Source organism: Streptomyces sp. NRRL B-1347, from assembly GCF_000720325.1.
In the GTDB taxonomy this organism is placed as follows: domain Bacteria; phylum Actinomycetota; class Actinomycetes; order Streptomycetales; family Streptomycetaceae; genus Streptomyces.
The window spans coordinates 1-57,317 of record NZ_JOJM01000031.1 but is presented as its reverse complement, the minus strand read 5'-3'; the positions used below and the strand labels follow the sequence as shown (position 1 = coordinate 57,317).

Here is a 57,317-nt window from a genome sequence, read left to right as displayed (position 1 = left end):
GTCAGCCCCAACTCCTCCCGGCTCCTGGAGCTGTTGTACGCCGTGACGGCGAGCGGGCGGATCTGCGTGCCGGTGAACTACCGGCTCACGCCCGAGGAGATCGCGTACATCCTGCGCCAGTGCGACGCCTCGGTCGTGTTCGTCGACCCCGACGTCGAGGCGGTCCTCGGCTCGGTCGACGTGCCGAAGCGGTTCGTCCTCGGGGAGCAGACCGAGACGGAGGTCATGCGCTTCGGCGTCGAGCCGCGCCCCTGGGAGCGGCCGGACGAGAACGCGGTGGCGACCCTCAACTACACCTCGGGCACCTCGGCGCGCCCCAAGGGCGTCGCCCTGACGCACCGGAGCATCTGGCTCAACGCGATGACGTTCGGCGTGCACGGGCGGATCTGGGAGGGGGACGTCTATCTGCACACGCTGCCCACGTTCCACTGCAACGGCTGGGGCGTGCCGTTCCTGCTCGCCGGGCTCGGCGCGCGGCAGGTGCTGTTGCGCCGGATCGACGGTACGGAGATCCTGCGCCGGGTCCAGGAGCACGGCGTGACCCTCGCGTTCGGCGCGCCCGCCGTGTGGGACGCGGTGATCCGGGCGGCCCGGGACTGGCCGGGAGAGGTGCCCGGGCGCGGGCGGACCCGGGTGGTCTGCGCGGGCGCGCCCGTCGACGAGCGGCTCGTCGCCGAGGTGGAGGAGACGCTCGGCTGGGAGTTCCTCCAGGTGTACGGCCTCACCGAGACGACGCTGCTCACCTTCAACCGGCGGCTGCCGGGTGCGCCCGGCAGCGGCGGCCTGACGCGGGCGGGCGCGCCCGCTCTCGGCGTCCGGATGCGGACCGGTGAGCGCGGCGAGGTCCTGGCCCGCTCCAACATGGTCCTCGACGGCTACTGGCAGGACGAGCGGGCCGACGGGGCCGCGCTGCGGGAGGGGTGGTTCCACACCGGCGACGCGGGGTCCTTCGACGACGAGGGGCACCTCCGGCTCTTCGACCGGCTGAAGGACGTCATCGTCACCGGCGGCGAGAGCGTGTCGTCGGTGGAGGTCGAGGACTGCCTCCTGGGCCATCCGGACGTCGCGGAGGTGGCCGTCATCGGCGTGCCGGACGAGCGCTGGGGCGAGACCGTCAAGGCGGTCGTGGTGCCCGCCGCGGACGCCGCGCGGGACGCGGCCGGGATCATCGCGTACTGCAAGCAGCGCCTGGCCCGGTACAAGGCGCCCACCAGTGTGGACTTCCAGGAGGCCCTGCCGCGCACGAGCAACGGCAAGGTGCGCAAGAGCGCGCTCCGCGAGCCGTACTGGGCCCACCAGGACCGGCGCATCCACTAGTTCCGAGCAGCGGCGCCGTCCCGCCGGGGCAGGAGCACCGTCCCGGCGGGACGGGCGGCTCCTGCCCCGGCAGGCCGTCGGCGTCGGCGTCAGTGGAGCACGCACACCCGCCCGACGAACTCGTCACGGAGGATCCGGCCGAAGAGCGCCCGCAGTTCGCGTCCCGGGTCCACCCCCAGCTCCTGGGCCAGGGCCCGGCGTATCCGGTGGTAGACCCGCACCGCCTCCGCCTGCCTGCCCACCTCGCACAGCGCGACCATCAGGAGCCAGCCCAGGCGCTCCCGCGTGGGATAGCGCGCGCTGAGCGCGGCCAGCTCGGCGACCACGGTGCCGTTGTCCCGGCCCCAGGCCAACTCGGCCTCCCACAGGGCCTCCCAGGTCATGAGCCGCAGTTCCTCCAGGCGCGCCGCCTCGCGCACGGCGGGTTCGTAGTCGCCGAGTTCCGCGTACGGCGCGCCGCGCCACAGCGCGAGGGACTCCCCGAGCGCCCGGCACGCCTCCGGGTAGCGGCCCGCCCGCAGCAGCCGCCGTCCGGCGCGCAGTTGGCCCTCGAAGCGGCAGGCGTCCACGCGCTCCGCCGCCACCGCGAGCAGATAGCCCTGCGACTCCCTGCGCAGGACGCGGTTGCGCCCCCGGGGCGGACCGTCCGGCTCCAACTGGCGGCGCAGATGGGACACGTAGCTGTGCAGGCTCGCGACCACGTTGCCGGGCGGGCCCGCGGGCCAGATGGCCTCCGTGAGCCGCTCGGTGCCGATCACCTGCCCGGGCGCCAGCAACAGGGCCGACAGGACCGCGCGCTGCCGCGCGGGTCCCAGAAGGAGCGGCCCCTCGGCCGACCACACCGCCAGCGGCCCAAGAATGTTGAATGACAGATTATCCGGGAACACTGCCGGAAATTGCGTAACACCTTTCACAGCTTTCACAGTCATCAAGTTTTCCCTCTGGTGCCACCCGTTTCCCATGGCCACCCGGTTTCCCCCTCGCGAAGATCGATACGGCGTCGGCACCGGCGGTCAAGGATCCTGGCCGACCTGCTCCTGTACTTTTCGCTGCGCACTGCATGAGTAAAGAGGGGGAAGCGTTCCCCACATGACCGCGCGTTACTCTAGGACAGGTTCCTGAGAGAGCACGCCCACCACTGATGCGCCGCCGTGGCGTGAAACTGAGGGTTCTTCAGCAGTTTCACCTGAGATACATTGGGAAGTTGCGAAATCCCATCGAGGATCTTGACTTCTCTCCCGTCCCAGCAGGCCCGGGGCGAGAAGAGGACCGAGGAGACACAGCGGATCGCGGACACGTGCCCTGAGGCGACGAGATTGCATTGTTCACCCCTTCCCCAGGGGCGAGGAAACGATCACGCAATTCAAGACAGCCCCGCGCCTGCGGAATCACGTCATCGAATAAGCAACTACCCCGGGAGAACGCGCGCTCCTAACGAGGAGCAGAGTGGCCGATCCTCCCTGGGAAAGGGGAGATTCCGCCACCCCATTGGCGTGCGCCCGCCACCACGCCGGTGCACGCCTGAGGACCCGGGTGGTTGACAGTTCATTTTTGGCGTCAATTTTTCGCTATCGGGCGGACGCCGCGCTCCGCCACTCGCCGGACGCCAGAAAGCGCCGCACGGACTCCGCCGCGCGCCGCCCTTCCGCCGCCACCACCCGTGCGGGCTCGACGGCGTGGGCCACATTCCCGACCGCGAACACCCCGTGGCGGGCCGTGCGGAAGGCCGCGTCGACGTCGGGGCCGCGCGTGCCGGGCGCGAGCGGCACTCCGCCGCGCCGCGCCAGCTCGTGGTCGGGAACGAAGTCGCCGGTGAACACCACGGTGTCGCAGGCGACCTGCGCGCTCCGTCCGGTGCGGTGGCGCAGCCGCACACCCGACAGGCGCCCCCGGCCGACGAGTTCGGCCACGTCGGTGTCCGTGAGCAGGGGGATCCCGTGCCACAGCCGGGCCACGGCGACGCGCGCGGCCGGGGCGTCGGGCCGGGCCGCGGGCGCGACGTGGGCGACCACCCGGACCCCGGCGCGCCGCAGCGTGTCCAGGGCCGCGTACGAGACCGCCTCGGCGCCGACCACCACGGCCCGGGTGCCGACGCGCTGCCCGAAGACGTGTACGGCCTGCTGGAGTTCGCCGGTGGTGTAGACGCCGGCGGGCCTGCTGCCGGGCACGAGGCGCGCGGCGCGGGGCCGTTCGCGGGCGCCGGTGGCGAGCACGACGGCCCGCGCGGTGAGGCGTTCGAGGCCGCCGGGCGAGGTCGTGTCGAGGGTGCGGGGGCCCGCCCAGCCGGTGGCGGTGACGCCCGTGCGCACGGTGGCGCCCGCGCGCACGGCCGCCTCGACACACCGCCGCGCGTAGCGGGGGCCGCTCAGGCCGGGGACGGCCAGACCCGCGACCGCGCGGTCGCCGAAGCCGCCGTGGTGGCAGTGGCGCGGGACGCCGCCCGCCTGCCGCTCCCGCTCCAGGACCTCGACGCGGCCCGCGCCCGCGGCGGCGAGCCCGGCCGCGGTGGCGAGGCCCGCCGGTCCCGCGCCGACGACCAGGACGTCGACCGCGCGTTCGCGCCTCATGGGGGTCTCCCGCCGCTCGTCGCTCATCGCTGTGCCGTCCGGTCGCGCCCGTCGAGGAGCGCGCGTACGGCGGCCCCGCAGTAGAACCCCTGGCACCGGCCGCCGCGCGCCCGGGTGCGGCGGCGCAGCCCGTCGACGGTGACCGGCGGGACCGTGCTGCGCAGGGCGTCGCGGATCTCCCCGCGGGTGACGCGTTCGCAGTGGCAGACGAGGGTGCCGTACGCGGGGTCGGCGGCGATCAGCTCGGCGCTCTCGTAGGGGCGCGGGAAGGCCTCGCCCAGGTTCGGCATCCGCACCGGCGCGAGGTCCCGGCGCGCGCCGAGGCGCAGCCCCGTCCCGGCGAGCAGCTCCGTGACGTGCGCGGCGATGGCCATGGAGGCCGTCAGGCCGGTGGAGCGGATGCCGCCGACGGTCACGTAGCGCTGCCGCGGCCGGGCGTCGATGCGGTAGTCGTCGTGCCCGGTCGCCGCGCGCAGGCCGGCGTAGACGGCGGTGACCTCCTCGTCGAGGAGCGGCGGCAGGACGCGGGCGCCCTGGCGGCGCAGCCCGGCGAGGCCCTCGGCGGTGGAGCCGGTGGCCCGTTTGTCGTCCAGGTCCTCCGCGGTGGGCCCGAGCAGGACGTTGCCGTACACCGTCGGCGCGACGAGGACGCCCTTGCCGAGCGCCGTGGGCACGGGCAGCAGGATGTGCCGCACCAGGTCGCGGGCGAGCTTGTCGAAGACGATGAGCTGGCCGCGGCGGGGCGTGACCGTGAAGGTGTCGTGGCCGAGCATGCGGTCGACGGTGTCGGCGTGCAGGCCCGCCGCGTTGACGAGGTAGCGGGTGCGCAGTCGGCCACGGCCGGTGGTGAGGACGTGGCCGTCACCGTCCTGGGCGACCGCCGTCACCGGGCAGCCGAGGTGCAGGTCCACGCCGTTGCGCACGGCCTGCGTCGCGTAGGCGAGCGGTGTCGTCCAGGGGCAGATGACGCTCTCCCCCGGCACGGCGAGGGCGCCGAGCGCGCCGGGCCCGAGGTGGGGCTCGCGGGCCCGCACGGCGGCGGCGTCCAGGAGCGAGGCCTCGTGGTAGCCGTTGCGCACGGCCTTGTCGAGGAGGCCCGGCAGCGCGGCCAGCTGCTCCTCGTCCCAGGCGACCAGGAGCGCGCCGACCGGCTCCACGGGGATGCCGGTCCCGGCCGCGTAGGCGGCGAGCCGCCGCTGCCCCTCGCGGACGAGGCGGGCCTCCAGGGAGCCGGGCACGGCGTCGAAGCCGGTGTGCAGGATCGCCGTGTTGGCCTTGGACGTGCCCTCGCCCACGTCGTCGGACGACTCGACCACCGCGATCCGCAGCGGGTGGTGGGCCAGTTCGCGGGCGATCGCCGTGCCGACGACTCCCGCGCCGACGACGGTGACGTCGTACGTCGTCTCCGGCAGCGCCCCGGCGCGGGTGACGCGGCCCTGCGGCTCGAAGGTCGTGCGGTCGCTCATGGGTCCGGCTCTCGTCCCTCAGGGGTCGTGCGGGCGGTTCGTTCGAGGGGCGGGCGGCCCCGCCGCCGGGCAGTCGGGGGCCCGGCGCGCGGCGGTCATGACGGGGGCGTGCGCTCCAGCAGGGCCGTCACCTCGGTGCGGAAGGCGACGCGGCGCGCGGCGGCCTCGTCCGGGCCGATCCGCGGCTCGTACACGGCGGCGGGCCGCCACTCGGGTACGACGTCGGCCAGGCCGAGCCCGCTGTCGAGGCCGAGGCGCGCCACCGCGCCCACGCCGAGCGCCGTGACGTCCGGCAGGGCGGAGACCTCGACGGGCCGCTGGAGCAGATCGGCCTGGGTCTGCATGAGCAGGGCCGACCGGGTCAGGCCGCCGTCGACGCGCAGGCTCCGCAGGGGCTCGCCGAGGTCGGCGGCCGCGGCGTCGGCGAGCTCGGCGACCTGCGCGGCGACGCCCTCGCACAGCGCGCGCACCAGGTGCCCGGGGGTGGTGTCGAGGCCGAGCCCGGTCAGGGAGCCGCGCGCGTCGCCGCGCCACCAGGGGGCGGCGAGCCCGGCGAGGGCGGGGACGAAGGTGACGCCGCCGCTGTCCGGCACGGCCGAGCCGACCGGGTCGAGGTCCCGCGCGCCCTTGATCACGCCGAGGTCCGTGAGCCAGCGCACGGCCGAAGCGGCCGTGAGGACCTGGCCGTCCAGGCAGTAGCTGCTGCGGCCCGCGAGGCGCCAGGCGACGCAGGCGACGAGGCCGGAGCCGCCGCGGCGCGGCCGCTCACCGGTCTGGGCGAGCAGGAACGCGCCGGTGCCGTAGGTGCACTTGGCGCTGCCGGGCGCGGTGACGTCCTGGGCGAGCAGCGCGGCCTGCTGGTCGACGAGGAGGCCGGTCAGGGGCAGCTCGGCGCCGAACGCGCCGGTGGTGCCGACCTGTTCGGCGGCGTCGACGACGCGGGGCAGCTCCTCGCCGTCGAGCCCGAAGAGGGCGAGGGCGCGCTCGGACCAGGTGACGGAGTCCAGGTCGAGGAGCTGGGTGCGCCCGGCGGTGGCGGCGTCCGTCACGAAGGCGCCGGTGAGCCGGTGGACCAGCCAGGCGTCGCTGGTGGTGACCACGCCGCGCCGGGTGCGGTGGCGGCGTATCCACGCCATCTTGGGCGCGGCGAAGTAGGGGTCGAGCGGCAGGCCCGTGAGGTCCTTCAGTTCGTCGGCGTGCGCGGCGAGTTCGGCGCACAGGGGCTCGGCGCGGCGGTCCTGCCACACCAGGGCGTCGGTGAGCGGCTCGCCCGTGGCCGGGTCCCAGGCGAGGACGGTCTCGCCCTGGTTGGCGAGGCCCACGGCGGCGACCGGCTCGCCCGCGCGGTCGAGGGCCGCGCGCCCGGCGTCGAGCACGGAGGCGAGCAGCTCGCCGGGGTCGACCTCGACGCGGCCGCCGGGCAGGTGGCGGGGGCGGACGGGGGCGTCGGCGGAGGCGATCACGCCGCGCTCGGGGCAGACGACGAGGGCCTTGGTGCCGGAAGTGCCCTGGTCGACGGCCAGCACCGGGCCGCCGCCGGTCATCCGCGGCCTCTTCCGCGCCCGGGTGCGTACGCCGCGCAGTAAGTCGTGATCACGGCGGCAGCCTGCTACAGGCCGCGGGACCCGTCAAGGGAAGGGAGGCACCCAAAGTGCGCATGGGGGACCGCCGTTGAACGAGTGAGAAACCAAAGCGCTCATCGGCGCGCCGCGTTGACACAAGTTGGTCAAGAAAGATCCGAGGACCGACCAGTAATCGGAAGTCTCCGCTCTACACTGACCGCCGAACAACAACACCCACTCGTACATCAGTTCATCACTCACAGAACGCGCAGACCACAGACCCTCACGAAGAGCCAGCAGCCCGCAGCCCCCAGCCAGCCCAGAGGACCCAGCCGATGCCCTTAGCCCGCCCGGTGTATCACCCGGCCGGTCACGACGCGCCGCTGCGCGCCGTGCTCCAGGACCTCAAGGCAGGCCGCTGGGTGTCGACGAGGAACCTGCTGACCGAGACCCCCGACTGGGGCCTGTGGACCCAGCGCACCCAGATCCTGGCGGCCGCCGTGGCCGGCTCCGACGTGGTGCGCGCCTGGCTCGCCGAGGAGCCGCGCAGCGTCGCCGCCACGGTCCTGCACACCCGGGTCACGGTGGAGCGCGCCCTGCGCGCGCACCGGGCGGGCCACCGCCACACCAACGACCTGTGGCGCGAGGCGAACAGCGCCTGCCGCATCGCCTCGCAGACCTCCCCCGAGGACCCCGTCCCGTGGATCTGCCTGCTGGCGCTCGCCCAACTCGACGAGGGCCAGCGGTGGGACGAGCACCGGGTGGCGGCGCCGGAGCCGATGCTGTTCCCCGGCCCGTGGCAGATCCTCGCCGAGGCCGACAAGCGCGACCCGGGCAACCGCGAGGCGTACCACCGCATGCTCCAGTTCGCGTACCACCGCAGGCCGGGCGCGCCGCTGACCGAGGCGGTCAACTTCGTGCACTGGGCGTCCGCCGCGGCGCCCGCGGGCTCGCCCCTGCACGTGCTCCCGCTGTACGTCCGGGTGGAGCGCTACCGCCGCGAGGGCGGCAGCGAGCGCGCGCTCGACCTGCACTGGATCGCGGAGGACGCGACGCGCGGCGCGCTGCGGGCGCTCCAGCTGTGGTTCGACCACGCGCAGCCCGAAGCGGCCTCGCTGCTCGACCTCAACTACCTGGCGCACGCGCTGTGGGGCGCGCACCACTTCCACGACGCGGTGCGGGTGTTCGAGGCCCTCGACCCCTTCTACGCCACCGTGCCGTGGACGTACCGCACCACGCCGCCGGGCGACGCGGAGGCCGCCGCCGAGGCCTTCGTGCAGGCCCGGGCGCGCTGCTTCCACGCCGCGCGCGGCGCAGGGCCGCGCGGCTGACCCACCCCTGCCCCCCCTGCACTGCCCGGCACTTTCGGCACCACCCTTCGTCACCCCCGTGACACACCCCTCACACCCCCGCACCCCCGCTCTCCCCGGAGGTTGATCCGTGTCCCGCACCACCGTGTCGAGTTCTGCCGCGATACCACCGCTCCCCGATGAGGAGCAGCGGCTCAGGGAACTCGGCTACCAGCCCGTCCTGGCCCGCCGCATGGGCGGCTTCGGCAACTTCGCCATCAGCTTCTCCGTCATCTCCGTCCTGTCCGGCTGCATGACGCTGTACGGCTTCGGCCTCGGCACCGGCGGGCCCGCGGTGATGATGTGGGGCTGGGCCGGGGTCGGCCTGATGGTCCTGTTCGTGGGCCTGGCACTGGCCGAGGTCACCAGCGCCTATCCCACCTCCGGCGCCCTCTACTACATGGCGGACCGGCTCGGCGGCAGGCGCTGGGGCTGGTACACGGGCTGGCTCAACCTCCTCGGCCTCCTCGGCGCGATCGCGGGCATCGACTACGGAGCGGCCCTGTTCAGCGGCGCCCTGCTGAGCATGCACACCGACTTCACGCCGACGGCCGGATCCACCTTCGTGATCTTCCTGGGCATCCTGTTCCTGCACGCGCTCCTGAACCTCTTCAACGTCCGGCTCGTCAGCCTCCTGAACTCCATCTCCGTGTGGTGGCACCTGGCCGGTGTCGCGGTGATCGTCGGCGTCCTCGCGATCGTCCCCGACTCGCACCAGTCGCCGTCGTTCGTGTTCGGCGAGTTCGTCAACGACACCGGCTGGTCGAGCCCGGTGTACGTGTGCATGATCGGCCTGCTGCTCGCCCAGTACACGTTCTCCGGCTACGACGCGTCCGCGCACCTGTCGGAGGAGACCTCCAACGCCTCCGTGACCGCCGCGCGCGGCATCGTGCGCGCCATCTGGGCCTCCTGGATCGCCGGGTTCGTGCTGCTCGCCGGGCTCACCTTCGCCATCCAGGACTACGTGGGCACCCAGGAGAGCGGGACCGGCGTGCCGCCCGCGCAGATCTTCATCGACGGGCTCGGCACGTCCGGCGCCACCGCGCTGCTGCTCATCGTGATCGTGGCCCAGCTGTTCTGCGGCAACGCCGAGACGGCCGCGGCCAGCCGCATGGTCTTCGCCTTCAGCCGCGACAACGCCCTTCCGGGCTCCGCGGTGTGGCGCAAGGTGAGCCCCAAGACGCAGGTGCCGGTCCCCGCCGTGTGGCTCTCGGTCGGCCTGGCCGGCGTCATCGCGCTGCCGTCGCTGTACTCCGAGACCGCGTACGGCGCCGTCACCGCCATCAACGTCATCGGCATCACGCCCGCCTATGCCATCCCGATCCTGCTGCGCCTGAAGGCGGGCGACCGGTTCCAGCCCGGGCCGTGGAACCTGGGCCGGTGGAGCAAGCCCGTGGGCTGGATCGCGGTGTGCTGGGTGGCCTTCGTGACGGTCCTGTTCTGCCTCCCGCAGTCGTCGCCGGTGAACGTCGACACCATGAACTACGCGTCCATCGCGCTCGCCGTGGTCCTGGTCCTCGCCACGATCTGGTGGTTCGTGGCCCGCCGCACCTACAACACCCCGGCCGCGTACGGCACGGACAAGGAGCAGGCGGAGATCGCCGAGGGCATCGTCTAGCGCCCCCGGCGCGGAGGCGGGGCCCGACCCCCGTCCGGGCCCCGCCCCGCGCCGCACCCCCGGACGCGCCGCACCCCCGGACGCGTCCGGCCTCCAGGACGCGCGGCACCCGCCGGTGCCGTCCCGTCCTGCCCCTGCCCTCGCTCCAGTCAACTGCCGTGCGCCGGAGCGGAGCGAGAGATTCGACCACGTTCGAATTGGCCGGGTTCCGCGTCGCGCGCGTCGCCCGGTGCCGCCTAGCATCCGGTGGCGTGATCCACGCGCATCTGGACGCGGAGTCCGTCGGCAGGGTCCGGTTCGCCCCGTCCCCCGCGAACGAGGCCGTCTGGTGGCTGCGGTACGCCGTGACCGGCGGGCGGCATCCGGTGTTCGGCGACCCGGGGGCCGCGGCCCGCTGGGCGCTTCGCCGCCCCGACGTGCGCCTGGTCGCGCAGTGCCTGTCCGTACCAGGCGGACCCACGTACATGCCGGACCTGCTGACGCCCAAACCCGCCGTGGGGCCCGCGGGCCGTACGTTCGCCGAGCAGGTGCAGGCCGTCGGCGGCACCTCGCCGGAGGAGGCCGCGTTCCAGGTGTGCGAGATGCGCTTCCGGAACGGCCCGGTGCCCGGGGACGTGCTGGACGCGGTGGAGTCGGGGACGTTCGCCGAGCGGGCGGCCAACGGCCTGCGCGAGTTCTGGCAGGACGCGGTCGCCGACGGCTGGAGCGGCCTGAAGTCGGTGCTCGACGCCGATGTGGCGGCCCGCTCAGTGGAGTTGGCCACGTACGGCGTCGGGCACGTGCTCAAGACGCTGCACGCCGACGTCACCTGGGCCGACGGCCGCCTCACGGTCCGCAAGAACTACGAGGAGACCGTCCACTTCCACGGCGCCGAAGTGGTCCTCTCCCCCATGGCGGCGTCCTGGCCGCAGGTCAGCGTGCAGCTGGGCGAGCCGGGCAACGCGGTACTCGGCTATCCGGCCACCGGCATCGGCACGGCCGCCGACCGGCCCCGGCGCCCGGCCGTCGCCCGGCTCCTCGGCAGGAGCCGGGCCGCGCTGCTCGGCGACCTGGCCGCGCCCCGCACCACCGGCGAACTCGCCGCCCGGCACCGGCTCGCGCCCGCCACGGTCTCCTACCACCTGGGCGTGCTGCACCGCTCGGGCCTGGTCCTGCGCGAGCGCGACCGGAACGTGGTGCGCTACCGCAGGAGCGCGGAGGGCGACGCGCTGCTCGGCGGCTGAGGCAGGCGGCACAGCTCTCAGGCGGCCCTCTCGGGCGGGACAGCGCCCGCCGCGAGGAGGACGTCGGCCGTCTCGGAGTGGCCGCCGGCGCGCGCCCACGCCAGCGGTGACCAGCCCGTGCCGTTCTCCTCGCGGAGGTTCGGGTCGGCGCCGTGCGCCAGCAGTTCGCACACGGTCGCGGTGCGCCCCCAACAGGCGGCCGCGCACAGGGGCGTGCCCTCCGCGCCGAGTCCGGCGCTCTCGGCGTCCGGGGCGGCGCCCGCCTTCAGGAGCAGCCGGGCAACGCCCGTCCTGCCGTTCACGCAGGCCTCGTACAGCGGCGTCGTGCCCTCGCTGTCAGGGCGCTCCGGGTCGACACCGGCCCGCAGCAGCGCCCTGACCCGGGCGCGGTCGCCGCCCCAGATCGCTTCGAACAGGTGGCGGGAGTACTTCTTGCGCTTGCGCTGGTTCACGGGCCGAGGTTACGACCCAGGTAGGTGGTGTGGCCAACGAATTCAGGCGTCGAAGCGTTCCGTGTACGCCTCGGTCGGCGGGTAGGGGGCCGACCTGGTCATCCCGCACGACCAGAAGCCCGATGTGCCCGGGGTGCGGGCGAGGTCGTTGACGTAGGGCGCGGGGGCGGGGCCCGCGGGTCCGCGCACCGTGGTCCAGGTGCCGGCGTCGTACCGCAAGTACGTACTGCGGCTCTGGTCCTGGTAGTTCCAGGCCGATATCCACGCGGGGCGGCCCTGTGCGTCGCCCGCGACCGAGGACAGCGAGCCGAGGGTGAACCCGGCGTCCACCTCTCTCCAGGCGGTGCCGTCCCAGTGCCGCAGGATGGGGTTGCCGGGGCGTCCGGGAGGCCCGCCGACGCCGAACTCGTTGCCCACGGCCCAGACGTCGTCCGCGGCGACCGCGTGGACGTCGGCGAAGGTCTGCCGCAGGCCCACGAGCGGCGGCAGCACCGTCCACGAGCCGTTCCACCGGGCCACGAACCCGGTCCAGCCGCCGCCCGCCGCCCGGTCGCCGCAGACCCAGACCTCGTCCGGCGTGCGCAGCACCACGCGGTACAGGTTGACGCCCGGCGCGGGCAGCGGGTCGAGCCACCGCCACCGCTTGCCGTCCCGGTGCAGCAGCCGGGTGGAGCCGCCCCGGGTGCCACTGACCCACACCCGCCGGTCGGGCCCGACGGCCACCGCGCTCAGCCGCACGTCCGGCTCGCCCTTGCCGGGGAACGCGGCCTCGCGCCAGGTGGTGCCGTCCCAGCGCAGCAGCGGGCTCGCGCTGCCGGTGGGCCAGCCCACGCTCCACGCCGCGTCGGCGCAGACCCCGGCGACGTCGATCAGGCGCCCTTCGTAGGCCGGCGAGGACACGTCGGTCTTCGACCAGGCGGTGCCGTTCCAGACCATGGCGAGCGCCCGCGAGGGCGCCGAGCCGCCGACGGCCTCCTCGCCCACGGCCCAGGCCAGTCGGGGCCCGGCGGCGGCGATCCGGCGCAGCTGCGCGGGCGGGGTGCTGCCGGGCGCGGGCACCGCCTGCCAGCCCTGCGCCCGCGGCGCCGCCGCGGCGGCGCGGACCGCCGCCGGGCCGAGCGCGATCCCCGACAGCGCGCCGAGCGTCCCTGACACAAATCGTCTTCGTCTCACGGCTGGTTCCCTCCACACGGTGGGACGGAAAGGAGGGACCACAGTGGGACGCCGGGCGGGGCGGGTCTAGGTACCCGGGTGACAAAACCCGGGCGCTGCGCGAACCGCCCTACGGCTCGCGGTCGTTGAGGATGCGCTGGAACAGCCGGTGGTCCTGCCAGGCGCCGTTGATGTGCAGATAGGCGGGGGCCAGGCCGTACTCCGTGAAGCCGCACTTGGCGAGCACCCGCTGCGAGGCAGCGTTGTGCAGGAGGGTGCCCGCCTCCACGCGGTGCAGCCGCAGCTCGGCGTCGGCGGCGGCGCACACCGCGGTCACGGCGGCGGTGGCCAGGCCGCGCCCGGCGTACGCCGCGTCCGTCCAGTAGCCGAGGCTGGCGCTGCGGAGCGGGCCGCCCACGATGTTGGAGAGCGCGATGCCGCCGGCGACGACGGCCTCCTCGCCGTCGCGCGCCCCGGACTCGTCCCACAGCAGCCAGCGCGCCCGAAGGCCGTCCGCGAGCTCCTGCTCGTACGTGCGCAGCAGGGCCAGTTGACCGGCCGTCGTGAAGAACTCGGGCGGGCGCCGCGGATCCCACGGGCCGAGGTGGGCGCGGCTGCGGTCGTAGGCGCGGGCGAGGGCCGCGGCGTCCGCGACGGCCGCCGGGCGCAGGACGACGTCGTCGGTGAGGCGAACGGTACGCAGTTCCACGGTCTGTTCTCCCCTGCCCTCGTGGGCCCTTGCGCCCCTCACATCCCGCCCGCGACGCGCAGCACCGCGCCCGTCGCGTACGAGGCGTCGTCCGACAGGAGCCACGACACGGCGCCGGTGATCTCCTCGGGGCGGCCGGAGCGGCCCATGGGGATGACGTCGGCGAGCTTCGCCGGACGCTGCGGGTCCTCGTGGAACTCGGTCCAGATGATGCCGGGGGCCACGCAGTTGACGCGGATGCCGAGGCCCGCGACCTCCTTGGCCAGGCCGACGGTCAGCGCGTCCGTGGCGGCCTTGGTCGCGGCGTAGTGGACGTACTGGCCGGGGCTGCCGAGGGTGGCCGCGGCCGAGGAGATGTTCACGATCGCGCCGCCGCCGGTGCGGGTCATGTCGCGCACGGCGCGGCGGGCGCAGAGCAGATAGCCGAGCACGTTCACGTCGAGGGCGCGGCGCATGCCCTCGGCGTCGGCCTCGGCGAGGGGGCCGTTCGGGCCGCTGACGCCCGCGTTGTTCACCAGGCCCGTGACCGGGCCGAGTTCGGCGGCGGCGTCGAAGAGCCGGTCCACGTCGTGCTCGTCCGCCGTGTCGAGGGCGACGGTGACGCAGCGGCGCCCGGTGGCGCGGACTGCGTCGGCGGCCCGCTCGGCGGCCTCGGCGTCGGAGCGGTAGCCGATGGCCATGTCATGGCCATCCTGCGCGAGCCGCAGGGCGACGGCGGCGCCGATGCCACGGCTGCCACCGGTGATCACGGTCACGTTCACGGGTGCCTCCGACCCTTCGGGATCTTGTGGCCGCAGTGTAGGCACAGCGGCCCGGCCGAAGGGCCGGGGTCCCGGAGCGGACGAGCGGGAGAAGGGGCCCGCTCGCCCGCCCGCTCAGCTCACGGGGCGAGGCACCCCGTGCCCGGCACCTCGGTCGGGACACCGAGGTTGGCCAGGTCCACGAGGCCCGTCACTTCCTGGACGGCACAGTCGACGGTGGCCACCGGGTCAGGGACGGCGCTCGCGGGTGCGGCGACCGCCCCGAGGAGAGCGAGCGTTCCGACGGCGAGGGCAGCGATACGGCGCATGAACAGCCTTTCTGCGTACGAAGTGGGTGATCCTCCGCAGAGCTGCCCTCCGCGATGTCCCGATATCCACCCCGTCACCCGGAAGAGGCCGCTGAATCGATCCGGCACCGCGCCCGCGGCGCGCTACACCTTCTCGGGCGCCTCGGGCGCCGCCTCTTCGGCCGGGAGGCTGTCCATGAAGGAGCTGACCGAGAACACCGCGTTGCCGGGGCCCGCGGGGCCGTAGCCGGGCGGCGAGGAGAGCCCGAACTCCTGCATCGTCGCGCGGTACTCCTGGAGCAGCCGCACGTGGTACTCCAGCGGCGCGCCCAGCGGATTGGCCTTGCCGAGCGGCGTCGTGGGCTCCGGGCACCAGGTGGTGAAGCGCGGCGTGATGCCGTGCGCCATGAAGTAGCGCAGGCCCTCGACGGTCGAGTCGATGGCCTCGTTGACGGTCGTGAAGCCGAACGGCTCGGCCATCTCGACGCCCGCCACGAAGTTCGGGATGACGTTGCGCGCCCCGAAGACCTCGGCGGAGTCCAGGATCCGGCGGTGCCACTCGTCGCGGCCGACGTAGCGCTCCTTGCCGGGGCAGTACAGCTCGAAGAGGCGGCGGTCCCACACCTCGTAGTTCGGGTGGTAGATGCGCACCCCGTAGTCGTGGAAGCGCTGGACGTCCTCCTTGGGCAGCGCCTGGGCGACGACCTTGCCGATCCAGCGGCCGGGGAAGCGCTCCTCGATGGCCTTGGCGTACTGGCCGTAGAAGTCGGCCTCGTCCTTGCCGCCGATCTGCGAGGTGACGGCGCCGCCGGTGAGCGTGTACGCCGTGGACGTCTTCGCGGTGTCGTACTTGTCGATGATCTCCAGGGCTTCCAGGACCTCGTCGACGGGCTTGACGCCCGTGTACGGGCGGCCCGCCGCCTTGTGCTGGCGCCAGTTGTGGTTGATGTCGCAGTACTGGCACTCCTCCTTGGCGCCGAAGTACTGGCAGACCCGGAAGACCGTGAGGTAGATCAGGTAGCCCCACTGGATGGTGGGCGCCACCTCCATGACCGACTTGCCGTTCGCGAGCTTGTGCCGGTAGTACTCCGGCATCGGCGGCACGCCGACGTCGGAGATGCGCTGGCCGTCCAGGTAGAGGCCGAGCACGCCGTCGCCGTCGGCGGCCACGCGGTACGGGGACGAGGGGTTGACGCGCACCGACACCACGGTGCGGCGCAGCTCGTAGGGGCCGCCGGTGAGCACGATCTCCTCCGGCGGGCGGCGCAGGGCCGCGGCGCCGAGCTCCGGCAGGGTGCCGTGGTCGAAGGAGAAGATGAAGTACGACTTCGGCTTGACGTCGCCGGAGGCCTCGTTGGCACTGTCGCTGAGCGCCGACTCGTCGAAGGCCACGCCACCGCGCAGCAGGTCCTCCTTGATCACGGCCTCGCGCGGCACCAGCGGATGCCGCTGCATGAGTCCTTCGATCAACTCCGTACGCCTGGGCATGGGGCGGGCACCTCGGATCCTGTCGGGTCTTGACTTATTCGTCATGTTTTGCCGGTTTTGCCGGTGCGCAGGGGATCGCCCTGTGCGGGGTCCACGCTAATACCGCCGCGCCGCGTGCCGAATCCGGCTCCGGTCGCAGGCGTGCGGAGGCGTCCCCGCCGCGCGCGGGAGCGGCGTCGGCCCCGGAGGTGACACCGCGCTCCGCCAGCGGTCCGACGGCACGGGAACCCGGGCGGCGGGCCCGCGCGTTCACCCGACAGCGCCCGGCCGAGACGGGCACCACCGACCCGACCCACAGGCGGCGCCCATGATCGAGCTGGTCCCGGGAGGCAATACGCCCCTGCCCGACGGCACCCTGACGCTCCGCGTGCCCGGCCCCTTCGACCTGTCCGCCCTCATCACCGGCGACAGCGGCAAGGTGGCGGGCGACGCGGACTTCGTGTTCTACAACCAGCCCGCGGCCCCGGGCACCCGCCTCGCCGGGGACACGCTCACGGTCGAGGCGCACCGTCTGCGCCCCGGCGCGAGCCGCGTCACCCTGGTGGTCAGCCCGGCCGAGCCCGACACGCCGCTGGACCGGCTGCCCTCGATCGTGCTCCAGGTCGGCGGCCCCCGCGGGCAGACGGTCGCGCGGTTCGCACCGCCGCGCCCACGGCAGGAGACCGTGCTGCTGCTCGCCGAGATCTACCGCAGGGGCACCGCGTGGAAGCTGCGCGCGATCGGCCAGGGGTATGCGGAAGGGCTCGCCGGGGTGGCACGGGACTTCGGCCTCGAAGTGACGGAGGAGCCCGCGGCGGCGGACGGACCCGGCGCGGGGGGCGGGACCGGCGCGGCAGGCGGGACCGGTGCGGCCGCGGGCGGGGCCGGCTCCGCGGCGGGCGGCCGCGCCGCGAGCGAGGCGATCACCGTCGTCATGCCCCGCCCCCGCGCCACGGCGGCGCCCGCCGCCCCGCCGCCCCCGGCGTACGCACCCGCGCGCGGCCCTGCCGGATCGGCACCACCCGGCCCCCTCCAGGACTTCCTCGCCCGGGTGAACTCCGCGCGTGCGGCCGCCGGTGCCCCGCCCGTCCAGTGGGACGCCCGCCTCGCCGAGGCCGCCCGCACGCACGCGGCGGGCATGGCGGCGCGCGGGGCCCTCGGCTCGGAGAGCGCGGACGGCACCTCGCTGTACCAGCGCGTGGCGGCGGGAGGCTATGCCTATCTGACGATCGGCGAGCACCTGGTGTCGGGCCCGCCCACCCCTGCCGACCTCCTCGACTACTGCCTGGGCGACGGCGGCTCCCGGCGCACGATCCTGGACCGGGCATACACCCACGTCGGCCTCGGGCAGGTGCCGGACGGCCGCTCCGGAGACGTGTTCTGGACGGCGCTGTGGGCCGAGCCCCTCACACCGCAGGGCCTCGCCCGGTCCACGGCCGAGGTGCTCAGGCTCACCAACGGCCACCGGGCGGCCGCCGGGCTGCGGCCCCTCGCACCGGACCCCCGGCTCGCGGCGGCCGCGCAGGCCCACAGCGCGGACATGATCGCCCGCGCGTTCTACGCCCACACCGCGCCGGACGGCAGCGAGCCCTGGCACCGCGCCGCCGCGGCGGGCAGCCCCCACCGCGCGGTCGGGGAGAACATCGCCTGCGGCCAGCGCTCCCCCGCCGAGGTCGTCGAGGGCTGGATGAACAGCCCGGGACACCGGGCGAACATCCTCAAGCCCGCCTTCACCCACCTGGGCGTCGGCTTCGCGGGCGGCGGCTCGGCGGGCACGTACTGGACGCAGCTCTTCGGCGGCTGACCGCACCGGCGCCCGCCGCCCCGCCGGGGGGCCGTCCCGCCAGGGGTCCCGCCGGGGGCGACCGCGTTCGCTTTCCGTACGTGCCGGGCGCACCCTGGAGGTACGGGGGGTGACCCCCGGGAGGTGACCCGTCATGACCACGCCAGTCGGATGGCACGTAGAGCTCGAATTCCAGGAGGACGGCCACCGCACCAGCGCGGCGGCCCTGCTGCGGCTCGCGGACGGCACGGAGCTGCGGGCGCGCGGCTACGCCATGCGCCACCCCTCCGACCCCGAGCAGCTCAGGGTCGGAGAGGAGATCGCGGGCGCGCGGGCCCTGATGGACTGCGCCTCGCAGTTGCTCGGCAAGGCCCACACGGAGATCGACGAGGCCACGGGGCGGCACTCGCATCCGCTGGCGCAGTAGCCGCGCCTGCCGCCGCGCCCCTGCGGCGTCCTCAGACCGGCACCGGCACCCCCTGCCGCGCCGAGGCGTACCCCGCCTCGACGATCCGCAGGGTGCGCAGACCGCCGTCGCCGTCGGCGACGTCCATGCCGTCGGCGCCGGGGCCGAAGAGGAACGCGCGCAGCATCCGCGCGTCCAGATCGACGCCGAAGGGCAGCTCGACCCCGCGGCCGTGGCGCTCGCTGAAGCCGTGCACCTTCTGGTCGAAGGCGTCCATCTCCAGGGTCGCGCGCTCGCCGACGACGGTGAGTTCGAGGCCGCCCCAGGAGGGGTGGGAGCGCGGGTGGGACCAGCTGCAGTCGATGGTGGCGACGGCGCCGTTGTCGTAGGTGACGGTGACCAGGCCGCTGGTCTCGACGGAGACCTCGTCCTCGTACAGGAGGTTGTTGGTCTGCGCGTACACCTCCACGGCGCGGGCCCCGAGCAGGTCGTCGAGCAGATCGGCGATGTGGACGGTGTGGTCCATCAGGGCGCCGCCGCCCGCGAGCCCGGGGTCGGCGAACCAGCGGCGCGCGCGGGTGGGCATGTGCCCGTTGTTGGCGCCGGACACGGCGAGCACCCGTCCCGTGTCGCCCGAGGTCACGGCGCGTTTGACGGCCGCGTACGCCGGGCTGAAGCGCACCGGGTACGCGACCGCGAGGCGCACGCCCGCGGCGCGGCAGGCGGCGACCATCGCCTCGCCGTCCGCCGCGGTGGCCGCGAGCGGCTTCTCGCACAGCACGTCGACGCGGTGCGCGGCGGCCAGCTCCACGAGCGGGCGGTGGCGGGCGTTCTCCGAGCACACCACCACGGCGTCGGGCCGCCAGGCGAAGGCCTCCTCGTAGGTGTCGGCGTACGGCACGTCCAGGGACGCGGCGAACGCGCGGCCGCGCACCTCGCCGGGCGCGGCGGACGCGGCGGACGGGTCGCTGCCGAGGACCTCCACGCCCGGCAGGTCCCGCAGCAGCCGCAGATAGGCGGCCGCGTGGACGTGGGCGAACGACAGGACGGCGACTTTCATCGGATGTCCTCCTCAAGGGACACGGCACGGCCGGTGCGGTTCGACTCGATGGCGGCCCGCGCGACGCGCACCGCGGCGACGCCGTCGTCGGCGCGCACCCGGGGCACGAGCCCGGGGTGGTCCCAGGAGGCGGCGAACTCGCGCAGCTGGGTGAGGTAGGGGCTCTCGGTCATGGGCGTCGACGGGATGCCCTCGTTCGGGGGGCGCACGCCCTGCGCGGTGATGCGGAAGCCGGGCACGGCGGCCGAGTCGTGGTGCAGCAGCCCGTCGGCCCCCGCGACCCGGAACGTGGTGCGGAACGGCTGGTCCGGCAGCCCCCACAGGCCGTTCACATGGCTGATCGCGCCGGAGGCGTGGGTGAGGACCGCGGTGGCGGTGACGACTTCGGCGGGCGTTCCGGTGGCGAGCTCGGTGCCGCGCGTCCGCGCGTGCACGCGCACCACCTCGCCCGCGATCCAGCGGGCGACGTCGATGTCGTGCACCATCAGGTCCATGAGCACCCCGCCGGACTGGGCGGGGTCCCCGAACCAGGGCGCCCACTGCGGGCGGGCGCTGGCGCGGCTGAAGCGCAGGACGGCTAGCCGGCCGAGGTCGCCGCGCACGACGGCCTCGTGCAGGGCCGCGTACGCCGGGAAGTAGCGCACGACGTGCGCGGGGTGCAGCAGGACGCCCGCGGCGGTGGCGGCGGCCGCCATCTTTGCCGCGTCCGCGGCCGTCAGGGCGAGCGGCTTCTCACAGACCACGTGCCGTCCGGCGGCGACGGCGGCGAGCACGAGGTCCTTGTGGGTGGGGGTGGGGGTGCAGACGTCGACGGCGCGGGAGCGCTCCAGGAGTTCGTCGAGGGTGGGCACGGCGGTGACGGGGTGGCCGCGCCCCGCGTACTCGGCGGCGAGCTTCTCGCCCGAACCGTCCTGGGTGTGGACGACGACGGTGGCGCCCAGTTCCAGCCAGCCGGGCAGATGGGCGCGGGCGATGCCGCCCGCGCCGAGCAGGCCGATGGGAAGCGGTGGCATGGGGAAGGTGGCTCCTCTCGCTGTGCGTGGGACGTGGTCCCCGTGTGTGCCGCGGTTCTCGTGCGTGCCGGGATCCTCGTGCAGGCCGGGGGTTCTGTTACGTCAACTCCGCCGCGGCCTCAGCCCTTCACTCCGGAGGCGGCGACGCTCTGCACGAAGTGCCGCTGGAGGAAGACGTAGACGAGCAGCATCGGCAGGCTCGCGATCAGGGAACCGGCCATCATCACCGGGTAGTTGGTCTCGTACTGGCCCTCCAGGGAGGTCAGGCCCGCGCTGATCGGCATGGCCCGGGGGTCGGTGTTGACGATCAGCGGCCACAGCAGGTCGTTCCAGGCCGCCATCGCGGTGATGACGGCGAGCGCGGCGAGGGCGGGCCTGATCAGCGGCAGCATGACGGACCAGAAGATCCGGAAGGAGCCCGCGCCGTCGATGCGGGCGGCCTCCTCCAGCTCCCTGGGCAGCGCGAGGAAGGCCTGGCGCAGCAGGAAGGTGCCGAACGCGCTGAACATGCCGGGCAGGAAGAGCGCGGGCGCCGAGTTCAGGAGCCCGAAGCTCTGGATGATGTCGTACTGCGGCAGGACGAGCAGGGAGCTGGGCACCATCAGGACGGAGAGGAACAGGCCGAAGAGCAGGTCGCGGCCCCGGAAGCGCATCCGCGCGAACGCGTAGGCGGCCAGGGAGCAGAACACGAGCTGGCCCGCCGTGCGGCCCAGGGTGCTGAGGGCGCTGTTGGTGAGCATCTCGCGGAACGGCAGCGCCGTGAACACCTCGTCGAAGCTCGCCCACTTCCAGTCCTCGGGCAGGAACGTCGGCGGGACCCGGGAGACCTCCGCGAGCGACTTCAGGGCGGTCAGGAGCTGCCAGAAGAACGGGAAGACCATCACGAGCGCGCCGAGGGAGAGCACCACGTGGGTCGCGACGGAGCCCGGGCTCGGCCGGGGGCGGCGGCTGCGGTCACCCATAGTGCACCCACCTCCTCTGGAGCCGGAACTGGAGGTAGGTGAGGCCCGCGATGAGCAGCATCAGGAGGAAGGCCAGGGCGGCCGCGGCGCCCTGGGCGTTCTCGATGAACGCCCACTTGTAGAACAGGCCCACGACGGACTGGGTGTCGCCGACCGCCGGGTTCTTCTCGCCCATCATGATGTAGATCAGGTCGAACACCTGGAGCGACTGGATCATGCAGATCACGGACGCGAAGAAGATCGTGGGGCTGAGCAGCGGCAGCGTGATGGTGAAGAAGCGCCGCACCGCGCCCGCGCCGTCCAGCTCGGCGGCCTCGTAGTAGTCCCGCGGGATGCCCTTCATCCCCGCCATGAAGATGATCAAGTAGTAGCCGGTGGTCGACCAGACCATGACGGTGCCGATGGCGAAGACGGCCGTCGAGGGGTCGGAGACCCAGTAGCGGCGGTCCACGCCGAACCAGCCGAGGACCTCGTTGAGGAGCCCGAAGTCGCCGTTGTAGAGCCAGTTCCAGACCAGGCCGACGGCCACCGGCAGGGTCACGAACGGCACGAAGTACAGGGCGCGGTAGAGCGGCACGGCGCGCAGGCCGCGGCGGTTGAGCAGGGAGGCGATGACGAGGGCGAGGGGCAGCGCGGTCAGGCCGATGCCGCAGTAGACGAGGGTGTTGCCGAGCGCCTGCCAGACGGTGACGTCCTTGACGACGCGCGCGTAGTTGTCGCCGCCGATCCAGGTGTGCCCGCCGAAGGGGCCGAACTCGGTGAAGCTGAAGTAGAAGGTCTGGAGCATCGGCCAGAAGTAGAAGAGCGCGAAGCCGAGGCCGAGCGGGGCGATGAACAGGTAGGCGGTGCGCTGGTCGCGGCTCGCGGGCCCGGTGCCCGCGTCCCTGGCGGCGCGCCGGTCGGCCGCCTTCGCGGCGGCGGTCGCGGGGAAGACGCTCATCGGTCACGCTCCTCCTTCAGGGCCCGGTCCATCTGCTCGCCCAGGGTGCGGGCGGCCCCTTCGATCCCGCCCTTGCCGCTGAACGCGGCGCCGAGGAGCGGGTACTGGAGGTTCTCCCAGACGGCGGTGTTCTTCGAGCTGGGGTAGGGGACGGCGTACTTCTTCATGGCGATGAAGTGCCGGAGGTCGAACTCCGGCATCGACGTGATCCAGGCGTCCTGGGTGCCGGCGTAGCTGGAGATCGTCACGCCGGACTTCGCCTGGATCTCGGCGGCCTCGCGGCCCGCCATGAAGTGCACGAACTTCCAGGCGGCGGCCTTCCTGCCGCTCTTGGCGGAGACCACGTTCGCCAGGCCGTGGATGACGGTGGCCCGCTCGCGGCCCTTGGGCAGGACGGTGACGCCCGCGTGGTCCTTGAGGGCGGGCACGGCGTACATCTGCCCGGCCATCGCCGACAGGTCGTACACCATGGCGGTCTTCTCCGACCAGAAGCGGACCCGGCCGATGTTCTCCACCATGGCGCTCTGCGGCGGCGACCAGCCGCGGTCGATCATGTCGGTGAGGAAGCGCAGGCCCTCGATGGTCCGGTCGTCGCCGAAGCCGGAGCGGCCGTCGCGCAGGACGTAGCCGCCCGCTCCGTGGACACAGGGGTAGATGACGATCTGGCGCTGCATCTCGGCGGCGAAGCCGTGCACGCGCTCGTGCGGGTCGGTCAGTTCGGCGGCCGCGTCACGCAGGTCGTCCCACGTCCAGGTGGTGTCGGGGTAGGGGACGCGCGCCTTGTCGAAGAGGGCCTTGTTGTACCAGAGCCCGATGGTGTCGAAGTCCTTCGGGATGCCGTACTGGGTCCCGTCGTAGGCGTAGAGCCGTACGAGCTGCGCCGGGTGGCGGTCCAGCGGGGTCGCGTCGCGCGCGATGCGCTCGGAGAGGGGCTCCAGGACGCCGTGGGCCGCGTACAGCTGGAAGTTGACGGCGTTCATCCAGAACACGTCGGGGGCGGTGCCGCCGCGCATCGCGGTCTTCAGCGTGGTCCAGTAGCTGGCCCACGGGGTGAGCTCGATGCGCACGGATATCCCGGGGTTCCGCTGCTTGAAGGCCGCGATGATCCGCTGCATGCCCGGCACCTGCGCCGGGTCCCACATGCCGTACGAGAGCGTGGTGCGGCCGCCGCCTTCGCTGCCGCCGCCCTGGTCCGCGCAGGCGGCGAGCGCGGGTGCCGACGCCGCCGCGAGACCAGAGCAGAGGAGGGTCCTCCTGCGCATACGCGCCTCCGCTTCGGGTGGGGATGGGGGTGCGAGTGGGGTTGAGGTGGGGCCGCCGGGGCTCGCCTAGTCGGCCGTGTCCGTGAGCAGTTCCTCCTCCACCAGGTCGAGTGCCTTGCGCACCGCGCCGAGGGCCACGCCGCGCTCGCCGAGCGAGCTGACCGCGATCCTCGGCACGTGCAGCGTCAGCGGGCCGAGCCGCTCCTCCAGGAGCGGCACGAGGTGCGTGCCGAGGGGTGTCGCGCCGCCGGTGAGCACGATCAGCTCGGGGTCGACGGCGAGCGCGAGGGCGGCGACGCCGGGCGTGAGCCGCTCGGCGAAGTCGGCGAGGGCGGCGAGGGCGCGCGGCTCCGCGGCGTCCGCGGCGCGCGCGAGCGCGGCCACCTCGGACTCGCCCGGGCGGCGCGGCCCGGGCCAGGCGAGCGCCTCCTGCGCGGTGTCGAGGCCGAGCAGCGGCAGCAGGCCAAGCTCGCCCGCGCCGCCGCGGCCGCCCCGGTGCAGCCGCCCGCCGATGGTCAGGGCGCACGAGACGCGGTGGCCCGTGAGGACGCACACGACGTCGCCCGCGAGCGTCGCGGCGCCCTGCCAGCGCTCGGCGAGCACGGCGAGGTTCACGTCGTTCTCGACGAGGGTGTGGCCCGGCTCGCCGTCGGAGAGCAGCCGCCGCAGGTCCACGCCGGACCACTCGGGTACGACGACGGAGGTGAGGTAGCCGCCCGCGTCGACGACGCCGGGCACGCCGACGCACCGCGCGAGGACGGTGTCGCGGCGCACGGCGTGGGCGTCGAGGAAGGCGTCCATGGCGCGCTGGAGCAGTTCGAGCCGGGGGCCGCCGCCCAACTTCGGGTCGATGTCGGCGCGTTCGGCGGCGAGCACGGTGCCGCCGAGGTCGGTGAGGAGCAGCACCATCTTGTGCAACCCTATGTCGGCGCCGAGCACGTGCCCGGCCTCGCTCCGGAAGCGGAACCGCCGCGCGGGACGGCCCCGCGCGCGCTCCCCCGCCGCGGCCTCCGTGACCCAGGCCCGCGCGACGAGGTCCTCCAGGACGGCCTCGACGGTGGGCCGGGACAGGCCGGTGCCCGCGGCGAGTTCGGCGAGGGTCTGGGGGCTGCGGCGGTGCAGGGCGCGCAGGATGACGGTGGTGTTCAGGCGGCGCAGCCCGGCCAGGTCGTGGCCGCGCGTCCGTTTTCGCATCACTTCTGCACCCCGGAAGTCGTGGTGGAGCAGCCCCGTTGACGGGTGGAAGCCCGTCGCGGCCGGGATTTGGTAGGAGAGTTGCATAAAGAAATGCCGACGGGAAGACCCCGCGCACGGACTTTCGCGCACAGCCTTCGCGCACGGACTTCCGCTCGGGCGGCACCCCGAACGCCCCCACATCCAGGAGGAGTTACCGCATGGCAGCAGCGCCCTTCGACGCCGACGGCATCGACACCGGCAGGCCGCACCCCGCCCGCGTCTACGACTGGTTCCTGGGCGGCGCCCACCACTACCCGGCGGACGCCGAGTTCGGTACGCGGATCGTGGCGCTCGACCCGACCGCCAGGTACGGCGCCCGGCACAACCGCTGGTTCATGCAGCGCGCCACGCGTCATCTCGCGGGCCCGGCCGGAGTACGCCAGTTCCTCGACATCGGCAGCGGCATCCCGACGGAGCCGAACCTCCACCGCGTCGCACAGGACCTCGCACCCGACGCGCGGGTCGTGTACGTGGACCACGACCCGCTGGTCCGGGTGCACGCGGCGGGGCTCCTCCGCGGTACCGGGGCCGGTGCCACGGCGTTCGTCGAAGCGGACGCGCGCGATCCCGAGCTGATCCTCGAACGCGCCGCGGAGGTGCTGGACTTCAGCCGGCCGGTCGCCCTCTCGCTCGTCGCCGTGACGCACTTCCTCCCCGACACCGGCACCGGCACCGGCACCGACGGCGACGGCGACACCGACGGCGCCCACGCCGTCGTGGCGCGCCTCGTCGACGCGCTCGCGCCCGGCAGCCATCTGGTGCTCTCGCAGCTGTCGGGCGACGAGGAGACCGCGTGGGTCGGCGAGGCCGTGGACCAGTACACGACGGGCGGGGTCGCGCTCGTGCCGCGCACCCGGGCGCAGACGGAGCGGTTCTTCACCGGGTGCGCGCTCCTCGCGCCGGGCCTGGTGCAGCCCCCGGACTGGCGGCCCGAACTCGGCGTCGGGGAGGTGCGGGACGGGACGCGGGTGCCGTTGTACGCGGGGGTGGGGCGGAGGGAGTGAGCGGCGGGCCGCGGGCGGCGCCCGACCGGACCGGGCGGAAGAGCGGCGGCCGCGGGCGGTGCCCGACCCGGCCGCGACCCCTTTCGGGTCACCTTGACGATAAACGGTCGACCCCATATCGTCGACATGACGAAAACGGGGAGGTCCCACCATGGCCGACATCACCCGGCGCCTCGGCCTGCGCCATCTGCGCTCCGCGCCCACCGCCCACATCCGCCACCACCAAGGCGGCCGGCTGCGCCACGACGGGCCGGGGCTCAGCTTCTGGTTCCGGCCGCTCAGCGCCACCCTGTCCGAAGTGCCCGTCGACGACCGGGAGTTGGCGGTCGTCTTCCACGCCCGCACCGCCGACTTCCAGGACGTCACCGTGCAGGCCACCGTGACGTACCGGATCAGTGACCCGGCGCTCGCGGCGGCCCGGCTCGACTTCTCCGTGGACCCGGACACCGGCGCCTGGCGGTCCGCTCCCCTGGAGCAACTGTCCACCCTGCTCACCGAGTCGGCGCAGCAGCACGCCCTGGACCTGCTCGCCCGCACGCCGCTCGCGACCGCGCTCGCCGACGGGGTCACGGCGGTCCGCGAGCGCGTGACCGAAGGCCTCGCCGCCGAGCCTCGGCTGCCCGCGACGGGCCTCGACGTCGTCGCCGTACGCGTCGTCGCGATCCGGCCCGAGCCCGAGGTGGAGCGGGCCCTGCGCACCCCGGCGCGCGAGCGCGTGCAGCAGGACGCGGACCGGGCGACGTACGAGCGCCGGGCCGTGGCGGTCGAGCGCGAGCGCGCCATCGCCGAGAACGAGCTGGCGAGCCGCATCGAACTCGCCCGCCAGGAGGAGCGCCTGGTCGAGCAGCGCGGCACCAACGCGCGCCGCGAGGCGGAGGAGAACGCCGCCGCCGACGCCGTGCGCGCCGAGGCGGAGGCGGCCCGTACGGTACGGATCGCGCAGGCCGAGGCGGAGGCGGCCCGCGCCGTCGGCGAGGCCCGCGCGGCGGCGCAGACGGCCTGGCTCGCCGCGCACGCGAGCGCCGACGCGGCCACCCTGCACGCCCTGGCCGCCACCCGCCTCGCCGAGAACGTGCCGCGCATCGAGAGCCTCACGCTGTCGCCGGACGTGGTCACCGGGCTGCTCGCCCGCCTCGGCCGGGGTTCCGGGGGCGCCGGGAACGCCGGGAACGCCGGGGACGGCGCCGCGGAGGACGGCGGTGCCCGGTCATGAGCCTCGCGCCGCGCGCCGTCCTCGTCCACCGGCGCACCGAGTACGAGGAGTTGGTCGCCCGGCACGGCACGCACGGGCACGCGGCGTTCTTCCTGACCTCGCGCGGGCGCGCCATCGAGGAGGTGGCCGAGCGGCACCGGCGCACCCACCGCGCCCTCGCCGACGTGGCGGCCGCGGTGCCGCTGCGCTGGCGGCACACCCGGGTGGAGCGCGCGGACCTCGACCGGTTCCTGTTCGCGCCCGAGGACGTGGTGGTCGTGGTCGGGCAGGACGGCCTCGTCGCGAACGCGGCCAAGTACCTGACGGGCCAGCCCGTCATCGGCGTCGACGCCGAACCGGGGCGCAACCCGGGCGTCCTGGTCCGGCACCGGCCCGCCGACACCGCGAAGCTGCTCCCGCACGCGGCGGCGGGCGCGGCCGGGGCCGCCGAGCTCACCATGGCCGAGGCCGTCACCGACGACGGCCAGCGCCTGCGCGCCCTCAACGAGATCTACGTCGGTGCCGCCGGGCACCAGACCGCCCGCTACCGCCTCAGCTCCGCCGCGGGCCCGTCGGACCCGCCGGACCCGTCGAGCCCGTCGGGCCCGGAGGCCCAGGCCTCCTCCGGCGTGGTCATCGGCACCGGCACCGGGGCCACCGGCTGGCTGCGGTCGCTGTGGCAGCAGTCCGCCGACGGCCCCGGCCTCCCGGGCGCGACCGACCCGCGCCTGCTGTGGTTCGTCCGCGAGGCCTGGCCGTCCCCCGCGACCGGCACCTCCCTGGTCCGCGGCGAGCTGCTCTCCGGCCAACGCCTGTGGCTCACCGCCGAGTCCGACCGCCTCGTCGCCTTCGGCGACGGCATGGAGCACGACGCCCTCGAGCTCGGGTGGGGGCAGAGCGTGCGGGTGGGCGTGGCGGAGGGGGCCCTGCGCCTCGTCGCCTGAACGCCGGGCTCCGCCGGAGCGTTGCGGCTCCGCCCAAGGTTCCCCCAAGGCGGGCGCGCGCATGGTGGTGCGACGGCCCGTCGACGCGGGCCACGGGGGAGGTCAGGGGCGAGCACCACGGTGGCGGCGGTCCGCGCGGAGCGCACCCGGAACCTCGTCCGCCGGTCCGATCCGGAGAAGTACGTGCTCGACATCGTCCGGAGCGGTGACTCGGGCTTCGGCCAAGCGGGCAGGCAAGCCGTCCTCGGCGCCGGTGACCTGGTCCTGCTCGACTCCTCGCAGCCGTTCCAGGCCTGGCACAGGAGCGGCGGGCACGAGGCCCTCCGGCCGGGCACCCCGTGCGGGGACGCCGAGTCCCTGGGCCTCTTCGACACCGCCCTGGAACTGCTTGCCGCCCTGCTGGCCCACGAACTCGGCAGCCCGCACGCGCTGCCGCCCGAGAGCCGGCAGCGGTCCCTCGTCGCCCCCGCCCACTCCTTCATCGACCAGCACCTCGGCGACCCGGGCCTGACCCCGCAGACCGTCGCCGACGCCCACCACGTCTCGCTGCGCCGCCTGCAACAGGTGCTGGCCGCCGCGGACCTGAGCCACGCGGCCCTCGTCCGCCGGGCGGCACCGGCGAGAAGAACGCAGGTGGGGCCCGGTGCGGAGGGTTCTCTCGGGTAGGGCAGGATGGGCGGCCGTGTCAGCACGCGGGGGCGTACGCGCCACCGGGCACGGAGCGAAACGGCCGACCACGGGAGCACATTGATGGACCGAGCCCTCACCCTGCACGACCTGATGTTCGCCGGGATCGCCGTGGTCTGCGGCAGCGCGGCCGCGCTGCTCTCCCGGGCGATGCTGCGCTGGCTCGGCGTGCGCGCGACCCGCACCCGGTGGAACGGCGACGACGTGATGGTCGACGCCGCGCGCGCCCTGGTGCCGTGCGCCGCGATCGTCGCGGGTCTGGCCGCCGCGGCCGCCGCGCTGCCGCTGACGCCCCGTACCGGGCGCAACGTCAATCTCGTCCTGACGGCGCTGCTGATCCTCGCCGCGACGGTCACCGCGGCGCGGATCGTGGCCGGGCTCGTGAAGTCCCTGGCCCAGTCGCGCTCCGGCGTGGCGGGCTCGGCGACCATATTCGTCAACATCACGCGCGTCGTGGTGCTCGCGATCGGCTTCCTCGTCGTCCTGCAGACCCTCGGCGTGTCCATCGCGCCGCTGCTCACCGCCCTCGGCGTGGGCGGGCTCGCGGTGGCGCTCGCGCTCCAGGACACCCTGGCGAACCTGTTCGCGGGCGTGCACATCCTCGCCGCGAAGACCGTGCAGCCCGGTGACTACATCCGGCTGAGCAGCGGCGAGGAGGGCTACGTCGTCGACATCAACTGGCGCAACACCGTGGTGCGGAACCTCTCCAACAACCTCGTGATCATCCCGAACGGCAAGCTCGCCGGCACCAACATGACCAACTACAGCCAGCCCGAGCAGGAGCTGTCGATCCTGGTGCAGGCGGGCGTCGGCTACGAGAGCGACCTGGACCAGGTCGAGCGCGTGACCATCGAGGTCGTGGACGAGGTGATGACGGAGATCACCGGGGCCCTGCCCGACCACGAGGCCGCCATCCGCTTCCACACCTTCGGCGACTCCCGGATCGGCTTCACGGTGATCCTGGGCGTGGGCGAGTTCAGCGACCAGTACCGGATCAAGCACGAGTTCATCAAGCGGCTGCACCGGCGCTACCGGGCCGAGGGCATCCCGGTCCCCGCGCCGACGCGGACCGTGACCGTCCGGCAGGGCGAACTGCCGGTGGCGATCCCGCACCAGCGGAGCTGATCGGACTCCGCGCAAGCCCTTGCATAAGCGGCTCTTTAGGGGTCGCGAAACGCTGACAAGGGGGCAAATTCAGACGCATATGCCGGATGGACGTGTCCGGCCGGGCGCGCGGGGCAGGACATTCCCGCCGTACCGAGCCGGACTTGCGCTCCATTGGTTCCCAAGTTCGGTTTTTTCCGGCCGAACACCAAAAGTAGTTGAAAAATCACACCTTGTGGTCACGGGACTGCAAGAAGACGATCGGCCCTGCCCGACTCCGCTCGGCGCCCTTCGTCTTCGTTCCCCTTCTGGGAGGTCCCCGTGAACGACCGCCTTTCGCTCGCACCCGATTCAGCACGGCAGCTCGCGACCGCCACCAAGACCGCGCCGCAGATGCTCGGCACCACACCGCGCTATCTGCTGCGCGCGCTGCCGTGGGTGGACCTCAAGTCCGGTGTGTACCGCGTCAACCGCCGCCGCACCTTCGTCCTCGGCGACGACCGCATATCCACCCACACCGACGGCGGCTCACCTCGCGTCGTCCCCGGCGACCTGCGCGAACTGCCCTATCTGCGCGACGCCCAGGAGTCCTGCCTCACCGAACTCGCCGACGCCTTCACCGAGGTGCGCTTCGAGTCCGGACAGGTCCTCGCGCAGGAGGGCGACCCCGCCGACCGTCTGTGGATCATCGTGCAGGGCCGCGCCGAGAAGCGCGTGACCGGCCGCTACGGCGAGGAGCAGCTCATCGAGGTGATCGGTGACGGCCAGTTCTTCGACCTCGGCGCCTGGACCCGCGAGGAGTCCACGCCCTACCGCGTGCAGGCCCTCACCCCCGGTCTCGCGCTGTGCGCCGAGCGCCGCGCGCTCGCGGCGCTCGCCGACCGCGACGAGAGCGTCCGCACCTCCATGGCCGCGTACACCTCAGGCAACGGCTTCCGGCCCGGCGCCGAGGTGCCGGTGGACCTCACGTCGGGCCACGTCGGCGAGCCCGACCTGCCCGCCACGTACGTCGACTACGAGGACACTCCGCGCGAGTACCACATGACGCTCGCGCAGACGATCCTGCGCGTGCACACCCGCGTCCACGACGTGTACAGCGGCGACTTCGACCAGACGCGGCAGCAGGCCCTGCTCACCATCGAGGCGCTGCGCGAGCGGCAGGAGTCGGCGCTGCTCAACCACCCCGAGTTCGGCCTGTTCCACAACGTGGCGCCCGGCCAGCGCGTGCAGACCCGCACCGGCTCGCCCACGCCCGACGACCTCGACGAGCTGCTCTCCCGGGTGTGGAAGCAGCCCAGCTACTTCCTCGCGCACCCCAAGGCCATCGCCGCGTTCGGGCGCGAGTGTACGCGGCGGGGCGTGCCCCCGGTCACCGACAGCAGGTTCGGCAGCCCGCTGCTCACCTGGCGCGGGGTGCCGCTGATCCCGTCCGACAAGGTGCCGTTCAGCAACGGCGTGCGGGCGAACGGCGCCAGCGGCTCCGCCGCGGCCGTCGGCACCACGGAGATCCTCCTGATGCGCATGGGCGAGGCCGACCGCGGTGTCGTGGGCCTGCGCCCCGGCGAGGTCTCCGACGAGGTCGAGCCCGGTCTGTCCATGCGGAACATGGGCACCGACCAGAAGGGCATCACCTCGTACCTGATGACGGCGTACTTCAACACGGCGGTCCTGGTCGAGGACGCCATCGCCGTGCTCCAGAACGTCGAGGTGAACAACTACCATGACTACTCCTGACGTTCCCGACCTCAGGGCACTGCTCAGGGCACCGGCACCGGCACCGGCCCCCGCGCAGACACCTGCGCCGACCGTGCCCGCCGCCGCGACACCCACGGCGACCGCGATGCCCACGGCAACCGCGGTGCCCGCGGCCCCGGTGACCGAGATGCCCGCCGCCCCGGTGACCGAGGCGCCCGCCGTGCCCGGTGCGACGCCCGCCGTCCCGGCCGCGGTGCCCGCCTCCCCCGAGGACGCCCTGTCGGCCCTGCCCGCCACCAGCGCGCCCGGCGCCTTCTCCCCCGAGCAGGCCCGCAAGGACGTCCCGATCCTGCACCGGACGGTGAACGGCCACCCCCTGGTCTGGCTCGACAACGGGGCGACCACGCAGAAGCCCCGCCAGGTCATCGAGGCCCTCTCCGCGTACTACAGCGCGGCCAACTCCAACATCCACCGGGGCGCGCACACCATGGCGCGCGAGGCCACCGAGCTGTACGAGGCGGGCCGTACGGCGGTCGCGGAGTTCCTCGGGGCCGAGTCCCCGGAGAACATCACCTTCGCCCGGGGCACCACCGAGGCGATCAACCTGGTGGCGCAGAGCTGGGGCCGCTCGGTCCTCGAGCCCGGCGACGAGATCCTCGTCCCGGTCCTGGAGCACCACTCCAACATCGTCCCGTGGCAGCTCCTCGCGCAGGAGACCCACGCGCGTGTGGTCCCGGTGCCGCTCACGCCCGAGGGGGAGATCGACCAGAAGGCGTACTCCGACCTGCTCTCGGCGCGCACGCAGCTCGTGGTGATCAGCCAGGCGTCGAACGTGCTCGGCACCGTGCCGCCGGTGCGGGAGATGACCGCGCTCGCCCACCGCTACGGCGCGCGGGTCCTGGTGGACGGCGCGCAGGCGGTGGCCCACATGCCGGTGGACGTGCGGCAGTTGGGCGCGGACTTCTACGTGTTCTCCGGGCACAAGCTGTTCGCCCCGACGGGCATCGGCGCGCTGTATCTGAAGCCGGAGACGATGGAGCTGATGCGCCCGTGGCAGGGCGGCGGCAACATGATCGAGTCAGTGAGCTTCGAGCGGACGACGTTCGCGCCGATGCCGCACCTCCTGGAGGCGGGCACCGGGCACATCTCCGGCGTGGTCGGGCTCCTGGCGGCGATCGACTGGCTGCGCTCTTTCGACCGGGAGGCCATCGCCGCGTACGAGCACGCGCTCATGACGTACGCGATGCAGGCCATGGCGACGGTCCCCGGTCTTGAGGTGATCGGCTCCGCGGCCGAGCGGATCGCGGTGCTCACCTTCACGCTCGCGGGCCACGACCCGGCCTCGGTCGCGGACTGGCTCGACCGGGACGGGATCGCCGTCCGCGCGGGCCACCACTGCGCGCAGCCCGCGCTCGCGCACTACGGCCTGGAGTCCGCGGCCCGCGCCTCATTCGCGCTCTACAACACCTCCGAGGAGGTGGACCAGCTGGTGGCGTCCCTGCGCCGGCTGCAGGCCGGCGCCTGAGCGGCGCAGGGACGCCGGGCCCCGGAGCCGTCAGCGCGTGGGACGGCGGCTCCGGGTCCTGAAGTGGAACACGACCAGGCCGACGACGGCGAAGAACGCCGCCCAGGCCAGGCCGAGGCCGAGATAGCGCCACAGGACGGTGTCGCCGAGGGAACCGCCCACGGAGAACTGCATCGGCCCGAACGACGGGAAGTACTGCAGGACCGGCTTGTTGGCGGCCGGGTTGCCGAGCGGGTTCTGCAGGAACGTGTCGGTGAGCCCGCCCATGATGATGAGGAAGAAGCCCTCCAGGTCGTTCTTGACCAGGACGCCGAGGACCAGGCCGAGCGAGCCGTAGGTGAGGGTCATGGCCAGGAATCCGGCGAGGATCGTGGCCCAGCCGGTGAACCCGGGGCGCCAGTAGAGCAGCAGGGCGAGCGCGGTGTAGAGGGCGATCGTGCCCGCGACGATGCCGATGGCCAGCATCTTGGCACCGATCAGGGTGGACTGGCGGTACCCGGCGAAGGCGAGGCGCTTGTCGAAGGCGAGCGCCTTGCGCACCGCGTCGAAGACGACGAAGCCGGAGATCATCGTCAGCGAGTTGAGGCCCGCGGTGATCAGCGTGATGTGCTTGCCGTCGACGTGCAGCATCTCGCCCGTGGCATACAGCTTGAAGTCCAGGGCCTTGTGCCCGGCGATCGAGGTCATCAGCAGGTACCAGACCGGCACGAAGAGCGCGAGGAGCAGCGCCGCGAGGCGGTTGCGGCTCTGCTCGCGCACCGAGAACCGCAGCGCGGTCGGGAACTGCCCGTACAGCGGCCGGTCCGTGAAGACGTCAAACTGCGGCATGGCGGGGCTCCTGCTCCTGCTCCTGCTCGGTCGTACGCGGCGCGAGGCGGCCGTCGACGAGGTCGGCGAGGACGTCGAACCGCTCCTGCTCGAAGACCAGATGAGTGATCACGACGACGGCCTTGTCCCGCTGGTGCAGTGTGTCGACCAGGTCCCAGAAGCGCAGATACGTCTCCCAGTCGAAGCCCTGGTACGGCTCGTCGAGGAGCAGGACGTCCGGGTCGTGCAGCAGGGCCAGGGTGAGGTTGAGCTTCTGCCGGGTGCCGCCGGACAGGTCGCCCGCGGCCGTGGCGCGGTACTTGTCGAACCCGAGGAGGTCCACCAGCTCGTCGGCGCGGCCCAGGCCGGTCAGCCGGTGGGCGGCGGCGAAGTACCGCAGGTGCTGGTCCACGGTGAGGTTGGCGTTGAGCACGGGGTCCTGCGGGCAGTAGCCGAGTTCGCCGCTGAGCCGGACCTCGCCCCGGTCGACGGGGAGGGTGCCCGCGATGGCCTTGAGGAACGTGGACTTGCCCGCGCCGTTCTCGCCGACCACGGCGACCAGTTGGCCCGGTTCGACCGTGAGGTCGGCGCCGCGCAGGACCTGGTGCTTGCCGAACGCCTTGTGGATGTCCCGGGCGGTGAGTGCGGGCTCCGGCCTTGTGGTCATGCCTGGCCTCCTTCTGCTTCCGGTGCTGTGGGCTCCGCGTTCAACCCGCCCGCGTAGATGCTCAGGAGCTCCGGGCCCCAGCGGGCCAGGCCCATCGCCGACAGCGGGTCCACGCCGAGGACCGCCGTGAGCTGGTCCCGCAGCAGGAAGACCGAGAGGTCGTTGACGAGCAGCAGGGCAGCGCGCACCTGTGGGTCCGCGCCCCGGGACGCGACGCCGGACTCGGCGAGGTCGTCGAGGGTCTCCCTGCTCATCGCGTACAGCCGGTGGAACAGGCCGCGGCCCGCCTCGGTGTCGGACAACAGGAGCCGGCGCAGATAGTCGGGCAGCGGTGACCCGACGGGCAGATGGCGCAGAAAGACCTCGCCGAGCGAGCCGGCCGTCGCCGACCTCGGCTCCTCGAGCAGGTCCGGCCCCTCGTCCGCCGTCAGCTCGCCGAGCAGCTGCTCGAAGACGGTGAGGACGTGCTGGTCGACCTCCTGGCGCAGACCGTCCTTCGAGCGGAAGTGGTGCACGACGAGCCCTGGGGACACTCCCGCCGCCGTGGCGATCTGGCGGACGGTGACGACGTCGGGGCCGTGGGCGGCGAAGAGCCGCAGGGCCTCGTCTCGGATGACCGCCCGGGTGGTGCGGCCATCGGGCATTGAACGCATGTACAGCAGACTAAACGCTCGTTCAATGTCTTGTCCAGAGAGCCGGAAGCTCCGCCTCCGGCAGCCATCCGTTGAGGCGCCCGCCGGCGCGTCTCAACGGATGGCCGATCCGGCACTCCGGAAATCGGTGCGGTATTCGTCAGGGAAACCCGTCAGGCGATCGATGGCACCGCACTCCCGTTCCTGGGAAACTCGTACGCAACCGAAAAGGAGTGGGGCTGATGGTGCTCCTGAGTCTTCTTCCGTCCTGACCCGCGGGCTTTCTCCGGGAGGCGACTTTCTTCGTCGCCCCACGGAACCTTTTCCGCCCACTGACACCTTTTGCTGTCCATCGGGGGAGGAACGACATGCACATCAATATCCTGGGACCGGTTTCAGTGGCCACAGAGGGAAAACGCCACGGAATCCAGGCCAACAAGGTGCGGGCGATGCTGGCCGCACTCGCCCTCGACGCGGGCCGGGCCGTCTCGCACGCGGATCTCGCGGACGAGCTGTGGGCGGGCCAGCCCCTCGGCAACACCCGCAACGCACTGCAGGCGCACGCCACCCGGCTCCGCAAGGTGCTCGACGGCCACGAGGCGCGGCCCCGGGGCACGACGCTGCTGCGCGCGGTGCGCGGCGGCTATCTGCTCGACGTGCCCCCGGGCTGCGTCGACGGCAACACGTTCCTCGACCTGGCCACGCGCGGTGCCGCGGCCCTCGACGTGTGCCCGGAGCGGGCGATCGAGCTGCTCCAGGCCGGACTCGAACTGTGGCAGGGGCCCGCCCTGCTCGACGCGGGCGACGGGCTGCGCTGCCGGGGCGCCGCCGCGCTCTTCGACGAGCGGCGGCTCACGGTCCGGGAGGACCTGATCCGCGCCCGCCTCGCCGTCGGCGACGCCTCGCGGGCGGTGGCCGAGCTGCGCCGCCTGGTCGCCCAGCACCCGCTGCGCGAACGCTTCTGCGAGCTGCTCATGCTCGCCCTGTACCGCACCGGGCGGCAGGCGGAGGCCCTGGAGCTGTTCCACGTGACGCGCCGGCGGCTCGACGAGGAGCTGGGCGTCCAACCCGGAATCGTGCTCCAGCGGCGCCACACGGAAATCCTGTCGCAGGACCCGGCCCTTTCCCTGTCCACCGTCCCCGCCGCCTCGTAAACACACTTCCGCCACCTCTCAAACACATTCCCGCCTCTTTCTGGGTGCCTCTTCCGTCACGTCCACGGCATCTCATCCGTCACTTCCTTGACGTCTCCTTCATCACTTCCTTGACGTCTCATCCGCCACAGCGGCAACCACGGTGTCAACCGCTTTCACCCGACGTGCCCGCGAGGCCTTCCCCGGCGTTTCTCGCGGCGTGCCCCCTAATCGCCCGCGATTTCCCTCCCGCTTCCCGGCGGGACCCCGACAAGCGCAGGAGCAGCCACGACATGACGTCCGATCGGCAAGCCCGCCGGGCCACTCCCGCGCGGCCCGGCGAGCCCCTCGCCATCGTGGGGATCGCGGAGCTCGACCCGGACGGGCTCGACGGCGTCGTGGTCGACGTCGCCCGGTTCGGCATCCCGCCGATGCAGGCCAAGTCCATGAACCGGATGCAGCTCCTGATGCTGGAGGCCGCCCGCCGCTGCCTGGCGGACGCGGGCCACCCCGAGCGGCCGCTGCCCGCCGAGCGCACCGACGTCGTGACGGGCCTGTGCTTCGCCCTCGACCGGCAGCACGCCAACGCCGTTCGGATAGAACTCCCCTGGTACGCCCGGGAGTTGGAGCGCGCCGCCCGTGCGGCGGGGGCGGCTCCTGACCAAGCCGCGCGGGCCGCCGCCGAGCTGCGCGGGCAGCTCGCGCCGCGCCTCGGGGGTTCGCCGCACGACCGGGTGGGCGAGATGGCGAGCACGATCCCGGCGCGGATCGCCGCGGCCTTCAAGCTGCGCGGCCGCACGCTCGCGGTGGAGTCCGCGGAGGCGACGTCGTTCGTGGCGCTCGCGCACGCGGCGGACCAGCTGCGCGCCCGGGCGTCGGACGCCGTGCTCGTCCTGGCCGGGCAGCGCCGCGAGAGCCCGTTCGTCGCCGACGCGCTCGCGGCGAAGGGCGTGCCGGGCCCCGGCGGGGCGGAGACCGACGGGACGCGCGACCTCGCCGAGGGCGTCGGGGCCGTGCTCCTCAAGCGGCTCGCCACGGCTGTGCGGGACGGGGACCGCGTCTACGCCACCGTGCTCGACTGCACGCTGCGCCACGACCCGCGTCCGGGCTGCTTCCGGCACTCGCACTCCGTCGCGCTGCGGCAGGACGCCGCCGCCGACTCGCTGCGCGCCGCGGGCGCCGCCCCGGACACCGTCCAGTACGTCGAGTGCGCGGGCTCAGCGGTCGCCCGGGAGGCCGCCGCCGAACACGAGGCCCTCGCGCGGCTGCACGCCGGGCGGGCGCCGGGGACCGTGGTGCTCGGCGCGGGCGACGGCCGGGCGTTCGCCCACGCGGGGCTCGCCTCGGTGAGCAGGGTCGCCCGCGCGCTGCACGCGCGCCGCTACCCGGACCCGCCGCCCGACGACGGGGAGCCGGTGGGGGCGGCGGCGGGGGCGCCGATGGGAGCGCCGACGGGAGCGCCCTTCCGGCGGGCCCGCACGGGCGAGGAGTGGGTCGCGGGCCCGCAGGCGCCGCGCCGGGCCGTGGTGCACGGGGCGTCGCTGACGGGGACCTTCTGTCATCTCGTCCTCGAAGAGCACCGCGGCCGCGCCCCGGCCGGGCCGGGCGCCCGTTCCCGGAGCGGGCCGCGCGCGGTGTCGCGCCCGGTGCCGGTCGCGGTGGTCGGGTTCGGCGGGCGGTTCGCGGGGGCGCCCGACGCCGCCGCGTTCTGGCAGGTCGTCGACTCGGGCCGGACGCGGCTCGGCCCCGTGCCCGACGACGTCCTGGACCGGGACCTGTACCACTCCCCCGGCGCGCTCAGCCTGACCCACTCGTACACCGACCAGGGCGGCCACGTGCCGGTCCCCGACGAGCCGCCGGACGACCTGGCGGTCCTTCCGCTGCGGTACGCGGCGATGGACGGCGCGCAGCGGCTCGCCCTGGACGTCGCGGCGGAGCTGTTCGCGGGGCGGCGGGGCCTCACCGGCCGCGGGGTGGTCGCCGTCGGCACCACCCTGGGCCTGACGAAGGAGCGGCGCGCCCACACCGAGCTCGTCCTGGCTGGCCTGGAGGACACCGTCGCGGCGCTGCCCGCGCTCGCCGGGCTCTCCGCGCTGCGGAAGAAGAAGCTCCTGGAGCGGCTGCGCGAGCGGACCGCGCGCGGCGCGGCCGAGCCGTCGCCCGCCCTGCTCGACGGCTGTCTGGCCAGCGGCGTCGCCGCGCTGCTCGCCAACGAGTACGGGCTCGGCGCGGTGCCGCTCGCGGTGGAGGCCGCCTGCGCGTCCTCCCTGGCCGCCCTCGACGTCGCCGTGGGCGCGCTGCGCTCGGGCGCCGCCGACTTCGCCGTCGCGGGCGGCGTCGAACTGGCCTGCACCACCCGGGACATGGTGCTGTGCTCCGCGCTCGGGCTGCTCTCGCACAGCAGGAACGCGCCGTTCGACGCGGCGGCCGACGGATTCACGCCGGGCGACGGCTGCGGGCTCTTCCTCCTGAAGCGGTACGACGACGCGCGGCGCGACGGCGACACCGTCCACGGGGTGATCCGTGCCGTCGGCGCGTCGAACGACGCCAAGTCGCTGATCGCCCCGGACGTCGAGGGCCAGGTGCGGGCCATGCAACGCGCCTTCGCCCAGGTGGACTTCGAGCCCTGCACCGTGGACTACCTGGAGGCGCACGGCACCGGCACCAAGGTGGGCGACCGGGTCGAGGTCGCCGCCGCGGCCCGCCTGTACGCGGGCGGACCGCGCGCGGGCGCGCTGCGCATCGGCTCGGCGAAGTCGTTCTTCGGGCACACCTTCGCGGCGGCCGGCAGCGCTGGCCTGCTGCGCACGCTGCTCGCGCTGCGGGCGGGCACGCTGCCGCCCAACACACTGCTGCGCACCCTGAATCCGGCGCTCGGCCTCGCCGCCATCCCGGCCGAGATCGCCACCAGGGCCGAGCCGTGGCCGCGCCCGCCCGGCAGGCCGCGGCGCGCGGCCGTCAGCTCCTTCGGCACCGGCGGCATCAACTACCACGTCCTCGTGGAAGAGGACCCGGCGCACGCCACGCACCACGAGCACGACGATCACTACGAGAGTCACGATCACTACGAGAACCGTGAGAGCCGCGAGAACCGCGAGAAGGGGTCCGGACCGCGATGAACTTCGCCTTCGACGACGACACCGAGGACATGCGTGAGGCCGTCGAGCGGTTCGCGCGCCGCGAGCTCGCCGACCCGCCGCCGGACGGGGCCCTGGACCCGGAGGGCTTCCGGCGGCGCTGGCAACTGGCGGGCAAACAGGGCCTGGTCGGCAGCGTCGTACCGGAGCGCTACGGCGGCAGCGGACTCGACGCGGTGACGGCGGCCGCGGTGATGGAGGCGCTCGGCTACGGCTGCCCCGACACCGGGTTCGCCTTCTCCGTGGCGGCGCACCTGTTCGCGGCGGTGATGCCGATCGCCGAGTTCGGCTCCGAGGAGCAGAAGCGGCGCTGGCTGCCCGCGCTGTGCTCGGGCGAGCGGATCGCGGCGCACGGCATCACCGAGCCGGAGGCCGGTTCGGACACGCTGTCGCTGCGCACCCGCGCGGTGCGCGACGGCGACTCCTACGTCCTGGACGGCGCGAAGGCGTTCACGACGAACGCGCCGGTCGCCGACGTCTTCGTGGTGCAGGCCGCGACGGCGCCGGGCGGCGGGTTCTTCGGCCTGACCGCGTTCGTCGTGGAGGCGGACACGCCCGGCCTCAGCGTGGGTCCGCCGTACGACAAGGTGGGGCTGCGCGGATCGCCGACGGCCGATGTGCGCCTGGACCGCTGCGTGGTGCCCGCGAACGCCGTGCTCGGCGCCGAGGGCGCGGGCGCGAGCGTGTTCGCGGGCTCCATGAAGTGGGAGCGCACCTGTCTGTTCGCGGCCTACCTCGGCGCGATGCGGCGGGTCCTGGAGTCCACCGTCGCGTACGCGGGACAGCGCGAGCAGTTCGGGGTGCCGATCGGCGGCTTCCAGGCGGTGAGCCATCGCCTCGTCGACATGACGCTCGCGGTGGAGTCGGCGCGGCTCCTGCTGTACCGGGCGGCGTGGGGCCTCTCACGGGGCAGCGAGGACGAGGTGGCGCCCGCGCTCGCCAAGCTCGCGGTGAGCGAGGCGGCCGTGCGGGTCGGCCTGGACGCCGTGCAACTGCGGGGCGCGCTCGGGGTGTTGAGCGGGGAGGCGGAGACCCTGCTGCGGGACGCGCTGCCCTCGCGGATCTTCTCCGGTACCAATGAGATCCAGAAGAACAACATCGCGCGGGCGCTCGGCCTGGGCGGCAGCCGCCGCGGCGCGCGCCGCTGAGCCGGACCGCACCTCCAGGACACCCGGCGGTCCGGGACACGTAGAAGTCCAGGGCACCCAGAGTTCAGGCCACCGAGAGGAGACCCGACCATGGCGGTCATCGTTCACCGCATCCGGCTGCACGACGGTGTGGCGCCGGAGCGCTTCGAGTCCTGGGTGCGGGAGGTGGACTACGCGACCTGTCCTGAACTGCCCGCCGTGCGCGCGTTCGGCGTGCAGCGCCGCGCGCCCGGCGAGGGCGGCGGCCCCGCCGAGTACTTCGAGATCATCGAGGTGACCAGCAGGGGGGACTTCGAGCGGGACATGCGGTCGGAACCGTTCCGCAGGCTTGTCGCCGATTTCGAGAAGATGGCCGCCGTGGTCGACGAGTGGTCCGGTGAACGGGTGGGTTCCGGATACCGGGCCAAATGATTTAACGGGCCGACGGCATCGGCCCCGGGGAGCGGTGAAACGGCCTCCGGTGAATAGCGCGCGGCTCCCGGATGCGGGCGCCCGCCCCGTTCACCCTTCTTGGCCGCGGAATTCAGCGGTCCGCCCAATTGCCGCCATCAATCCGGTTTCATAAGCAATGGCAACGGCCTGGGCGCGTGTGCCGACACCCAGCTTTCGGAGCACATGGTGAACATGGGATCTCACGGTCGCCATGGACACCGAGAGTTTCTCGGCGACTTCGGCGTTCGACTTGCCCTGGGCGAGCAGCAGCATCACCTCGGACTCGCGCGGGGTGAGCTCCGCCGCCATGCGCGCGGAGCGGCGGGAGAGCCCTTGCTGCGGCAGGTGCTCCAGGGTGCGGCGGGCGGCGGCGGGCATCACCATCGTGGCGCCCGCGCTCACCGTCCGCAGCACGTGGATCAGGTCGTCCGCCGAGGAGTCCGGGGCCAGGACCGCGCGGACGCCGATGCACAGGGCCTCGACGGAGCGGTGCGCGGACTCGGCCTTGGTGATCAGGATGATCTTCGTCAGGGCGGCGAGCTCCGCGAGCTCGCTCTTGTTCTCGAAGCCGAGCGCGGGCGCCACCACGATCATGACGTGGGGCGCGAGCTCGGCGACGGCCGCGGCGGATTCACGGCCGGTGGTGAAGCCCATGACCTCGATGTCGGGCTGCTGGTCGAGCAGCGCGCGCATCGCGGCGGACATGATCGACTCGTCACAGCACACCAGGACGCGGATCTTCATGCCTCGCCGCCTCACCGCATCTCGTCCGGGCGCGGATCGCGGCACCGGGCTGACCGGGCCGCGCCACTCGTCACGGCATCACGCGTCACGGCATCACGTCCGGGCGGGCCGGCCGCACCGGCCTCGTGCCCGCGTCCGGCAGGTGCCCCTTGCAGCAGTGCCCCATCTCGCCGCCCCCTTTTGAATGACACGACCATGTGCCTTCGGGTACCCCTCGTCGCTGCTGCGCGCTATCGAACCAGTCTGTTGTTCGATGGTGCACTTCACCCCGGGCCGCCGCGTCTCCCCTCCGGAATCGACGCAGGCACGTGGGTGCGGAATATTCCGTCCGCACTGCAACAGTATGTGCGCGCAACTGGCATCTGGGCGAGCTTTAATGGAAGAAGCATGAAAATGGCTCGAAACGTCGTGGGTCAAATCTCAGATCGTCCGCAGGGGCGCGTGTGCGGGGCGGCGGTGTGAGCGCGGGAACCCCGATACTCCCGCCGCTTCCGTGCCGGGGTGACCCAGCCTGCTGAGGAAAATCGCCCGTCCCGGAATGCGGAACCGATCCTCCAGAGAATGCCGCAGGTCGTCGTGCTGAAGGACGGCGCTGATGGGGTGCAGGACCAGTCCGGCCGCGGTGGCGCCCAGCCAGTAATCGGCCAGTCGTGCCCCGCCCTTGACACCGTCCGCGAGCGTCGGCGGACGCGTACCGGTCAGGCTCAGGACGGTGAGGGCGGGCGTGGGGCGCACGATGCGCGCGAGCTGCCGGGCGAGCAGACCGGGGTAGCCGACGTGCCGCAGCAGGCGCATCGTCGTGGGCGCGAGCGCGATCCTGCGCGCCCACTCGTGCGGCCGGGACAGCGGTCCGAACAGGTCCGCGAGCGTGAAGCCGTCCCCGCGCGCGGCCGCGTCCGCCGCGCTGAACCGCAGGTACGAGTGCGTCTCGCGCCAGGCGGGGCCGTGGCTGAAATCCCGTCCGGCGTGCCGGGCGACGAAGGCGGCGAGTGCGGCGCGGTCGTCATCCGACGTCAGATGGAGCACGCCGACGTCCGCGTCCCGCGCGAGGCCGGTGTCCGTCGGCGCCGCGAGCCGGTCCAGGACGTCCGGCGCGACGGGCCGCGGGCGGCAGGGGGCGCGGTGGGTGCGGCGGGCCGCCGCGGTGGCCCGCAGGGCACGCAGGTCCTCGACCGCGCCCCCGGCCTCGTGGCGCAGCCGTGCCGCGCACAGCGGCGCCCAGGTCCGCGGCCAGTCGGCGGGGCCCGGCGCCGCCCACGGCCAGGCCGCGGCCGACGGCTCCGCCAGGCCGCCGGGCGCGAACCGCAGCCCGGCCACGGTCCACCCCTGCGCGCCGAGCGCCCGCAGCAGCAGTTGCCCGTACGCGCCGCAGCTGACCAGCATCTCCACGTGCAGCGCGGGCAGCGCGCGCAGCCGCCGCTCGCGGTCGAGGGCGAGGACGAGGTACTGGTCGGCGCCCGGTGCCCCCGGTCCGCCCGCCGCCCCGTTCCCGCCCGCGTACGCGGTGGCGGGCGCGGCCCCGGCCACGGCCCGCGCGGCGGCGGCGCGGGCCTCGCCCCCGCGGGCCCAGGCCACGCCCCAGGGCTGGCAGTTGTGCGATGAAGGGCTGCGCGCGGCGACCCGCACGGCCTCGCCGACGGCGGTCCCGAAGTCCGGTTCCGTGGGCAGGGCGGGCGCGGGCGTCCCGGGCGCTTCGGTCCAGTCAGCTGTCATGGGTGTCGCTCTCCTCAGCTCCACACGAGGGAAAGGCAGTAGCCGTCGAGTTCGCGCGCCCAGCTGTCCAGGCGCAGCGCGTCCACGGCCGGGACGTGGCGCCGCAGGCCCGGTCCCGCGCGCCAGGAGAAGCGGCCGTCGGGGCGCCAGCCGGTGAGCTCGACCTCGCGCGTGTCGACCCGCAGGCCGAAGCCGAAGTGCTTGAGCACGGCCTCCTTGCACGCCCAGCGCAGCGGCAGCGGCATGGCGTCGAGGGCCGGGCAGTCCGGGTTGGCGGTGGTGAGCAACTCGGCGAGCGGGCGCGGGAGTTGGCGGGTGCGTTCGAGGTCGATGCCGACGGCGCGCGGACCGCAGGCGGCGACGGCCAGGTCGCCCGAGTGGGTCAGGCCCACCTCCACGGGCGCGTCGACGGTGGGTTTGCCCGCGCGGATGCCGCCCGCCACCGCGCCGACACGGACGTCGCGCGTGCGCACGCACACCCCGCTGTGCCGCCGCAGATAGGCGCTGACGCCGTGCTTGACGGCGAGCCGTCCGGCCATCCACTCCACGCGCCGCTTGGGCACGGCCAGGTCGGCGGCGCGGGCCCGCTCCTCTTCGGTGAGGTGCCGGGCCTGGAGCGCGGCGCGGTCGGCTTCGGCCCGCGCGCGCACCCAGGCGATCGAGACGACGGCGAGGGTCAGCGGTCCGCGCGCGTGCGAGACGCGCAGGGGGCACGCCGGGTCCAGTCGCACGCTCTCGTCCAGGCCGGGTGCCGGGGTGCGGGCGAGGAGGGCCATCGGGTCAGCGGTCCACGGGCGGCGGCAGCAGGAACGGGTACGTGCGGCGCCTGACCTTGCGGTGCCAGAACCGGTCGGCGGCGCGCAGCCGCTGGATCAGCTCCCACATGCGGGCGTCGTCGCGGTAGTAGGCGGCGACCTCGTCGGCGGTGAGGGGCTCGGCCAGGCGGGCGTTGGCCTCCTCCAGGAAGGCGGGGACGAGCGCCCCCAGGCGTTCCTTGTGGAGGTTGCCGAGGAAGTCCAGGAGCACCCCGCGGGTCTCGTAGAACTTGTCGAAGATCGACTTGGCCATGGCCAGGCGCACGGCGTCGCGCAGGATCCACGGCAGCGAGGTGAAGAACAGGCGCACGTCGAGCTCTTCGCGCCCCCGGGCGTCGCGCATGAGGGGCGTGGTGACGTCCAGGTAGGTCAGCTCGCCGTCGATGTCGATCCAGTTGGCGGCCTGCGCGTCCAGGCCGGTGGTGGGGCCGACGGCGGCGTCGACGCGGTCGAGGAAGCGGACGAAGAAGTTCTTCGCCCAGGCCTCGCCCTCGGTGTGCAGCAGGCGGGAGCACAGCCGCTCGGGCGGCAGTTCGCGCTGGACGCAGTACGCGATGATCCGCCCGCCGGGGCCGCGGGTGTGCCACACCTCGGTGGGCGCTACGGTGAGCCCGCGGTCGGCGAGGCGGCGCAGATACGCGTCGAGGCCGTCCCGGTAGCGGTCGAAGCGGCCCCGGTCGGGGAAGGCGGGCAGGCGCTTGCAGGCGAAGGAGCCCGCCGTCGTGCGCAGCCGCAGGACGAGGGTGATCTCGCCGTAGCCGAGCACGTCGAGCGCGCTGTCGTCGGCGGTGCGCAGGGCGTGCCGCACCCGCCGCTCCAGGTCCTGGAGTTCGGCGTGCGGCAGCGGGAAGGCCGGGGGGTGCCGGTAGGTCATGGGGTGCCCTCACTGGGGTGTCCGGCGGGTGTGGGCCCGAAGGAGCCAGAGGCCCGCGGCGACGAAGGCGGCGTCGAAGAGGAGGATCGCCGGGACGCTGGTGACGAGGACCGCCACGAAGCAGGCCAGCATGGCCAGTTGGGCCCATAGGGCCGCGATGACCAGCCGCCGGTTCCGGTTGGCCACGAGGACGGCTCCGCCGGCGAACATCGCCACGCCGACCAGGGTGGCGACGGCGGTCGGGTGCGCGGCGAGGCGGTCGCTGAGCGGGCCGATGACGGCGATGCCCTCGTTGGCGTCGGCCGCGTCGTCGAGGCGGCCTTCGACCGACTCGACGCGGGGGAAGAACTTGGCGACGCCCGCGAGGACGTAGAGGACGCCGAGGGTGCGCTGGAGCAGCAGGTTCCGGCCGGACACGCGTCAGAGTCTCCTCCGGCCGGGTCCCGCCGGCCCGCCCCTTTCCGGCCCTCGCGGGACGCCGGGCTCATGCCGCCGTCACCACCAGGACCGCGTTCTGGCCGCCGAAGCCGAAGGAGTTGCTGACGGCGACCTCCAGGGGGCGCTCGCGCGGAGCCCCGGTGACGACGTCGAGGTCGATGTCGGGGTCCTGGTGCGTGAGGTTGGCGGTCGGCGGCACCGTGCCGTGCTGCACGCTCAGGACGGTGAGGGCGGCCTCGATCGCCCCGGCCGCGCCGAGGGTGTGGCCGAGGACGCCCTTGGTGGAGGTGACGGCCGGGCCGGTGCCGAGGAACTTGCGCAGGACGGCGGCCTCCGCGGCGTCGTTCAGGGGCGTGGACGTGCCGTGCGCGTTGACGTGGTCGACCTCGTCGGGCATCACGCCCGCGCGCGCCAGGGCGGTGCGCAGGGCAAGCAGGACGCCGGTGCCCTGCGGGTCGGGGGCCGTCAGGTGGTGGGCGTCGGCCGACGCGCCGTACCCGGCCACGCGGGCCCGGACGGCGGCGCCCCGGGCGCGGGCGTCGGCGGCGCGCTCCAGGACGAGCATGCCGCTGCCCTCGCCGATGACGAAGCCGTCCCGGTCCCGGTCGAACGGGCGGGACGCGGCCGCGGGTTCGCCGACGCGCCGGGACAGGGCGCCCATCTGCGCGAAGCCCGTCACCATCAGCGGGGTCACCCCGGCCTCGCCGCCCCCGGCGACCACCACGTCGCAGCTGCCGTCGCGCAGCAGCTGGAGCGCGGTGCCGATGGCGGTGGCGCCGGACGCGCAGGCCGTCGCCGTGACGAGGTTGGGCCCGGTGGCCCCCAGGTCCATCGCCAGGTGCCCGGCCACCATGTTCGGTACGAGCATGGGGACGAGCAGCGCCGACACGGCCTTGGGCCCCTCGTCGAGCAGCCGCCGGTGCTGTGCCTCCCAGGTGGCGACGCCGCCGAGGCCGCAGCCGACGACGACGCCCACGCGGGCGCCGTCCCAGGTCTCCGGGTCGAGTCCGCTGTCCGCGACGGCCTCGCGCGCCGCCGCGACGGACAGCTGGCTGAACCGGTCCTGCGTCAGGGCGCTGCGCCTGCCCACGTGGCGCCGGGGCGAGAACCCGGGCACGGTGCAGGAGATGTCGACGGGCAGGCCCGCGAGCGCCGGGTCACTGGCCGCCGCGGACACGCCCCCGCACACCCCCGCCCAGGTGGCCGCCGCCCCGATCCCGGCGGCGGTGACAAGACCCACCCCGGTCACCGCCACGGCGTCGCGCTCGGGGGCCGCGGCGCCGGTGGCGGGACTCGGGGCGGGGCGCTCGGGGAGCGGGCGCGCGGGCCCGGCCGGTGGGGGACCGCCGTCCCCGGGCGCGGGCGCCGTCATCGCGGCACCCCGCCGTCGTCGTACCGGATGGCCGGTCCTGCGTACGTCGTGCACATCGAATGCGCCCCACCTCTCGGTCGCTTGGGGTCGAGTCTGCGGGCCGTGGCTGACCGGGCACCGCGTACGGCGCTGACGGCCGGCTGACCGCGCGGGCACGCGGCCCCCGCGGCACGGCCCGGGCGGGCGCGATCAGCGAGCGGTCAGCGCGCCGTCAGCATGCGTGACCGCGTTCCGTCAGCCCGCCCCGCGAGACTCGACGTCAGCTTCAGCGTCCTGCCGTCGGCGTACCGGATGCGTACCGGATGCCGCGCACCGACCGGGCGGACCAGTCGAGACCGAGGAGCACGCGTGACCGCACCGCCACCGAGCCATCCGCCGCCGCACCGGGCCGCGGTCCTCGCCGGGGTCGGCGGCTGTCTGCCGCCGACCGCCGTCACGAACGACGAGCTGGCCGATCGGCTCGACAGCTCGGACGCGTGGATCCGCTCGCGCACGGGCATCCGGCAGCGCTACTTCGCCCCGCCCGGCACGGCCACCTCCGATCTGGCGGTCGGCGCGGGCGCCAAGGCCCTCAAGTCGTCGGGCACCCCCGACGCGGACGCCGTCCTGCTCGCCACCACCACGCCGGACCGGCCGTGCCCGGCGACGGCGCCGGTGGTGGCGGCGCGGCTCGGTCTCACCGGGGCCGCCGCCTTTGACGTGTCCGCGGTCTGCACGGGGTTCGTGTACGCGCTCGCGTCGGCGGCGGGCCTGATCGCGGCGGGCGCGGCGGAGCGCGTCCTGGTGATCGGCGCGGAGACGTTCTCCACGCTGCTCGACCCGGACGACCGGTCCACGGCCGTGATCTTCGGGGACGGCGCGGGCGCGGTGGTCCTGCGCGCGGGCGACGCCGCGGAGCCGGGCGCGCTCGGCCCGTTCGACCTGGGCAGCGACGGCGGCCGCGAGGACCTGATCACGGTGCCCGCGGGCGGCTCGCGCCAGCGCCTCTCCGGCGTGGCACCCGCGGCCCGCGACCGCTACTTCGCGATGGACGGCAAGGAGGTGTTCCGGCACGCCGTGCGGCGGATGTCCGCGTCGGCGCGCGCCGTGCTCGACCGGGCGGGCCTGCGCCCCGACGACGTGGACCACCTGGTCGGCCACCAGGCCAATCTGCGCATCACCAACCACGTGGCCGACGAGGTCGGCATCCCCCGCCGGCGCTGCTTCAGCAACATCGCCGAGGTCGGCAACACCGCCGCCGCCTCCATTCCGCTCGCCCTGGACCAGGCGCACGCGGACGGCGTCCTGACGGCGGGCGGCCGCGTGCTGCTCACCGCCTTCGGCGGCGGGCTCACCTGGGGATCGACGGTACTGACCTGGCCGCGGCTCGACCGCGCCTGACGGCCCGGCCCGCGCACGCACGGACCGGGCACGTGAACACAAGGGAGAACCGCATGAGCGCGATGTACGACAGGCTGGTCGACCTCCTGGTCGACCGTTTCGAGGTGGACCGCGCGGAGATCGGTCCCGACACCAAGTTCGAGGACCTCGACATGGACTCGCTGTTCCTGGTCGAGCTGCTCCTGGTGATCCAGTCCGAGTTCAAGGTCGACATCGCGGAGGACGCGGCGACACCGGGCGACACGATCACGGCGGTCGCCGAGCTGATCGCGCGCGAGAGCGCCCCCACGGCGTCGGCGACCACAGGAGAGCGAGCCTGAGCGCTCCGCAGGAGTGGCCGCCTTCGGGGCGCCGCCGGACCGCATCGCAGTTCCACAAGACCGCTTAGGACGGCCATGAGCACCCAGCAGTCGATCATCAACTACATCGCCGACGTCTGGCTCGAGGGCGACGCCGAGGGGCTCGACGCCCAGCTCCCCATCGCCGAGCTGAACATCATCGACTCGGCCGGGATCTTCGACCTCGTGCACTACCTCCAGACCGACTTCCGCATCACCGTGCCGCTGCGGGAGATCTCCCCGGCGAACTTCCGGACCGTCGACTCGATCGCCGCGCTCGTCGACCGGCTGCGGGCCGCGCCCGAAGGAGAGGCCGTGCGATGACCAGTGTGCACCGCCAGATCGTGGACATCGTGGCCTCGCGGACGCTGTACGACGAGTCGTACCTGCTGCCCGAGAGCCACTTCGAGGCCGAACTCGGCATCGACTCCGTCATCTTCGAGTCGATCCTGGCCACGGTCCGGGAGCGCTTCGCCCTCGCCGCGGAGCTGCCCACCGGGCTCGCGACCATCCGGGAGCTGGTCGACGCCGTCGAGGAGACGCTCCAGGGCGCCGCGCCGCCCGCAGCGGCGCCTCCGGCGGCGGCTCCGCCCGCCGACACCACGGGCGACCCGCTGACCGAGGCCGTCGTCGGCGCCGCCATGCGCCACACCCAGTACACCCGTGAACAGCTGCCCCTGGACGCCGACTTCGAGGGGGAGCTGGGCATCGACTCGGTGGTGCTCGTGTCCGTCGTCGCGGACAGCGCCCGCGACCTCGGCCTTCCCGACCAGCTGGCGGGCACGGTCACCGCGCCCACGCTGCGCGCTCTGATCGCCGAGCTGCGCCCCTTCCTCGACGCCGACGGGCCACGGCCCGGGACCGCTCCGGTGGCCGAGTCCGCCGCCGCGGCCGCGGGGCCCGGCGTCGGCTGGGACGGCCGCTCCATGAAGGACTTCGTGGAGGAGCGCGACACCGACCTGTTCGCCAAGGCCCGCAGCTTCCGCTCGTACCTGCGCGGCCGCGAGGCCGAACACCTCTACTGGTACGGCATGCCGCTGCACTCGCGCTGCGGCAACCGGGCGCTGATCCTGGACGAACTCACCGGGCAGAAGCGCGAGTTCCTGATGTTCGCCTCCAACAACTACCTGGGGCTCGCCAACCACCCGAAGGTCATCGAGGCGGTGTGCGAGGCCACCCGCACCTTCGGCGCGACCCACACCGGCTCGCGCTTCATCGGCGGCACGAACATGCTCCACAAGGAGCTGGAGCGGCGCCTCGCCGCGTTCAAGGGCCGTCCTGCGTGCATCGTCTATCCCGGCGGGTACGCCGCGAACCTCGGCGCCATCTCGGCGCTCGTGAAGAGCTACGACACGCTGGTCGTCGACAAGCTCAACCACATGAGCATCGTCGACGGCGCCCGGCTCTCCGGCGGCGTCCGCAAGATCTACCAGCACAACGACATGGCGGACCTGGAGCGCATCCTCAAGCGCCGCGACGACCGCTCGGGCGGCGCGCTCATCGTCGCCGACGGCGTGTTCAGCATGCACGGCGACCTCTGCGACCTGCCGCAGATCGTGCGGCTCGGCAAGGAGTACGGCGCCCGCGTCATGGTCGACGACGCGCACGCGACGGGCGTCCTCGGCGAGCGCGGCACCGGCACCACCGAGCACTTCGGCCTCAAGGGCGAGGTCGACCTGGAGCTCGGCACCATGAGCAAGGCCCTCGCGGGCATGGGCGGCTTCGTCGTCGGCGAGGAGGAGGTCATCGAGTACCTGCGGTTCTACTCCCATTCGTACGTGTTCGCCGCCAACATCCCCGCGGGCGTCGCGGCCGGGCTCATCGCCGCGCTCGACGTCATCGAGGCCGAGCCGCAGCGCGTCGGCCTGCTGTGGTCCAACATCCGCTTCCTGCACCGGCAACTCGTCGACGCGGGCTTCGACCTGGAGAACACCGAGAGCGCGATCCTGCCGCTGGTCATCGGCGACGAGCGCAAGGCGATGGAGATGGGCCGCGCCGTGCGGGCGCGCGGTCTGTTCTGCCAGACGGTGGTGTTCCCCGGCGTGCCGCTCGGCGACGCGCGGCTGCGGATCAGCGTCACCTGCGAGCACACGCGCGAGGACCTCAGGACGGCGGCGGACGTCTTCGTCGAGGCCGCCCGCGAGGTCGGCGTGCTGCCCTCGGCGGGGTGAGCGCGATGACGACCGGGACCGAAGTCGCCCTGTCCGGCACCGCCCTGTCGGATGTCGCCCTGATCCGCAAGCCGTGGCCGCTCGACGCCGAGCAGACCGCGCGGCCCGCGTTCGTGGGCCCGCGGGCGCGGACGTACGGCGAGTTCGCGGCGCACGTCGCGGCCGTCGCCTCGGGCCTGCTCGGCCTCGGCGCGGCGGTCGGCGACCGGGTGGCGATCTGGCTGGACAAGCAGCCGCGCTACGCGGAGGTGATCCTCGGCGCGCTGCACGCGGGCTGCGCGTACGTGCCGCTCGACGGCGGACAGCCGGTGGCCCGCGTGGAGACGATCCTCGCGGACGCGGAGCCGGTGGCGCTGTTCACGGACCGCCGCCGCCTGGCCGCCCTGAGCACCCGTCAACTCCCTTCGTCACTGAGGGTGATCGTGCTCGCCGACGAGGAGGACGAGGCCCCGGCGGACGGCCCGCCGGACGCCGCGCGGGCCCCGCTGCACGGCTGGGCCGCCTTCACCTCGTCCGCCGCCGGGCACGTCGTGCTCCTGCCGCCCCTGGAGCGCGACGACCTCGCCGCGATCCTCTACACCTCGGGCTCGACCGGCACGCCCAAGGGGGTGCGGATCAGCTACCGGAACCTCGCGGCCTTCATCCGCTGGGCCCGCGCGGAGCTGGCCGTCGGCGCCGGGGACGTGTTCGCGGGCCATGCCTCGTTCAACTTCGACCTGTCCACGTTCGACCTGTTCACGGCCCTGTCCGTGGGCGCGGCCGTGTGGGTCGTGCCGGACGAGCAGGCCCGTGACGTGGGCGCGCTCGCGGCGGGCATCCGCGAGCACGGCGTCACCGTGTGGTACTCGGTGCCGTCGGTCCTGCACCTCCTCACGGTGTCGGGGGCGCTCACCCCCGAGACCGTGAGGAGCCTGCGGTACGTACTGTTCGCGGGCGAGGTGTTCCCGATCCCCCAACTGCGGGCGCTCGCCGCGCTGCTGCCCGGCGAGGTGGGGCTCTACAACCTGTACGGGCCCACGGAGACGAACGTCTGCACCTACCACCGCGTGCGCCCCGAGGACCTGGCCCGGCAGGAGCCCGTGCCCATCGGCACCCCGCTGCCCGGCGCCGACGTGTCCGTCGTCGACGCCGCGGGACGCGTCGTGACCGGCCCGGACGCCTGCGGCGAACTCGTCGTCCAGGGCGACTGCGTGACGCCCGGCTACTGGCGCCGCGAGTCCGAGCCCGCATCCGCCGGGCACCGCAGGGGCCGCCACGCCACCGGTGACCTGGTGAGCTACGACGGCGCGAGCCTCGTCTACCGCGGCCGCAAGGACCGCATGGTCAAGCTCGCCGGCTACCGCGTGGAGCTGGGCGAGATCGAGGCCGCGGTGCTGCGCCACCCCGGCGTCGCCCAGGCCGCCGTCGTCGCCGAGACCCGCGACGGCGAGCCGGCCGTCGCCCTGTACTTCACGCTCAGCGGCCGCACCCCGCGGCCGAACCTGATCGAGCTGAAGCGGCACTGCGCCCAGCACCTGCCCCGCTACATGCTGCCGCGCACCGCCACCTGCCTCGACGAACTGCCGCACAACGCCAACGGCAAGACCGACTACCACCGCCTGGGCGGCGCCACGCCCGCGCCCGCCCCCGCCCGGCGGGCCGAGCCCGGCATCTGACCGGCGACCGACGGAGACGTACATGACCCATGGCCCGACCGAGATCCCCCGGCACGGCGGCGCGTCGCGGGCCCCGCGGCACCTGGTGGCCCTGGTGCGCGCGCACGCCGCAGACCGGCCGGACGCGCTCGCCTACCGCTTCGTCGAGGGCGCCGACGCCACCGCGCCGGAGTGGACGTACCGCGAACTCGACCTGCGCGCACGCCGTGTCGCGGCGCTGCTCCAGGCCGAGGGACTGACGGGTGCGCCGGTGCTGCTGCTCCACCCGCCGGGGCTCGGCTACATAGCGGGGTTCCTCGGCTGTCTGTACGCGGGGTCCTTCGCCGTGCCCGCGTATCCCCCGGACACCCGGCGCTTCGGCCAGACCACGGCGCGGCTCGCCGCCATCGCCCGGGACGCGCGGGCGACCCACGCGCTGACCACGCCCGGCCTGGCGCGGCTCGCCGACGAGCGCAAGGACGAGCTCGCCGCGCTCGGGCTCGGCGGCCTCCGCTGGCTGACCACGGGCGGGCCCGACGCGCCCCGGGGCGAGGCGCCGGACGCCGCCGACTGGCGCGAGCCCGATCTGAGCGGCGACTCGCTCGCCTTCCTCCAGTACACCTCCGGATCGACGTCCGCGCCCAAGGGCGTGCTGGTCGGCCACGGCAATCTGCTGCACAACCTCGGCGCCATCCACCGCAGGCTGGAGCACGACGAGCGGTCGGCGATGGTGTCGTGGCTGCCGCCCTACCACGACATGGGTCTGATCGGCGGCATCCTGTCGCCGCTGTACGGCGGCTTCCCCGCGCATCTGATGGCGCCGATGTCCTTCGTGCGCAAGCCGCTGCTCTGGCTGCGGACGCTCTCCGACACGCGGGCCTCCACCAGCGTCGCGCCCAACTTCGGCTTCGAGGCGTGCGTCCGCCGGATCACCGACGAGGAGCGCGCCGGGCTCGACCTGAGCCACTGGCGCCTGGCCCTGAACGGCGCGGAGCCGGTGCGCGCCGACACCCTGGACCGCTTCGCCGAGCGGTTCGCGCCGTGCGGGTTCCGCCGCGCCGCGCTGCTGCCCTGCTACGGGCTCGCCGAGGCCACCTTGATGGTGACCGGCGTACGCGCCCACGAGCCGCCCGCCGTCGGCGCGTTCGACGCGGCCGCGCTCGGCGCGGGCACCGCGGCCCCTGCGGACGGCGGCCGCGTCACCCGGGTCGTGGGCTGCGGCCCCGCGGTCGACGGCCTGGACGTGGCGGTCGTGGACACCGCGACACGCCGCCGGATCACGGCCGACGGCACCGTCGGCGAGATCTGGATCGCGGGCGGCAGCGTGGCGCGGGGCTACTGGCGGCGCCCGGAGGCCACCGAGGAGACCTTCCGGGCGCGTCTCGCGGACGAGGGCGACACGCCGTACCTGCGCACCGGCGACCTCGGTTTCGTGCACGCCGGGCAGCTGCACGTGGTCGGCCGCACCAAGGACGTGGTCATCGTGCAGGGCCGCAACCACTACCCGCACGACGTCGAACTCACCGTGGAGCGGGCCGATCCGGCGATCCGCGCGGGCTGCGGCGCCGCGTTCGCCGTGGAGGTCGACGGCGCCGAGCAGCTCGTGGTGGCGTACGAGATCGACGGCAGGCGCACCGAGGACGCCGCAGGGGTGCTTGCCCGGCTTCGCTCGGCGATCGCCGAGGAGCACGAGGTTGCACCGCATGCCGTGCTGCTCCTCAAACGGTCGACCGTGCCTAAGACCACGAGTGGGAAGATTCAGCGGCAGGCGTGCCGCAAGGACTTTCTTGGGCTGGGCCTCAGGGTGGTGGCAGCGAGCGTGGCTCGCGACACGCCGGGGCCGGGCGATTCACCGGAACTGCCACCGTGGGCCGTCGATTGGCTGCGGGAGCATTGTGGCTGGTCACGCAGTTCCCCGCGCCCCTTGAGGGCAGCGCTGCCTGACCTCGGCCTCGCCGAGTCAGGGCTCGACTTTCTTCAACTGCTGGCTCTCGTGAGGGCGTTGGAGGCGCGGTACGACACCGTACTGCCTGTTGGGGAACTGCTCGCACGGCCCCGGGTCGGCACTCTCGTCGAGTTGCTCGCGGACTCCGAGGGCCCGGACGGAGTCTGGGCGGCCGACTCGGTCGAGGTGTGGCTCACCGGGCGAGTCGCCGAGCGGCTCGGGCTTGCCGTCACCGCCGTGGATCCCACGAAGCCGCTCGCCTCGCTCGGTCTTGACTCCAAACAGGCCGTGGCCGTGCTCGGGGAACTCGGCGCGCGCACCGGCCGCGAGATCCCCGCCTCCGTCGTCTTCGACCACCCGACGATCCGCGCGATCGCGGCGCACCTGGCGACCACCCGGGCCACCGGCCCGGCCGACGGCGGCGCGCCCGAGGAGCGGGCCGCGCCCGAGCCCGTCGCCGTCGTCGGCATCGGCTGCCGCTTCCCCGGCGCGCCGGACCCGGACAGTTTCGGACGGCTGCTGCGCGACGGCCGGGACGCGATCACCGAGGTGCCGCCGGGCCGCTGGGACGCCGAGCGGGTCGCCGCGCCGGACTTCGGCGGGTTCCTGGACGGCGTGGCGGACTTCGACGCCCGCTTCTTCGGCGTGTCGGCGCGCGAAGCGGTCCGCATGGACCCGCAGCAGCGCCTGCTGCTCGAAGTGGCCTGGCAGACCCTGGAGGACGCGGGCCTCGACCCGACGTCGCTCGCGGGCAGCGCCACCGGCGTGTTCGCGGGCATCAGCAGCCACGACTACAGCGAGCTCCAGATGGGCCGCCTGGACACCGTGGACGTGCACGGCGCCACCGGCAACGCGCACTCCGTCGCCGCCAACCGGCTGTCGTACGTCCTCGACCTGCGCGGCCCGAGCCTCGCCCTGGACACCGCGTGCTCGTCGTCCCTGACGGCCGTGCACCTGGCGTGCGACAGCCTGCGCAGGGGCGAGTGCTCCCTGGCGCTCGCGGGCGGGGTGAACCTGATGCTCACACCGGGCCTGTCGGTGGCGTTCGCGGACGGCGGCATGCTCGCCGCGGACGGCCGCTGCCGCACCTTCGACGACGCGGCGGGCGGCTACGTGCGCGGCGAGGGCGCGGGCCTGGTGCTGCTCAAGCCGCTGTCCGCCGCGCTCGCCGACGGCGACCGGGTGCACGCGGTCATCAAGGGCTCGGCGACCGGGCACGGCGGGCGAAGCAACGGCCTGACCGCGCCCAAGGGTTCGGCGCAGCGCGCGGTGATCGAACAGGCCCTGGCGCGCGCCGGGCTGAGCGGCAAGGAGGTCGACTACGTCGAGGCGCACGGCACCGGCACGCCGCTCGGCGACCCCGTGGAGTGGGAGGGCCTCGCGGGCGCGTACGGCATGGGCCGCCCGGACGGCGCGCGCTGCCTGGTCGGCTCGGTGAAGACCAACATCGGGCATCTGGAGGCGGCCGCGGGCATCGCGGGCCTGATCAAGGCGGCGCTGGTGGTGCGCGACCGCGAGGTGCCGCCGACGCTGCACCTGCGCACGCCGAACCGGCAGCTGGACTGGGAGGGCGCGGGCCTCCACGTGCCGACGCGCCGGACGCCGCTCGTGGCGCGCGGACCGGTGCGGGCCGCGGTCAGCTCCTTCGGGTTCGGCGGCGCGAACGCGCACGTGGTCCTGGAGTCACCGCCCGAGCCCGGCCTCGCCGCACGGGAACGGCCCGTGCGGGAGCGGCCCGCCCGGCCGGTGCACGCCCTGTGCCTGTCCGGCCACACGCCGACCGCCCTGACGACGCTGGCCCGGGAGTGGCGCACCCATCTCGCCGCCCACCCCGACACGCCCGTGGGCGACCTGTGCCGGGCGGCGAACACCGGCCGCGCACGGCTCGCGCACCGCGCGGTCGTCGTCGGCGGCTCCGCGGCGGCCCTCGACTCCGGTGTCGACGCGCTCGCGCGCGGCGACGCGGCACAGGGCCTGGTGCGCGGCACGGCTCCGCACGGCCCGGCGCCCAAGGTTGCGTTCCTGTTCACCGGTCAGGGCACGCAGTACCCGGGCATGGGCGGGGGCCTGTACGACACGCACGCCGCGTTCGCCCGCGCCATCGACCGCGCGGACCGCGTGCTGCGGCCCGAACTGGGCGTGCCGCTCCAGGAGTTGCTGTTCGACACGGCCAACGACACGGCCACGGGCGAGGCCGGCGAAGCGGCTGGGGACCCGGCCGCGCGGCTGCGGTCCACCCGCCACTGCCAGCCCGCCCTGGTGGCCCTGGAGGTCGCCCTCGCCGAGCTGTGGCTGTCGCTCGGGGTGCGGCCCGCCGCCGTCCTCGGGCACAGCGTCGGCGCGTACGCGGCCGCGTACGTGTCCGGCGCGCTCTCCTTCGACGACGCCCTCACCCTCGCCGCGGTGCGCGGGCGCCTGATGGCCGAGCAGCCGGGGGACGGCGCGATGATCGCCTGCGTCGGCGACGCGGACACGGTGCGGGCGGTGGCCGAAGGCCTCGGCTCCGTGTCGGTGGCCGCCGTCAACTCCCCCACCCACCTCGTCCTGTCCGGCGAGCGCGAGCAGATCGAGCGGGCCGGTGCCGCGCTGCGCGAGCGGTCGGTCACGGTCAAGCCGCTCGCCGTGTCGCACGCCTTCCACTCGCCGCTGATGGCGGGCGCGGCCGAGCCGCTGCGGGCGGCCGCGCGGCCGGTGCGGTTCGCCGAGCCCGTCATCCCCTGGGTGTCGGACGCCACCGGCGAACCGGTCGGGCGGATCGACGCCGACGCCCTGGTGGACCACCTCCTGGGCACCGTGCGGTTCGCCGACGGCTGCGCGGCGCTGCGCCGCATCGGCTGCACCGCCTTCGTGGAGGTCGGCCCGCACCCGACGCTGCTCGGCCTGGCCCGCGCCACGGCGCCCGCGGCCCCCGCGGACACCGGGCGGCCACCCCTGTGGCTGCCGTCCCTGCGCCGCCCCGCCCCCGGCGCGGCGGCGGGCTCGGGCGACTGGGAGACCCTCCTCCAGTCCCTGGGCCGGCTGCACTGCGCGGGCGGCGCGGTGGACTGGGCCGCGCTCGACGAGGGCCACCGCGGCCCCCGGGTGCCGGTGCCGCACGCGGTCCTGGAGCGGGAGCCGTACTGGTTCACGCCGCCGCGGGCCGCGGCGGCCCCCGAGGGGGCCGTGCCCGAGCCGTCCGTGCCCCTCACTGAGGC

General features: G+C 74.1%; 47 protein-coding genes and 1 pseudogene (1 of these 48 running past the window's edge). 23 read left to right on the top strand and 25 right to left on the bottom strand.

Features of this window, described 5'->3' with window-relative positions:
* On the top strand, positions 1-1,317 hold the 3' portion of the coding sequence (locus tag IG74_RS0124800) for an AMP-binding protein (protein WP_030681449.1). 201 nt of this gene lie to the left of the window's left edge; the window shows 1,317 of its 1,518 coding nt (coding positions 202-1,518); its start codon lies off the left edge, out of view; its stop codon occupies positions 1,315-1,317.
* A gap of 89 nt (positions 1,318-1,406) precedes the next feature.
* Here the strand turns inward: IG74_RS0124800 and IG74_RS0124795 are convergent, their stop codons facing one another.
* The 4 genes and pseudogenes from IG74_RS0124795 to IG74_RS0124780 all read right to left on the bottom strand — a co-directional run bounded on the left by IG74_RS0124795 (position 1,407) and on the right by IG74_RS0124780 (position 6,894).
* Positions 1,407-2,159, bottom strand: coding sequence for an AfsR/SARP family transcriptional regulator (locus IG74_RS0124795; RefSeq protein ID WP_051855285.1), 753 nt, complete (start codon positions 2,157-2,159; stop codon positions 1,407-1,409).
* A 750-nt stretch (positions 2,160-2,909) separates the two neighbouring features.
* A pseudogene (locus IG74_RS0124790) lies at positions 2,910-3,884 on the bottom strand (NAD(P)/FAD-dependent oxidoreductase); the annotation flags it as partial.
* A 23-nt stretch (positions 3,885-3,907) separates the two neighbouring features.
* On the bottom strand, positions 3,908-5,350 hold the full coding sequence (locus tag IG74_RS0124785; RefSeq protein ID WP_051855281.1) for an FAD-dependent oxidoreductase: 1,443 nt from the start codon (positions 5,348-5,350) through the stop codon (positions 3,908-3,910).
* A gap of 95 nt (positions 5,351-5,445) precedes the next feature.
* Positions 5,446-6,894: an FGGY family carbohydrate kinase gene (locus tag IG74_RS0124780; RefSeq protein ID WP_030681440.1), complete on the bottom strand. Its 1,449-nt coding sequence runs from the start codon at positions 6,892-6,894 to the stop codon at positions 5,446-5,448.
* Between the two features lie 353 nt (positions 6,895-7,247).
* On the opposite strand from IG74_RS0124780, the gene IG74_RS0124775 reads away from it, so the two are divergent.
* The 3 genes from IG74_RS0124775 to IG74_RS0124765 all read left to right on the top strand — a co-directional run bounded on the left by IG74_RS0124775 (position 7,248) and on the right by IG74_RS0124765 (position 11,102).
* The gene (locus IG74_RS0124775; RefSeq protein ID WP_030681437.1) at positions 7,248-8,243 is read left to right on the top strand and encodes a hypothetical protein; all 996 of its coding nucleotides are present in this window, start codon (positions 7,248-7,250) and stop codon (positions 8,241-8,243) included.
* A 109-nt stretch (positions 8,244-8,352) separates the two neighbouring features.
* Complete coding sequence (locus tag IG74_RS0124770) at positions 8,353-9,879, top strand: amino acid permease (protein WP_234334445.1); 1,527 nt, start codon at positions 8,353-8,355, stop codon at positions 9,877-9,879.
* Between the two features lie 251 nt (positions 9,880-10,130).
* A complete protein-coding gene (locus tag IG74_RS0124765; protein ID WP_030681431.1) occupies positions 10,131-11,102 on the top strand; it encodes an ArsR/SmtB family transcription factor in 972 nt (323 codons plus the stop codon).
* A gap of 17 nt (positions 11,103-11,119) precedes the next feature.
* Here the strand turns inward: IG74_RS0124765 and IG74_RS0124760 are convergent, their stop codons facing one another.
* From IG74_RS0124760 to IG74_RS0124735, 6 genes are all read right to left on the bottom strand, one after another.
* On the bottom strand, positions 11,120-11,554 hold the full coding sequence (locus IG74_RS0124760) for an ankyrin repeat domain-containing protein (RefSeq protein ID WP_030681428.1): 435 nt from the start codon (positions 11,552-11,554) through the stop codon (positions 11,120-11,122).
* Between the two features lie 42 nt (positions 11,555-11,596).
* Entirely contained in the window at positions 11,597-12,709 is a 1,113-nt protein-coding gene (locus tag IG74_RS0124755; protein ID WP_037826001.1) for a hypothetical protein, read from the bottom strand.
* A 127-nt stretch (positions 12,710-12,836) separates the two neighbouring features.
* On the bottom strand, positions 12,837-13,415 hold the full coding sequence (locus IG74_RS0124750; protein WP_037825998.1) for a GNAT family N-acetyltransferase: 579 nt from the start codon (positions 13,413-13,415) through the stop codon (positions 12,837-12,839).
* Between the two features lie 38 nt (positions 13,416-13,453).
* Positions 13,454-14,176, bottom strand: a complete 723-nt coding sequence (locus IG74_RS0124745) for an SDR family NAD(P)-dependent oxidoreductase (protein WP_030681421.1) — start codon at positions 14,174-14,176, stop codon at positions 13,454-13,456.
* Positions 14,177-14,295: 119 nt separating this feature from the next.
* Positions 14,296-14,484, bottom strand: coding sequence for a hypothetical protein (locus IG74_RS0124740; protein WP_030681420.1), 189 nt, complete (start codon positions 14,482-14,484; stop codon positions 14,296-14,298).
* Between the two features lie 123 nt (positions 14,485-14,607).
* A complete protein-coding gene (locus IG74_RS0124735; protein ID WP_037825997.1) occupies positions 14,608-15,951 on the bottom strand; it encodes a radical SAM protein in 1,344 nt (447 codons plus the stop codon).
* A gap of 307 nt (positions 15,952-16,258) precedes the next feature.
* Between IG74_RS0124735 and IG74_RS0124730 the strand changes: the two genes are divergently transcribed.
* Together IG74_RS0124730 and IG74_RS0124725 are read left to right on the top strand one after the other, a co-directional pair.
* Complete coding sequence (locus IG74_RS0124730; protein ID WP_030681414.1) at positions 16,259-17,734, top strand: CAP domain-containing protein; 1,476 nt, start codon at positions 16,259-16,261, stop codon at positions 17,732-17,734.
* 133 nt (positions 17,735-17,867) lie between these two features.
* Positions 17,868-18,140 (top strand): DUF1876 domain-containing protein, encoded by a 273-nt coding sequence (locus IG74_RS0124725; RefSeq protein ID WP_030681411.1) that lies wholly within the window; start codon positions 17,868-17,870, stop codon positions 18,138-18,140.
* Positions 18,141-18,171: 31 nt separating this feature from the next.
* Here the strand turns inward: IG74_RS0124725 and IG74_RS0124720 are convergent, their stop codons facing one another.
* The 6 genes from IG74_RS0124720 to IG74_RS0124695 form a co-directional block, all read right to left on the bottom strand.
* Positions 18,172-19,179: a Gfo/Idh/MocA family protein gene (locus tag IG74_RS0124720; RefSeq protein WP_030681407.1), complete on the bottom strand. Its 1,008-nt coding sequence runs from the start codon at positions 19,177-19,179 to the stop codon at positions 18,172-18,174.
* Positions 19,176-20,192 (bottom strand): Gfo/Idh/MocA family protein, encoded by a 1,017-nt coding sequence (locus IG74_RS0124715; RefSeq protein WP_030681404.1) that lies wholly within the window; start codon positions 20,190-20,192, stop codon positions 19,176-19,178. The genes IG74_RS0124720 and IG74_RS0124715 overlap by 4 nt, the downstream gene beginning before the upstream one ends.
* Positions 20,193-20,311: 119 nt before the next feature.
* Positions 20,312-21,154: a carbohydrate ABC transporter permease gene (locus IG74_RS0124710; RefSeq protein WP_030681403.1), complete on the bottom strand. Its 843-nt coding sequence runs from the start codon at positions 21,152-21,154 to the stop codon at positions 20,312-20,314.
* Positions 21,147-22,094: a carbohydrate ABC transporter permease gene (locus IG74_RS0124705; RefSeq protein WP_030681400.1), complete on the bottom strand. Its 948-nt coding sequence runs from the start codon at positions 22,092-22,094 to the stop codon at positions 21,147-21,149. The genes IG74_RS0124710 and IG74_RS0124705 overlap by 8 nt, the downstream gene beginning before the upstream one ends.
* Positions 22,091-23,356, bottom strand: coding sequence for an ABC transporter substrate-binding protein (locus tag IG74_RS0124700; protein ID WP_030681396.1), 1,266 nt, complete (start codon positions 23,354-23,356; stop codon positions 22,091-22,093). The genes IG74_RS0124705 and IG74_RS0124700 overlap by 4 nt, the downstream gene beginning before the upstream one ends.
* A gap of 66 nt (positions 23,357-23,422) precedes the next feature.
* Positions 23,423-24,550, bottom strand: coding sequence for an ROK family transcriptional regulator (locus tag IG74_RS0124695; RefSeq protein WP_030681393.1), 1,128 nt, complete (start codon positions 24,548-24,550; stop codon positions 23,423-23,425).
* 200 nt (positions 24,551-24,750) lie between these two features.
* Between IG74_RS0124695 and IG74_RS0124690 the strand changes: the two genes are divergently transcribed.
* From IG74_RS0124690 to IG74_RS0124660, 7 genes are all read left to right on the top strand, one after another.
* Complete coding sequence (locus IG74_RS0124690; RefSeq protein WP_030681390.1) at positions 24,751-25,596, top strand: SAM-dependent methyltransferase; 846 nt, start codon at positions 24,751-24,753, stop codon at positions 25,594-25,596.
* Between the two features lie 151 nt (positions 25,597-25,747).
* Positions 25,748-26,809: an SPFH domain-containing protein gene (locus tag IG74_RS0124685; protein WP_051855279.1), complete on the top strand. Its 1,062-nt coding sequence runs from the start codon at positions 25,748-25,750 to the stop codon at positions 26,807-26,809.
* Positions 26,806-27,732, top strand: a complete 927-nt coding sequence (locus IG74_RS0124680) for an inorganic polyphosphate kinase (protein ID WP_030681384.1) — start codon at positions 26,806-26,808, stop codon at positions 27,730-27,732. The genes IG74_RS0124685 and IG74_RS0124680 overlap by 4 nt, the downstream gene beginning before the upstream one ends.
* 120 nt (positions 27,733-27,852) lie before the next feature.
* Positions 27,853-28,398 (top strand): hypothetical protein, encoded by a 546-nt coding sequence (locus IG74_RS0124675; RefSeq protein WP_030681382.1) that lies wholly within the window; start codon positions 27,853-27,855, stop codon positions 28,396-28,398.
* An 84-nt stretch (positions 28,399-28,482) separates the two neighbouring features.
* Entirely contained in the window at positions 28,483-29,544 is a 1,062-nt protein-coding gene (locus IG74_RS0124670; protein ID WP_030681379.1) for a mechanosensitive ion channel family protein, read from the top strand.
* 300 nt (positions 29,545-29,844) lie between these two features.
* A complete protein-coding gene (locus tag IG74_RS0124665; protein WP_030681376.1) occupies positions 29,845-31,257 on the top strand; it encodes a family 2B encapsulin nanocompartment shell protein in 1,413 nt (470 codons plus the stop codon).
* Positions 31,244-32,743, top strand: coding sequence for a cysteine desulfurase (locus IG74_RS0124660; RefSeq protein WP_037825996.1), 1,500 nt, complete (start codon positions 31,244-31,246; stop codon positions 32,741-32,743). Before IG74_RS0124665 ends, IG74_RS0124660 begins: the two co-directional genes overlap by 14 nt.
* A 30-nt stretch (positions 32,744-32,773) precedes the next feature.
* On the opposite strand, the gene IG74_RS0124655 is transcribed toward IG74_RS0124660, so the two are convergent.
* From IG74_RS0124655 to IG74_RS0124645, 3 genes are read right to left on the bottom strand one after another with little or no spacing between them, the layout of a single operon-like run.
* The gene (locus IG74_RS0124655; RefSeq protein ID WP_030681372.1) at positions 32,774-33,571 is read right to left on the bottom strand and encodes a hypothetical protein; all 798 of its coding nucleotides are present in this window, start codon (positions 33,569-33,571) and stop codon (positions 32,774-32,776) included.
* Entirely contained in the window at positions 33,558-34,217 is a 660-nt protein-coding gene (locus IG74_RS0124650; protein WP_030681369.1) for an ABC transporter ATP-binding protein, read from the bottom strand. Before IG74_RS0124650 ends, IG74_RS0124655 begins: the two co-directional genes overlap by 14 nt.
* Entirely contained in the window at positions 34,214-34,870 is a 657-nt protein-coding gene (locus IG74_RS0124645) for a TetR/AcrR family transcriptional regulator (protein WP_030681366.1), read from the bottom strand. The genes IG74_RS0124650 and IG74_RS0124645 overlap by 4 nt, the downstream gene beginning before the upstream one ends.
* A 428-nt stretch (positions 34,871-35,298) precedes the next feature.
* Between IG74_RS0124645 and IG74_RS0124640 the strand changes: the two genes are divergently transcribed.
* The 4 genes from IG74_RS0124640 to IG74_RS0124625 all read left to right on the top strand — a co-directional run bounded on the left by IG74_RS0124640 (position 35,299) and on the right by IG74_RS0124625 (position 40,678).
* Positions 35,299-36,003 (top strand): AfsR/SARP family transcriptional regulator, encoded by a 705-nt coding sequence (locus IG74_RS0124640; RefSeq protein ID WP_234334444.1) that lies wholly within the window; start codon positions 35,299-35,301, stop codon positions 36,001-36,003.
* A 272-nt stretch (positions 36,004-36,275) separates the two neighbouring features.
* Positions 36,276-39,101 (top strand): polyketide synthase, encoded by a 2,826-nt coding sequence (locus IG74_RS0124635; RefSeq protein WP_051855276.1) that lies wholly within the window; start codon positions 36,276-36,278, stop codon positions 39,099-39,101.
* Entirely contained in the window at positions 39,098-40,267 is a 1,170-nt protein-coding gene (gene redW, locus IG74_RS0124630; RefSeq protein ID WP_030681358.1) for an L-prolyl-[peptidyl-carrier protein] dehydrogenase, read from the top strand. The genes IG74_RS0124635 and redW overlap by 4 nt, the downstream gene beginning before the upstream one ends.
* Positions 40,268-40,357: 90 nt before the next feature.
* Positions 40,358-40,678 carry a RedY protein gene (locus tag IG74_RS0124625; protein ID WP_030681354.1) on the top strand — a complete coding sequence of 107 codons (321 nt, stop codon included), beginning with the start codon at positions 40,358-40,360 and terminating at the stop codon, positions 40,676-40,678.
* 90 nt (positions 40,679-40,768) lie between these two features.
* On the opposite strand, the gene IG74_RS0124620 is transcribed toward IG74_RS0124625, so the two are convergent.
* From IG74_RS0124620 to IG74_RS0124595, 6 genes are all read right to left on the bottom strand, one after another.
* Complete coding sequence (locus IG74_RS0124620) at positions 40,769-41,443, bottom strand: response regulator transcription factor (RefSeq protein ID WP_030681352.1); 675 nt, start codon at positions 41,441-41,443, stop codon at positions 40,769-40,771.
* A 420-nt stretch (positions 41,444-41,863) separates the two neighbouring features.
* Complete coding sequence (locus IG74_RS0124615; RefSeq protein ID WP_051855271.1) at positions 41,864-43,156, bottom strand: hypothetical protein; 1,293 nt, start codon at positions 43,154-43,156, stop codon at positions 41,864-41,866.
* 14 nt (positions 43,157-43,170) lie between these two features.
* Positions 43,171-43,932, bottom strand: a complete 762-nt coding sequence (locus tag IG74_RS0124610) for a 4'-phosphopantetheinyl transferase family protein (protein WP_030681346.1) — start codon at positions 43,930-43,932, stop codon at positions 43,171-43,173.
* 4 nt (positions 43,933-43,936) lie between these two features.
* Positions 43,937-44,845 (bottom strand): DUF6206 family protein, encoded by a 909-nt coding sequence (locus IG74_RS0124605; RefSeq protein ID WP_030681344.1) that lies wholly within the window; start codon positions 44,843-44,845, stop codon positions 43,937-43,939.
* Positions 44,846-44,854: 9 nt separating this feature from the next.
* Positions 44,855-45,262, bottom strand: coding sequence for a DUF6041 domain-containing protein (locus tag IG74_RS0124600; RefSeq protein ID WP_051855268.1), 408 nt, complete (start codon positions 45,260-45,262; stop codon positions 44,855-44,857).
* Between the two features lie 67 nt (positions 45,263-45,329).
* Positions 45,330-46,655, bottom strand: coding sequence for a beta-ketoacyl-[acyl-carrier-protein] synthase family protein (locus IG74_RS0124595; RefSeq protein WP_234334443.1), 1,326 nt, complete (start codon positions 46,653-46,655; stop codon positions 45,330-45,332).
* A gap of 348 nt (positions 46,656-47,003) precedes the next feature.
* Between IG74_RS0124595 and IG74_RS0124590 the strand changes: the two genes are divergently transcribed.
* The 6 genes from IG74_RS0124590 to IG74_RS0124565 all read left to right on the top strand — a co-directional run.
* Complete coding sequence (locus IG74_RS0124590) at positions 47,004-48,035, top strand: beta-ketoacyl-ACP synthase III (RefSeq protein ID WP_030681336.1); 1,032 nt, start codon at positions 47,004-47,006, stop codon at positions 48,033-48,035.
* Positions 48,036-48,088: 53 nt separating this feature from the next.
* Complete coding sequence (locus IG74_RS0124585; RefSeq protein ID WP_030681334.1) at positions 48,089-48,355, top strand: acyl carrier protein; 267 nt, start codon at positions 48,089-48,091, stop codon at positions 48,353-48,355.
* 75 nt (positions 48,356-48,430) lie between these two features.
* A complete protein-coding gene (locus IG74_RS0124580; RefSeq protein WP_030681331.1) occupies positions 48,431-48,697 on the top strand; it encodes an acyl carrier protein in 267 nt (88 codons plus the stop codon).
* Complete coding sequence (locus IG74_RS0124575; protein WP_030681328.1) at positions 48,694-50,544, top strand: aminotransferase class I/II-fold pyridoxal phosphate-dependent enzyme; 1,851 nt, start codon at positions 48,694-48,696, stop codon at positions 50,542-50,544. The genes IG74_RS0124580 and IG74_RS0124575 overlap by 4 nt, the downstream gene beginning before the upstream one ends.
* Before the next feature lie 5 nt (positions 50,545-50,549).
* A complete protein-coding gene (locus IG74_RS0124570) occupies positions 50,550-52,199 on the top strand; it encodes a D-alanine--poly(phosphoribitol) ligase (protein ID WP_051855266.1) in 1,650 nt (549 codons plus the stop codon).
* A 22-nt stretch (positions 52,200-52,221) separates the two neighbouring features.
* Positions 52,222-57,317, top strand: a 5,096-nt coding sequence (locus IG74_RS0124565; RefSeq protein ID WP_158857749.1) for a type I polyketide synthase, incomplete at its 3' end; no start/stop codon positions are given.

Excerpts from the sequence above, each read along its gene's own strand:
- IG74_RS0124785 (WP_051855281.1), bottom strand. The coding sequence starts at position 5,350 with ATGAGCGACCGCACGACCTTCGAGCCGCAGGGCCGCGTCACCCGCGCC.
- IG74_RS0124780 (WP_030681440.1), bottom strand. The coding sequence starts at position 6,894 with ATGACCGGCGGCGGCCCGGTGCTGGCCGTCGACCAGGGCACTTCCGGC.
- IG74_RS0124775 (WP_030681437.1), top strand. The coding sequence starts at position 7,248 with ATGCCCTTAGCCCGCCCGGTGTATCACCCGGCCGGTCACGACGCGCCG.
- IG74_RS0124740 (WP_030681420.1), bottom strand. The coding sequence starts at position 14,484 with ATGCGCCGTATCGCTGCCCTCGCCGTCGGAACGCTCGCTCTCCTCGGG.
- IG74_RS0124735 (WP_037825997.1), bottom strand. The coding sequence starts at position 15,951 with ATGCCCAGGCGTACGGAGTTGATCGAAGGACTCATGCAGCGGCATCCG.
- IG74_RS0124730 (WP_030681414.1), top strand. The coding sequence starts at position 16,259 with ATGATCGAGCTGGTCCCGGGAGGCAATACGCCCCTGCCCGACGGCACC.
- IG74_RS0124725 (WP_030681411.1), top strand. The coding sequence starts at position 17,868 with ATGACCACGCCAGTCGGATGGCACGTAGAGCTCGAATTCCAGGAGGAC.
- IG74_RS0124720 (WP_030681407.1), bottom strand. The coding sequence starts at position 19,179 with ATGAAAGTCGCCGTCCTGTCGTTCGCCCACGTCCACGCGGCCGCCTAT.
- IG74_RS0124715 (WP_030681404.1), bottom strand. The coding sequence starts at position 20,192 with ATGCCACCGCTTCCCATCGGCCTGCTCGGCGCGGGCGGCATCGCCCGC.
- IG74_RS0124710 (WP_030681403.1), bottom strand. The coding sequence starts at position 21,154 with ATGGGTGACCGCAGCCGCCGCCCCCGGCCGAGCCCGGGCTCCGTCGCG.
- IG74_RS0124705 (WP_030681400.1), bottom strand. The coding sequence starts at position 22,094 with ATGAGCGTCTTCCCCGCGACCGCCGCCGCGAAGGCGGCCGACCGGCGC.
- IG74_RS0124700 (WP_030681396.1), bottom strand. The coding sequence starts at position 23,356 with ATGCGCAGGAGGACCCTCCTCTGCTCTGGTCTCGCGGCGGCGTCGGCA.
- IG74_RS0124695 (WP_030681393.1), bottom strand. The coding sequence starts at position 24,550 with ATGCGAAAACGGACGCGCGGCCACGACCTGGCCGGGCTGCGCCGCCTG.
- IG74_RS0124690 (WP_030681390.1), top strand. The coding sequence starts at position 24,751 with ATGGCAGCAGCGCCCTTCGACGCCGACGGCATCGACACCGGCAGGCCG.
- IG74_RS0124685 (WP_051855279.1), top strand. The coding sequence starts at position 25,748 with ATGGCCGACATCACCCGGCGCCTCGGCCTGCGCCATCTGCGCTCCGCG.
- IG74_RS0124680 (WP_030681384.1), top strand. The coding sequence starts at position 26,806 with ATGAGCCTCGCGCCGCGCGCCGTCCTCGTCCACCGGCGCACCGAGTAC.
- IG74_RS0124670 (WP_030681379.1), top strand. The coding sequence starts at position 28,483 with ATGGACCGAGCCCTCACCCTGCACGACCTGATGTTCGCCGGGATCGCC.
- IG74_RS0124660 (WP_037825996.1), top strand. The coding sequence starts at position 31,244 with ATGACTACTCCTGACGTTCCCGACCTCAGGGCACTGCTCAGGGCACCG.
- IG74_RS0124655 (WP_030681372.1), bottom strand. The coding sequence starts at position 33,571 with ATGCCGCAGTTTGACGTCTTCACGGACCGGCCGCTGTACGGGCAGTTC.
- IG74_RS0124650 (WP_030681369.1), bottom strand. The coding sequence starts at position 34,217 with ATGACCACAAGGCCGGAGCCCGCACTCACCGCCCGGGACATCCACAAG.
- IG74_RS0124645 (WP_030681366.1), bottom strand. The coding sequence starts at position 34,870 with ATGCGTTCAATGCCCGATGGCCGCACCACCCGGGCGGTCATCCGAGAC.
- IG74_RS0124640 (WP_234334444.1), top strand. The coding sequence starts at position 35,299 with ATGCTGGCCGCACTCGCCCTCGACGCGGGCCGGGCCGTCTCGCACGCG.
- IG74_RS0124635 (WP_051855276.1), top strand. The coding sequence starts at position 36,276 with ATGACGTCCGATCGGCAAGCCCGCCGGGCCACTCCCGCGCGGCCCGGC.
- redW (WP_030681358.1), top strand. The coding sequence starts at position 39,098 with ATGAACTTCGCCTTCGACGACGACACCGAGGACATGCGTGAGGCCGTC.
- IG74_RS0124625 (WP_030681354.1), top strand. The coding sequence starts at position 40,358 with ATGGCGGTCATCGTTCACCGCATCCGGCTGCACGACGGTGTGGCGCCG.
- IG74_RS0124620 (WP_030681352.1), bottom strand. The coding sequence starts at position 41,443 with ATGAAGATCCGCGTCCTGGTGTGCTGTGACGAGTCGATCATGTCCGCC.
- IG74_RS0124615 (WP_051855271.1), bottom strand. The coding sequence starts at position 43,156 with ATGACAGCTGACTGGACCGAAGCGCCCGGGACGCCCGCGCCCGCCCTG.
- IG74_RS0124610 (WP_030681346.1), bottom strand. The coding sequence starts at position 43,932 with ATGGCCCTCCTCGCCCGCACCCCGGCACCCGGCCTGGACGAGAGCGTG.
- IG74_RS0124605 (WP_030681344.1), bottom strand. The coding sequence starts at position 44,845 with ATGACCTACCGGCACCCCCCGGCCTTCCCGCTGCCGCACGCCGAACTC.
- IG74_RS0124595 (WP_234334443.1), bottom strand. The coding sequence starts at position 46,655 with ATGACGGCGCCCGCGCCCGGGGACGGCGGTCCCCCACCGGCCGGGCCC.
- IG74_RS0124585 (WP_030681334.1), top strand. The coding sequence starts at position 48,089 with ATGAGCGCGATGTACGACAGGCTGGTCGACCTCCTGGTCGACCGTTTC.
- IG74_RS0124580 (WP_030681331.1), top strand. The coding sequence starts at position 48,431 with ATGAGCACCCAGCAGTCGATCATCAACTACATCGCCGACGTCTGGCTC.
- IG74_RS0124575 (WP_030681328.1), top strand. The coding sequence starts at position 48,694 with ATGACCAGTGTGCACCGCCAGATCGTGGACATCGTGGCCTCGCGGACG.
- IG74_RS0124570 (WP_051855266.1), top strand. The coding sequence starts at position 50,550 with ATGACGACCGGGACCGAAGTCGCCCTGTCCGGCACCGCCCTGTCGGAT.